At 64.9% G+C, this 56,301-nt stretch carries 54 protein-coding genes, 1 other RNA gene and 1 pseudogene (1 of these 56 only partly in view); 21 read left to right on the top strand and 35 right to left on the bottom strand.

Features of this window, described 5'->3' with window-relative positions; translation table 11 throughout:
- Positions 1-473: 473 nt before the first annotated feature.
- From AABA84_RS33360 to AABA84_RS33400, 9 genes are all read right to left on the bottom strand, one after another.
- Complete coding sequence (locus tag AABA84_RS33360) at positions 474-1,778, bottom strand: TRAP transporter large permease (protein ID WP_338305587.1); 1,305 nt, start codon at positions 1,776-1,778, stop codon at positions 474-476.
- 31 nt (positions 1,779-1,809) lie between these two features.
- Positions 1,810-2,403: a TRAP transporter small permease subunit gene (locus AABA84_RS33365; protein WP_212246207.1), complete on the bottom strand. Its 594-nt coding sequence runs from the start codon at positions 2,401-2,403 to the stop codon at positions 1,810-1,812.
- Positions 2,404-2,413: 10 nt separating this feature from the next.
- Positions 2,414-3,415, bottom strand: a complete 1,002-nt coding sequence (locus AABA84_RS33370; protein ID WP_338314245.1) for a TRAP transporter substrate-binding protein — start codon at positions 3,413-3,415, stop codon at positions 2,414-2,416.
- A 34-nt stretch (positions 3,416-3,449) separates the two neighbouring features.
- Positions 3,450-5,108, bottom strand: a complete 1,659-nt coding sequence (locus AABA84_RS33375) for a hydantoinase B/oxoprolinase family protein (RefSeq protein ID WP_338314246.1) — start codon at positions 5,106-5,108, stop codon at positions 3,450-3,452.
- 2 nt (positions 5,109-5,110) lie between these two features.
- The gene (locus tag AABA84_RS33380; RefSeq protein ID WP_338314247.1) at positions 5,111-7,195 is read right to left on the bottom strand and encodes a hydantoinase/oxoprolinase family protein; all 2,085 of its coding nucleotides are present in this window, start codon (positions 7,193-7,195) and stop codon (positions 5,111-5,113) included.
- A 141-nt stretch (positions 7,196-7,336) separates the two neighbouring features.
- On the bottom strand, positions 7,337-8,158 hold the full coding sequence (locus tag AABA84_RS33385; protein WP_338314248.1) for an NAD-dependent protein deacetylase: 822 nt from the start codon (positions 8,156-8,158) through the stop codon (positions 7,337-7,339).
- Between the two features lie 135 nt (positions 8,159-8,293).
- Complete coding sequence (locus tag AABA84_RS33390) at positions 8,294-8,698, bottom strand: hypothetical protein (protein WP_212245313.1); 405 nt, start codon at positions 8,696-8,698, stop codon at positions 8,294-8,296.
- Positions 8,699-8,743: 45 nt separating this feature from the next.
- A complete protein-coding gene (locus AABA84_RS33395; protein ID WP_338314249.1) occupies positions 8,744-9,523 on the bottom strand; it encodes a sensor histidine kinase in 780 nt (259 codons plus the stop codon).
- 53 nt (positions 9,524-9,576) lie between these two features.
- Positions 9,577-9,909, bottom strand: a complete 333-nt coding sequence (locus AABA84_RS33400) for a hypothetical protein (protein WP_338314250.1) — start codon at positions 9,907-9,909, stop codon at positions 9,577-9,579.
- A gap of 360 nt (positions 9,910-10,269) precedes the next feature.
- On the opposite strand from AABA84_RS33400, the gene AABA84_RS33405 reads away from it, so the two are divergent.
- Positions 10,270-10,530: a DUF1488 family protein gene (locus AABA84_RS33405; RefSeq protein WP_212245317.1), complete on the top strand. Its 261-nt coding sequence runs from the start codon at positions 10,270-10,272 to the stop codon at positions 10,528-10,530.
- A 42-nt stretch (positions 10,531-10,572) separates the two neighbouring features.
- On the opposite strand, the gene AABA84_RS33410 is transcribed toward AABA84_RS33405, so the two are convergent.
- Together AABA84_RS33410 and AABA84_RS33415 are read right to left on the bottom strand one after the other, a co-directional pair.
- Positions 10,573-11,409, bottom strand: coding sequence for an SDR family oxidoreductase (locus AABA84_RS33410; protein ID WP_338314251.1), 837 nt, complete (start codon positions 11,407-11,409; stop codon positions 10,573-10,575).
- Positions 11,410-11,481: 72 nt separating this feature from the next.
- Positions 11,482-12,801 (bottom strand): solute carrier family 23 protein, encoded by a 1,320-nt coding sequence (locus tag AABA84_RS33415; RefSeq protein ID WP_338314252.1) that lies wholly within the window; start codon positions 12,799-12,801, stop codon positions 11,482-11,484.
- A gap of 141 nt (positions 12,802-12,942) precedes the next feature.
- On the opposite strand from AABA84_RS33415, the gene AABA84_RS33420 reads away from it, so the two are divergent.
- Positions 12,943-14,277, top strand: coding sequence for a dicarboxylate/amino acid:cation symporter (locus AABA84_RS33420; RefSeq protein ID WP_212245322.1), 1,335 nt, complete (start codon positions 12,943-12,945; stop codon positions 14,275-14,277).
- Between the two features lie 186 nt (positions 14,278-14,463).
- Here AABA84_RS33420 and AABA84_RS33425 read toward each other — a convergent pair whose 3' ends face one another.
- The 10 genes from AABA84_RS33425 to AABA84_RS33470 all read right to left on the bottom strand — a co-directional run bounded on the left by AABA84_RS33425 (position 14,464) and on the right by AABA84_RS33470 (position 24,448).
- Complete coding sequence (locus tag AABA84_RS33425; RefSeq protein ID WP_338314253.1) at positions 14,464-16,077, bottom strand: ABC-F family ATP-binding cassette domain-containing protein; 1,614 nt, start codon at positions 16,075-16,077, stop codon at positions 14,464-14,466.
- 171 nt (positions 16,078-16,248) lie between these two features.
- Positions 16,249-16,596: a RidA family protein gene (locus AABA84_RS33430; RefSeq protein WP_038951035.1), complete on the bottom strand. Its 348-nt coding sequence runs from the start codon at positions 16,594-16,596 to the stop codon at positions 16,249-16,251.
- 13 nt (positions 16,597-16,609) lie between these two features.
- Positions 16,610-17,731: an NAD(P)/FAD-dependent oxidoreductase gene (locus AABA84_RS33435; protein WP_338314254.1), complete on the bottom strand. Its 1,122-nt coding sequence runs from the start codon at positions 17,729-17,731 to the stop codon at positions 16,610-16,612.
- Complete coding sequence (locus tag AABA84_RS33440; protein WP_338314255.1) at positions 17,728-19,146, bottom strand: FAD/NAD(P)-dependent oxidoreductase; 1,419 nt, start codon at positions 19,144-19,146, stop codon at positions 17,728-17,730. The genes AABA84_RS33435 and AABA84_RS33440 overlap by 4 nt, the downstream gene beginning before the upstream one ends.
- Positions 19,143-19,439 (bottom strand): (2Fe-2S)-binding protein, encoded by a 297-nt coding sequence (locus tag AABA84_RS33445; RefSeq protein ID WP_338314256.1) that lies wholly within the window; start codon positions 19,437-19,439, stop codon positions 19,143-19,145. The genes AABA84_RS33440 and AABA84_RS33445 overlap by 4 nt, the downstream gene beginning before the upstream one ends.
- A 27-nt stretch (positions 19,440-19,466) precedes the next feature.
- Positions 19,467-20,663 carry an NAD(P)/FAD-dependent oxidoreductase gene (locus AABA84_RS33450; RefSeq protein WP_338314257.1) on the bottom strand — a complete coding sequence of 399 codons (1,197 nt, stop codon included), beginning with the start codon at positions 20,661-20,663 and terminating at the stop codon, positions 19,467-19,469.
- A gap of 8 nt (positions 20,664-20,671) precedes the next feature.
- Entirely contained in the window at positions 20,672-21,481 is an 810-nt protein-coding gene (locus tag AABA84_RS33455; RefSeq protein ID WP_338305603.1) for an ABC transporter permease, read from the bottom strand.
- Positions 21,478-22,353: an ABC transporter permease gene (locus AABA84_RS33460; protein ID WP_104463525.1), complete on the bottom strand. Its 876-nt coding sequence runs from the start codon at positions 22,351-22,353 to the stop codon at positions 21,478-21,480. The genes AABA84_RS33455 and AABA84_RS33460 overlap by 4 nt, the downstream gene beginning before the upstream one ends.
- Positions 22,350-23,390, bottom strand: coding sequence for an ABC transporter ATP-binding protein (locus AABA84_RS33465; RefSeq protein ID WP_338314258.1), 1,041 nt, complete (start codon positions 23,388-23,390; stop codon positions 22,350-22,352). The genes AABA84_RS33460 and AABA84_RS33465 overlap by 4 nt, the downstream gene beginning before the upstream one ends.
- Before the next feature lie 23 nt (positions 23,391-23,413).
- Positions 23,414-24,448, bottom strand: a complete 1,035-nt coding sequence (locus tag AABA84_RS33470; protein ID WP_338314259.1) for an ABC transporter substrate-binding protein — start codon at positions 24,446-24,448, stop codon at positions 23,414-23,416.
- 273 nt (positions 24,449-24,721) lie between these two features.
- Here AABA84_RS33470 and AABA84_RS33475 point away from each other — a divergent pair, with 273 nt between their 5' ends.
- From AABA84_RS33475 to AABA84_RS33485, 3 genes and pseudogenes are all read left to right on the top strand, one after another.
- Positions 24,722-25,642 carry a LysR substrate-binding domain-containing protein gene (locus AABA84_RS33475; RefSeq protein WP_212245352.1) on the top strand — a complete coding sequence of 307 codons (921 nt, stop codon included), beginning with the start codon at positions 24,722-24,724 and terminating at the stop codon, positions 25,640-25,642.
- Between the two features lie 120 nt (positions 25,643-25,762).
- Positions 25,763-26,023, top strand: a pseudogene (locus AABA84_RS33480) (LysR family transcriptional regulator); the annotation flags it as partial.
- Positions 26,024-26,046: 23 nt separating this feature from the next.
- Positions 26,047-26,751 (top strand): type 1 glutamine amidotransferase, encoded by a 705-nt coding sequence (locus AABA84_RS33485; protein ID WP_338314260.1) that lies wholly within the window; start codon positions 26,047-26,049, stop codon positions 26,749-26,751.
- A 44-nt stretch (positions 26,752-26,795) separates the two neighbouring features.
- Here the strand turns inward: AABA84_RS33485 and AABA84_RS33490 are convergent, their stop codons facing one another.
- The 9 genes from AABA84_RS33490 to AABA84_RS33530 all read right to left on the bottom strand — a co-directional run bounded on the left by AABA84_RS33490 (position 26,796) and on the right by AABA84_RS33530 (position 32,952).
- Positions 26,796-27,263, bottom strand: a complete 468-nt coding sequence (locus AABA84_RS33490) for a nuclear transport factor 2 family protein (RefSeq protein ID WP_212245356.1) — start codon at positions 27,261-27,263, stop codon at positions 26,796-26,798.
- Positions 27,264-27,356: 93 nt separating this feature from the next.
- On the bottom strand, positions 27,357-27,806 hold the full coding sequence (ybgC, locus tag AABA84_RS33495; RefSeq protein WP_338314261.1) for a tol-pal system-associated acyl-CoA thioesterase: 450 nt from the start codon (positions 27,804-27,806) through the stop codon (positions 27,357-27,359).
- Positions 27,803-27,958: a hypothetical protein gene (locus tag AABA84_RS33500; protein WP_212245358.1), complete on the bottom strand. Its 156-nt coding sequence runs from the start codon at positions 27,956-27,958 to the stop codon at positions 27,803-27,805. Before AABA84_RS33500 ends, ybgC begins: the two co-directional genes overlap by 4 nt.
- A gap of 50 nt (positions 27,959-28,008) precedes the next feature.
- On the bottom strand, positions 28,009-28,926 hold the full coding sequence (locus tag AABA84_RS33505) for a metallophosphoesterase (protein WP_338314262.1): 918 nt from the start codon (positions 28,924-28,926) through the stop codon (positions 28,009-28,011).
- A 129-nt stretch (positions 28,927-29,055) separates the two neighbouring features.
- Positions 29,056-30,108, bottom strand: coding sequence for a Holliday junction branch migration DNA helicase RuvB (ruvB, locus tag AABA84_RS33510; RefSeq protein ID WP_338314263.1), 1,053 nt, complete (start codon positions 30,106-30,108; stop codon positions 29,056-29,058).
- Positions 30,105-30,635, bottom strand: coding sequence for a hypothetical protein (locus tag AABA84_RS33515; protein ID WP_338314264.1), 531 nt, complete (start codon positions 30,633-30,635; stop codon positions 30,105-30,107). Before AABA84_RS33515 ends, ruvB begins: the two co-directional genes overlap by 4 nt.
- Positions 30,632-31,249: a Holliday junction branch migration protein RuvA gene (gene ruvA, locus AABA84_RS33520; protein WP_063981036.1), complete on the bottom strand. Its 618-nt coding sequence runs from the start codon at positions 31,247-31,249 to the stop codon at positions 30,632-30,634. Before ruvA ends, AABA84_RS33515 begins: the two co-directional genes overlap by 4 nt.
- Positions 31,250-31,466: 217 nt before the next feature.
- Positions 31,467-31,994, bottom strand: coding sequence for a crossover junction endodeoxyribonuclease RuvC (gene ruvC / locus AABA84_RS33525; RefSeq protein ID WP_212245366.1), 528 nt, complete (start codon positions 31,992-31,994; stop codon positions 31,467-31,469).
- A gap of 211 nt (positions 31,995-32,205) precedes the next feature.
- Positions 32,206-32,952: a YebC/PmpR family DNA-binding transcriptional regulator gene (locus AABA84_RS33530; protein ID WP_212245368.1), complete on the bottom strand. Its 747-nt coding sequence runs from the start codon at positions 32,950-32,952 to the stop codon at positions 32,206-32,208.
- Between the two features lie 209 nt (positions 32,953-33,161).
- Between AABA84_RS33530 and AABA84_RS33535 the strand changes: the two genes are divergently transcribed.
- From AABA84_RS33535 to AABA84_RS33555, 5 genes are all read left to right on the top strand, one after another.
- Positions 33,162-34,907: a methyl-accepting chemotaxis protein gene (locus AABA84_RS33535; protein WP_338314265.1), complete on the top strand. Its 1,746-nt coding sequence runs from the start codon at positions 33,162-33,164 to the stop codon at positions 34,905-34,907.
- A 108-nt stretch (positions 34,908-35,015) separates the two neighbouring features.
- Complete coding sequence (locus AABA84_RS33540; RefSeq protein WP_338314266.1) at positions 35,016-36,440, top strand: methyl-accepting chemotaxis protein; 1,425 nt, start codon at positions 35,016-35,018, stop codon at positions 36,438-36,440.
- A 765-nt stretch (positions 36,441-37,205) separates the two neighbouring features.
- Entirely contained in the window at positions 37,206-37,670 is a 465-nt protein-coding gene (locus AABA84_RS33545) for a (2Fe-2S)-binding protein (protein WP_028142020.1), read from the top strand.
- Positions 37,671-37,678: 8 nt separating this feature from the next.
- A complete protein-coding gene (locus AABA84_RS33550) occupies positions 37,679-39,847 on the top strand; it encodes a xanthine dehydrogenase family protein molybdopterin-binding subunit (protein WP_338314267.1) in 2,169 nt (722 codons plus the stop codon).
- Entirely contained in the window at positions 39,844-41,187 is a 1,344-nt protein-coding gene (locus AABA84_RS33555; RefSeq protein ID WP_338314268.1) for a c-type cytochrome, read from the top strand. Before AABA84_RS33550 ends, AABA84_RS33555 begins: the two co-directional genes overlap by 4 nt.
- 206 nt (positions 41,188-41,393) lie before the next feature.
- Here AABA84_RS33555 and AABA84_RS33560 read toward each other — a convergent pair whose 3' ends face one another.
- The 5 genes from AABA84_RS33560 to AABA84_RS33580 form a co-directional block, all read right to left on the bottom strand.
- A complete protein-coding gene (locus tag AABA84_RS33560; RefSeq protein WP_338305613.1) occupies positions 41,394-42,218 on the bottom strand; it encodes a TIGR00282 family metallophosphoesterase in 825 nt (274 codons plus the stop codon).
- Positions 42,196-42,792 carry a 5-formyltetrahydrofolate cyclo-ligase gene (locus tag AABA84_RS33565; RefSeq protein ID WP_338314269.1) on the bottom strand — a complete coding sequence of 199 codons (597 nt, stop codon included), beginning with the start codon at positions 42,790-42,792 and terminating at the stop codon, positions 42,196-42,198. Before AABA84_RS33565 ends, AABA84_RS33560 begins: the two co-directional genes overlap by 23 nt.
- Positions 42,793-42,980: 188 nt before the next feature.
- Positions 42,981-43,141: non-coding RNA, 6S RNA (gene ssrS, locus AABA84_RS33570), on the bottom strand.
- A 270-nt stretch (positions 43,142-43,411) separates the two neighbouring features.
- Positions 43,412-43,795 carry a cell division protein ZapA gene (locus tag AABA84_RS33575; protein WP_212245381.1) on the bottom strand — a complete coding sequence of 128 codons (384 nt, stop codon included), beginning with the start codon at positions 43,793-43,795 and terminating at the stop codon, positions 43,412-43,414.
- Complete coding sequence (locus tag AABA84_RS33580) at positions 43,792-44,112, bottom strand: DUF4164 domain-containing protein (protein ID WP_020608063.1); 321 nt, start codon at positions 44,110-44,112, stop codon at positions 43,792-43,794. Before AABA84_RS33580 ends, AABA84_RS33575 begins: the two co-directional genes overlap by 4 nt.
- Positions 44,113-44,496: 384 nt before the next feature.
- Between AABA84_RS33580 and tkt the strand changes: the two genes are divergently transcribed.
- The 11 genes from tkt to AABA84_RS33635 form a co-directional block, all read left to right on the top strand.
- Positions 44,497-46,482 carry a transketolase gene (tkt, locus tag AABA84_RS33585; protein ID WP_338314270.1) on the top strand — a complete coding sequence of 662 codons (1,986 nt, stop codon included), beginning with the start codon at positions 44,497-44,499 and terminating at the stop codon, positions 46,480-46,482.
- A 148-nt stretch (positions 46,483-46,630) separates the two neighbouring features.
- Positions 46,631-47,638: a type I glyceraldehyde-3-phosphate dehydrogenase gene (gene gap / locus AABA84_RS33590; RefSeq protein ID WP_028142027.1), complete on the top strand. Its 1,008-nt coding sequence runs from the start codon at positions 46,631-46,633 to the stop codon at positions 47,636-47,638.
- A gap of 144 nt (positions 47,639-47,782) precedes the next feature.
- Positions 47,783-48,979, top strand: a complete 1,197-nt coding sequence (locus tag AABA84_RS33595) for a phosphoglycerate kinase (RefSeq protein WP_338314271.1) — start codon at positions 47,783-47,785, stop codon at positions 48,977-48,979.
- A 57-nt stretch (positions 48,980-49,036) separates the two neighbouring features.
- Positions 49,037-50,104 (top strand): class II fructose-bisphosphate aldolase, encoded by a 1,068-nt coding sequence (gene fba / locus AABA84_RS33600; RefSeq protein WP_212245387.1) that lies wholly within the window; start codon positions 49,037-49,039, stop codon positions 50,102-50,104.
- Positions 50,105-50,359: 255 nt separating this feature from the next.
- Complete coding sequence (locus tag AABA84_RS33605; protein WP_338314272.1) at positions 50,360-51,385, top strand: class I fructose-bisphosphate aldolase; 1,026 nt, start codon at positions 50,360-50,362, stop codon at positions 51,383-51,385.
- Positions 51,386-51,388: 3 nt separating this feature from the next.
- A complete protein-coding gene (locus AABA84_RS33610) occupies positions 51,389-52,078 on the top strand; it encodes a thiamine phosphate synthase (protein WP_338314273.1) in 690 nt (229 codons plus the stop codon).
- A gap of 6 nt (positions 52,079-52,084) precedes the next feature.
- A complete protein-coding gene (locus AABA84_RS33615) occupies positions 52,085-53,158 on the top strand; it encodes a tetratricopeptide repeat protein (protein WP_212245399.1) in 1,074 nt (357 codons plus the stop codon).
- 108 nt (positions 53,159-53,266) lie between these two features.
- Positions 53,267-54,052, top strand: coding sequence for an inositol monophosphatase family protein (locus AABA84_RS33620; protein ID WP_212245401.1), 786 nt, complete (start codon positions 53,267-53,269; stop codon positions 54,050-54,052).
- A 237-nt stretch (positions 54,053-54,289) separates the two neighbouring features.
- Positions 54,290-55,414, top strand: coding sequence for a hypothetical protein (locus tag AABA84_RS33625; protein WP_212245409.1), 1,125 nt, complete (start codon positions 54,290-54,292; stop codon positions 55,412-55,414).
- Positions 55,415-55,458: 44 nt separating this feature from the next.
- Positions 55,459-56,169: a hypothetical protein gene (locus AABA84_RS33630; RefSeq protein WP_212245411.1), complete on the top strand. Its 711-nt coding sequence runs from the start codon at positions 55,459-55,461 to the stop codon at positions 56,167-56,169.
- Positions 56,170-56,222: 53 nt separating this feature from the next.
- Positions 56,223-56,301, top strand: the beginning of a protein-coding gene (locus tag AABA84_RS33635) for a hypothetical protein (RefSeq protein ID WP_338314274.1). The gene runs 671 nt beyond the window's last position; 79 of the gene's 750 nt are visible here — the first part of the coding sequence; the start codon lies at positions 56,223-56,225; its stop codon lies off the right edge, out of view.

A 56,301-nucleotide genomic window follows, 5' to 3' on the forward strand; every position in this document is an offset into this window, starting at 1 on the left:
CACCGGTTGGCCGCCACATCACCGCAAGCCTTGACGCACAGACCCCGGGCGTCAGGACCACACGACTTCTCCGTCCGCGCACATCCCTATCCGCATTCCCGACGGCTGGCGTCCGCTCGCCGTCGGGGCCGGACAGGGACGCTGTCAGCGCCGTGTCGTATCGCGCCTGCCGCTGCTCACGGGTTTCCCCGCCCTGCAGCCAACATTGCGCGCCGACGCCGTCGCGGCCACCGCATCCCGGCCCGCGTCCCGTGACGATCGCGAAACGCCCCTTGTGGCGGGCGGGATGCCGCGACTTGTACGGCAAAACCGAACTTCTGTAAATTCGAATATTTTTGCGCGGAGCTCTCGACCCAGCGCTGGGGTGTTTTGCCCGTCAGGCAGCACAATGGATGGTAGACGGGGCGGACCTGCGTCCCCGCCGACCGCAACGGCGTTTCGCCGGCCGCTGCCTGCACCCGCCATTGAGCGATCTACCCGTACAGAACCCGCGGCAGGATCGTGACGATGCCGGGCCACAGCGTCAGCAGCAGCACGAAGCCGACCATGATGATCAGGTACGGCATCGTGACGCGCGCGATGTAGCCGAGGCCGTCTTCGGTCAGGCCCTGGATCACGAACAGGTTGAAGCCGACCGGCGGGGTGATCTGCGCCATCTCGACGGCAAGCACCAGGAAGATGCCGAACCAGATCTCGTCGAAGCCCGCGCCCTTCACGATCGGCAGTACGATCGGCAGCGTCATCACGATCATCGAGAAGCCGTCGAGGAAGCAGCCGAGGATCAGGTAGAAGATGATCAGCACCACGATCAGCATGAACGGCGACAGGCCGAGCCCCTTGACGAAGGCAGCGACCGCCTGAGGAATGCCGAGGAAGGCCGCGGCATTGCCGAGGATGGAGGCGCCGAGCACGATCAGTGCGATCATCGAGCAGGTCACGACCGAGCCGATCAACACGTCGCGCATCACCTGCTGCGACATCGAGCCCTGCGCCCAGGCCACCAGCGCCGCGCCCAGCACGCCGACGGCAGCGGCCTCCGACGGCGTTGCAAGCCCGCCATACATCGATCCGAGCACGCAGGCGATCAGGAACAGCGCCGGTGCGAGATCCTTCAGCGCGGCAAAGCGCTCGCCCCAGGGCACCTGCGAGAGCTTTGCTTCCGTCTCCGGCACCATCGCGGGCTTGAGGCTCGTGTGCAGCATCACCCAGCCCATGAAGGTGGCGGCGAGCAGCAGGCCGGGCAGCACGCCGGCCGTAAAGAGCTTGAGAATGGAAACGTCGCCGAGCACGCCGTAGATGATCATGATGTTGGACGGCGGGATCAGGAAGCCGAGCGTGCCGGCACCGGCGAGCGAACCGATCGCGATGTCGCGCGAATAGCCGCGGCGCAAGAGCTCGTTGAGCGACATACGGCCGATCACCTGCGTGGTCGCGGCCGACGAGCCCGAAATCGCCGCGAAGATGGTGCAGCCGATCACGTTCACATGCAGCAATCGGCCGGGCAGCAACCCCGCCCAGGGCGCCAGCCCCTGAAACAGCGAGCGCGACAGGCGGGTGCGAAACAGCAGCTCGCCCATCAGGATGAACAGCGGCAGCGCCAGCAGCTCCTGCGTGGTCAGGATGTTCCAGGCGTATTGCGGCAGCAGCTTGTCGAGCGGGATCGAGCGGAACATCGCCAGCAGTAGCGTCGCGGTGAGCGCAAGCGTGAGGCCGATCCAGACGCCGCAGGCCAGCAGCGCAAACAGGATCGCAAACAGGGCGACGACTTCGATGGTCATGCGATCTTGAATCCGGGAGCGAGCAAAACTGTCATTCGACGGGCGAGGCCTTCATGCGGTGATCCTCCAGCGGCAGGCCGAGCACGGCCTGGATCGCGCGCGCAAGGAACTGGAGGGTCAGCAGCAGCATGCCGAAGGTGACGACGGCTTCCGGAAACCACAGCGGCGTGTCGCTCGAGGTCGAGACCTGGCCGCGCACATAGGCGCCGAAGGCGAACTTCGCCATGGCCGAGGTCAGGAACGCCATGAAGGCAAAACCGGCCGCGGCCGACAATATCTCCAACGCGCGTTGCAACGGTGCCGGCGCGTTTTTGAGCAGCAGCACGACACGGATGTGGCCGCCGACACGCAAGGTCATGGCGGCGCCGAAGGTGAACGACGCCGCCATCAGATAAGATGAGTATTCCCACGCGATCGAGATCGTCGGGGGAAAGAACGACAGAAAGTTCGACAGGAAACGCGTTGCGACCTCGCACAACATCAGCAGTGTCAGCGTCAACAGGCAGCCGCCGCCGATCCAGCCGTCGAGCCGGCCGAGACGGTCGATGCCGTCGAGCAGGATGCGCAGCGGCGCCGGCGCCGCGGCGTTGAGGCTTTGCGGTGCTTCGGACGAAACGCTCACCACGGCTCCGTCCTCAACCACGCTTCATTTCGGCGAGATAGGACCGCACCGGCTTGTCGGCCGCCGGCACGCGCTTGAGGAAGGCATCGAGCTGCGGCGCAGTCTTGGCGCGGATGTCCGTCATCATCGCCTCCGAGACCGGGATCACCTCCATGCCGCCTTCCTTGAGGCGGTTGAGGCTGTCGGCATCGGCCTTGAGCGAGTTCGCCCAGAACCCCGGCTCCATCTTCGCGGCGATGCCGGCGACCATCTGCTGTTGGTCGGCGCTGAGCGCCTTCCAGGAATCGAGATTGACGGTGAGCATCTGCGAGGACCAGACGTGATTGGTCGGGTAGACGTATTTCAGGAATTCCCAGAACTTGCCGTCGACGCCCGAGACCGCCGAGGTCGAGACGCCCGCGACGGCGCCCGAGGCGAGCGCGGGAATGGTCTCGCCCCAGGGGATCATCACCGGCGCCATGCCGACCACGGCCAGCATGTCGACGGCGTTCTTGTCGGGCACGCGGATCTTGATGTTCTTCAATCCGTCGACATCGGCGACCTTGACCTTGAGATGCAGATACTGCGTCGGCCACGGCACGATGTAGAGGATCTTCTGGTTGTTGCGTGCGGCGACTTTCTCGTATTCGGGCCGCACATATTTGTGCAGCACCTTCAATTCGTCCATCGAGCTGCAGAGGAAGGGAATGCTCTCGACGCCCATGAAGGGCTCGTCGCCGACCTGCTGGATGTTGAGGACGTCCGCGAGCGGCACCAGGCCGTCGCGCACCGCGCGCAAGTGCTCGGGGCCCTTGAAGCCGAGCTGGCCGCCCGCCTTCACGGTGATGGCAACCGTGCCGCCGCTCTGCTTCTTCACTTCTTCCGCGAAGGCAAACGCGTTCTGGGTGTGGAAATTGCCGTCGGGCCACACCGTCGACATGTCCCAGCTCACCGTCGCCGCCCGCGCGCGGGTCGAGATGTGGCTGGCGGCAAGCAGCGTCGCTGCGCCCGTGGTGAAGTTCCGTCGCGTGATCATTGCACCCCTCCCTTTACCAAAGCGTACCGACGCGTCAGCGCGCGTATCCATAGACTGCAACCGCATTGTCAGCGGAGACGAGCCCGCTCTCGATATCCTCCTTGACCGCCCCGCGCTCGCGCGTCGCGGGATCGCCGATGCCGGCGCCGCCCGGCGTCAGCACAACGAGCCGGTCGTCCGGCGGCACCTGCTGAAAGCCTTTGCCGCGCAGCTTCTTGCCGGACTTGAGGCCGACATAGCCGGCCTCGCCATTGTGGCCACCATCGCGGCCGCGTGGCGGATGATCGATGCGGTCGAACGCGGCCAGGATGTCGAACGGCGCATCGACGCCGCTGCCGACCTCGATGATCTGGCCGAGGCCGCCGCGGGTGCGCCCTGCCCCGCCGGAATCCGGACGCAGCTCCTTGCGCCAGAAGATCAGCGGCGTCTGCGTCTCCGCGATCTCGACCGGCGTGCCGCGCACGCCACTGGGATAGGCGGTCGCCGAAAGCCCGTCCTTGCCGAAGCGCGCACCGGTGCCGCCGTTGCTGGTCACCGCCATCGAGAATCCGTAATTGCCGCCGACGCCGGAGCGGGTCTGGCCGCGGACGTTGAGATTCCACAGGCACGAGGTGCCTTCCGCGGGCACGCGCTCGGGAATGATCTGGCGCAGGCAGCCGAACACGACGTCGGGCAGCATCTGGCCAATGATGTGGCGCGAGGCGACCGGCGCGGGCTTGGGCGCATTCAGGATCGCGCCGGCGGGTGCCGATACCGTCAGCGGCGACAGCGAGCCGGCATTGTTCGGGATCTGCGAGGCGACGACACAGCCGAGGCCGAACACGGTGTAGGCGGTGGTGTAGGACAAGGGCACGTTGATGCCGAACTTCGAGGCGGCGGAGGTGCCGTCGAAATCGACATGGATGCCCGCATCCGAGATCGTCAGCGTCGCCGCCAGCGTGACTGGAGCATCATAACCGTCGACCACCATGGTGTTGTGCCAGCTGCCCTTCGGCAGCTTTGCGATCTCGGCGAGCACGGCCTCGCGCGAACGGTCGCAGATGTAGTCGCCGAGCTCGTCGAGCGTATCGATGCCGAACTCGGTCATCATCTCGACCAGGCGCTCGCAGCCGACGTCGTTGCAGCCCGCGAGCGAATAGGTGTCGCCTTCGGTGTCGATCGGTAGACGCGTATTGGTGCGGATCATCGCCATCAGCGTCTCGTTGACGACGCCCTGGTCGATCAGCTTCAGCATGGGGATGTAGAGCCCCTCCATGAACACGTCGGTGGCGTCAGGCCCGAAGCCGATGCCGCCGATGTCCATCAGATGGCTGGTGCAGGAGAACAGCGCGACCGGCTTGCCATCCTTGAAGCATGGCGTGGTGACGACGAAGTCGTTGAGATGACCGGTGCCCATCCAGGGATCGTTGGTGATGTAGGCATCACCCTCCTTCATCGTCTCGATCGGGAAGTGGTTGATGAAATGCTTGACCGATTCCGCCATCGAGTTGACGTGACCGGGCGTGCCGGTCACCGCCTGCGCCAGCATCCGCCCTTTGAGGTCGAACACCCCGGCCGAGAGGTCGCCGCATTCGCGCACGATCGGGCTGAAGGCGGTGCGGAGCAGCACCTGCGCCTGCTCCTCGACCACGGCGATCAGCCGGTGCCACATGATCTGAAGGTCGATCAGGCTCGCGCCATTTGCCTTGCTCATGATCAGGCCGCCTTCCGTTCCATGACGATGCTGCCGGCACCATCGATATGGGCATCAAAACTGGTGGAGACGAAGGTCGAGGTCTCGTCCTCTGCGATCACGGCGGGGCCTGCGATGGTCGCACCGGGCGCCATGTCCTCGCGGCGATAGAGCGGGATCTCGATCACCTCGCCCGCCCGTCCGTCGAAGAATTTGCGGCTGCCGACAGCCTTGCCGGCAGGCTTGCGCGTGACGGCGGCGACAGCAGATGGATTACGCGCCTCCGTCGTCGCGAGCACCGACCAGCTCAACACCTCGATCGCGGCACCCGGGATCGGCCGCTCGAACATCGCGGAATAGTCCGCCTCGAACTTCTGGCGCAGGCCGACGAGATCTGCCCCCGTCAGCCGCCGGTTCGGCAGCTCGACCGAGATCTCATGGCCCTGGCCGACATAGCGCATGAAGGCGGCGCGTCGTTCGCGCACCGGCGCACCGGCAGCACCGGGCTCGACCAGCGCGCGCGCCTCGGTCACCATCTCCTGCAGGAGATCCGACACCGCTTCGGTGTCGAAATCATCGAGCCGGACATGTCGGCTGCGCACCAGCTCATAGGCGATCGGTGCCGCAAGGAAACCGACGGCCGAGCCGACACCGGCATTCGACGGCACGATCACCCGGGAGACGCCGATCTTCTCGGCAACGCGCGCCGCATGCAGCGGTGCCGCGCCGCCAAAGGCGATCAGCGTGTGCTGGCCGACGATCTCGCCGCGCTCGACCGCATGGACACGCGCCGCACTCGCCATGTTCTCGCAGACGACCTCATGTACCGCATAGGCTGCGGTTTCCGCTGAAAGACCCAGCGGCTCGCCGACGCTGCGCAGCAGCGCCTGTTTCGAAAGCTCCGGATCGAGCTTGATCGTACCGCCGGCAAATGCGTCGGGATCGATCATGCCGAGCGCGACGTCCGCGTCCGTCACTGCCGGACGCTGGCCGCCACGACCGTAGCAGGCCGGTCCCGGCTCGGACGATGCACTCTCGGGCCCGACGGTGACGCGCTTCATCGCGTCGACATGCGCGATCGAGCCGCCCCCGGCGCCGATCTCGACCATCTCGATCACGGGGATGCGCACCGGCAGGCCGGAGCCTTTGAGGAAACGCGCGGCGCGATCGACCTCGAACACGCGCGAGGTCTCGGGCTGATATTCTTCGATCAGGCAAATCTTGGCCGTGGTGCCGCCCATGTCGAACGACAGCACCTTGCTCTCGCCGAGACGCGCCGCGATCTGCGCCGCGAAGATTGCGCCGCCGGCAGGCCCGGACTCGACGAGACGCACCGGAAAGCGCCGCGCCGTCTCGATCGAGGTGACGCCGCCGCCGGAGGTGACCAGATAGATCGCGCCGCGGAACTGCTCGACCTGCAGGGCGTCGGCCATGCGGGCGAGATAGCCGTCGATCAGGGGTTGCACATAGGCGTTCGCGACCGCCGTGGAGGTGCGCTCATACTCCCGAATCTCCGGGCAAACGGCGGAGGACACGGTCACGGAGATGCCCGGCATCTCCTCGGCCAGAATCGCGGCTGCGCGTCGCTCGTGCTCGGGGTTGGCGTAGGAGTGCAGGAAGGCGATCGCGACGCTCTCGACGCCCAGCTCACGCAATTTCGGTGCGAGTGCACGCACCGACGCTTCGTCGAGCGCGAGACGGACGGCGCCGTGGGCGTCGACGCGCTCGGGCACGGTGAAACGCAGGCTGCGCGGCGCCAGTGGCCTCGGCTTGTCGATACCAAGATCATATTGATCGTAGCGGCTCTCGGTGCCGATATCGAGCACGTCGCGAAAGCCTTCGGTCGCAATCAGCGCCGTCTTGGCACCGCGGCGCTCGATGATCGCGTTGGTCGCGAGCGTGGTGCCGTGAATGAAGACGTCGATGTCGCTGATATGCGCGCGGGCATCAGCGAGAATGAGACGCATCCCGTCCAGCACCGCCTGCTCGGGGCGCTGCGGCGTCGTCAGCAGCTTGCGCGTCTTGCGATCCTGACCCACGTCCAGCACGATGTCGGTGAACGTGCCACCGATATCCACGGCAAGCCGCACCTCGGCTCCCTCAAGCATTCCAAATTCTCCGCGCTGGTCGTCAAGACTGAGGTCGAAAGCGCAGCAATTTCCATGCCATGGACGACGAGGACAACGCCGCGCCCGGCCATTCTGCTTGGCACCTATGCAATAGGCAAGGTGTGTTCGCCGCCTGCGCGATCAGAGCAGGAATGCAAGCGCCGCTTCGCAGCGCTCCTCGACCTTCAGAGTCAGGAGATCATCGGCGCGGGTGCGGCCGAGATTGACCGCCGCAATCGGGATATTGCGCTGCGCGGCAGCCTGCACGAAGCGGAATCCGGAATAGACCATCAGCGATGAGCCGACGATCAGCATGGCGTCGGCCTGCGACAGATGGTCCTGTGCGGCGGCGACGATGTCGCGCGGCACGTTCTCGCCGAAGAACACCACGTCGGGCTTGAGGATGGCGCCGCAGGCTTCGCAAGGAGGCACCTGGAAGGACGAAAAATCCTCGTGCTCCAGATCGGCGTCGCCATCAGGTGCATCGGCTGCATCGAGCGTCAGCCACGCCGCATTCGCGCGACCAAGCGCGTGCTGAAATTCTTCGCGCGGCGTCTTGCGGCCGCAGCCCATGCAGCGAACCAGGTCGAGCCGGCCGTGCAGGTCGATCACCTGCCGGTGGCCGGCCGACTGATGCAGCCGGTCGACGTTCTGGGTCAGCAGCATCCCGCACCGCCCATTCGCCTCGAGCCTAGCCAGTGCATGGTGCGCATCGTTCGGGCGAGCCTGGCCGAACCGCCGCCAGCCGATCAGGCTGCGCGCCCAATAGCGCCGCCGCGTATGCTCGTCCGACATGAAGGACTGGAAGTTGACCGGCTGGGTCCGCTTCCAGTTGCCGTTGCTGTCGCGATAGTCGGGAATGCCCGAATTGGTGCTGCAGCCGGCGCCGGTCAGCACGAACAGCTTTTCGTGCCGGTTGACGAAATCCTGGAGCGGGGAGCTTGCCAGCGGAGCATTTGACATGGCGCAGATGTAGTCCGCGCCGCGACATTTTGCCAGATCACTCCCGAACCGGCGCCCCGAAGCTGGCGACGGCTGAGCCGTACTGGAGGAATGCCGGCGGCGAATGCTCGCCGTCCTGCCCCAACACATCACCCGTCAGATCTTGCCGGGATCGGTGTCATGCCTGTGCTTGTGAAGAAACCGGGCAATCTGGCCGCGGAGCGCCGCCGTGTCCAACAATGTTCCGACCGATCCGGCGGTGTCGAAGATCTCCCGCTGAAGCGTCGTCGGCAGGGAATTCCATTGCATGATGACGGCCGCACCGAGACATCGCAAGACACGCTCTTCCTCCGCCGCGAGGGCTGCGCCGCGCAGTCGCTCCGTCTCGCCGATATTCACGGCATCCACGTATTGGTCCGCGAGGACCTGCTCGTTGTCCGCGCGCGATGCAAGGCTGTCCTGCAGTTTCTCGAATTTGCGGGTATCATCCTTGCCGGGCGAACTCTTGGCCAGTTCGCCGTACGCGGCCGCTCTTGCACGATACTGTAGAAATTTGAACATGCCGCCTTCTTTCGTTGAAAGTCTCGGCGTATTTCAGCCTGCCGGCTAGGCCGGCATCGGGACACTCAGAGAAGCCAATGGAGCGTCGAACGTGTATGCGAAGCCTCTCTCCGCGTAGGTCAATTGCACGTCGCCCTGGAGTTCGCGACCCAGCGTCTCGATCAATCGCGTTCCGAAGCTGCGCTTTGCGCGTGACTGGATCAACGGACCGTTCTTCTCGATCCAGGTCAGGCGCAAGCGTTGCGCCGATGAATCGATCGTCCAGTGGAGATCGACGCACCCTTTTGGAGCCGAAAAGGCTCCATACTTCGTGGCGTTCGTGCATAGCTCATTGAGCGTCATCGCGATCGCGACCACGGCACCCGAATTGATCCGGAGATCGGGTCCCGAAATCGAGAACTTCGATTCAGCGGGATCGTCGAAAGCTTCGATGGCGCTGCGGACGACCGCCCCGAGGTCGGCACTCGACCAGCTCGCCCGCACGAGGAGATCGTGCGCGCGGCCAAGCGCGAGCAGCCGCCCGGCGATGGCCTGCTGTGCGTGCGCCACGCCTTGCTCGCCGCGCAAGCTCTGGGAGACGATGGCGGAGACGGTCGCGAGCGTGTTCTTGATGCGGTGGTGCAGCTCTTCAAGGATCAGCTTTTGCAGCTTGTCCGAGGTTTCCCGCTCCCTGGCGTCGATGCCCGCCCTGGCAAGCAGACCCCTCGTGTTGATCTCGGCCTGGGCAAGGAGAAGCCGCAGGCTGACATTCTCTGCCGCCAGAGCATCCTCATGCGATTCTCCGCCGCCGAGGTGCTGGCCCGTGCGGAGATCGATCTCGAGCATTGGTGAGGGGGTCACGAAGGTTTCGCCGGACCTGATGTCAGTGGAACGTTCAGTTACGAAGGCGGGATTTCAGCGGTGAGTTGATCTTGCTTGGGCGCCTTCGTTGCCGAGAAATAGGCGTGAATTTCAACGGCATTTCCAAGAATCGCTGCCCTGCGCATTGCCGCCATGCGCTTGTCTCCCGACGGCATCTCGCGGGCTTGACGGAGGGCGTCGATCGCCCTCGAGTTCAGCTCGCAACCGAGCGACGGCTGAATTGAATCCGATGGGGTGCTTGCCTGATCCGACGGCGAAGGCGCGCCGAAACCGACTACCATTGAATCAACATCGAAACGGCGATCACCAGCACGAAGAAGATGGGCAGCACGACCGGAGGTACGAGCCACTCGCGAAGGATGAATCCCGGGGAAACCGACATATTGACCGCCTCTTGGTCGCGGCGGGAGCGCAATGCTCTCAGTCACCGATAACGGCCGAGGGGCGAGCGGTGATAGGCGAGATATAGTCACCTTTCGCCGAATAGCGAGGCTTGCCGAGAACTATTCGTCGCAATCGGCATCGAACCGGGTTGTAACCTCGGTGCCAGACTATCATTTGAAAGAGGCGCAACCGGCTCACTCTTGTCAGGTCTCATGAAACGTCCGTGTTCCTGACGTACGCAAGCCGGGCGTCGGCCACCGAGCGTGCCCCGACTCCAACGGCGTGAAGGCCGGCGCAGGGCAGCTGCAACCTGATCGGCTCGAACCATGATCGATTTTCCAAATCACAGCCGCTCATATGACCGGACGCGGCGGGCCGTGCGATTCTGGGGACACGACAGCGCCATCGAGGCCTCGTTCTTCATCGACGAAGGCGCGTTGAAGCGGATTCAACCGGGCGCCCATGCGACCGAATCGGAACTCCTGAACGCGTTCGATTGCAATCGCGACTTGATATGTGCCGCTGCGGCCAGGAAGTATGTCCGCGGCAGCAGGGGCTCCTACGACTTGCTCGCAGGAGATTTCTGAAGCGGTCAATGAGCTCATGATTTCGTCCGGGAACCCACGTCTCTAGCTTGCCCAGTTCTCGCGAAACTCGGGGAACAGCGTCAGGCCTCCGCAGGCATAGATGGTCTGTCCGGTGATGTAGCTCGCCTCGTCAGAAGCGAGGAAAGCGAACACGGCAGCGATCTCCTCCGGCGTGCCGACGCGTCCCATGGGAATGTGGCTGGTGACGACGCCGCGCTTCTCGGGATCGCCGGTCCAGGCCGCGTTGATCGGCGTGTCGATCGCGCCAGGCCCGACCGCGTTGACGCGAATGCCGCGGCCGGCGAACTCCAGCGCCAGCGTGCGCGTCAGGTTGGCCATGCCGCCCTTGCTGATCGAATACGCGAGATAGCCGGGTTTCGGGATGATCTGGTGGACGCTCGAGCAGTTGATGATGCTGCCACCTCCACCGCGCGCCACGAAATGCGCGAGCGCCTTCTGCGCGCAGAGCACGGCGCCGTTGAGGTTGACGTCGATGATGCGCCGATAGGTCTCGACGTCGAGCGCCTCGCTCGGCGATTCCTTCTGGAAGCCGGCATTGTTGACGAGACAATCGAGGCGCTTCCAGCGCGCCAAAACCGTCTCGAACATCGCTGCGATCTCCTGCTCGTTGCCGACATTGGCCCTGACGATGAGATGATCGAGCTTGCCATGGCCACGATCGCCCGATGCCGTGCGTGCATGCGCCAGCGTCTCCTCCGCCCGCTCCTCGTTCTCGAAATAATTGATCGCAACAGTCGCACCTTCCTGGGCGAGCCGGATGGCGACGGCGCGACCGATGCCTTGCGAGGCGCCGGTCACCAGGGCGTATCGGCCAACGAGGCGCGAGGGAAAGGAGGTCGAGCGATCGGTTTGCGGCATGGGTTCTCTCCGGGATGTCTCATCATCGATGGAACCGGCGTTTTGTTCCACCCTTTCGTGCATCGCTGGGATTCACGCCACGCGCCGCGCCAGCGGCGAGGTCAGGATCTGGTGGAGGATGATGGCGCCAAAAGTTGCCGTGCCGATCCCGCCGATCGTGAATGCACCGAATTTGAGCGTGAGGTCGCCCGCACCGGCGGTCAGCGCTACGGCGACGGTGATCAGGTTTGCAGGATTGGCGAAATCGACCCTATTCTCGACCCAGATCCGGCCCGCCATCGCCGCGATCAGTCCGAACAGCACGATCGAGAGACCGCCGATGACGGGCCCCGGGATCGACAGGATCAGCGCGCCGAATTTCGGCGAGAAGCCGAGCAGGATCGACACGATGGCGGCGAAGGCGAACAGCAAGGTCGAATAGACCTTCGTCGCCGCCATCACACCGATATTCTCGGCATAGGTGGTGACGCCGGTGCCGCCGCCGCAGGCCGCCACGATGGTCGCGAGACCGTCGGCGAACAGGGCGCGGCCGAGATAGGCATCCAGGCTCCGGCCCGTCATGGCGCCGACGGCCTTGATGTGACCGAGGTTCTCGGCAACGAGAATGATCGCAACCGGCGCGATCAGGAAGATCGCATCGGCCTGGAATGTCGGCGTGGTGAAGCTCGGCATGCCGAGCCACGGCGCGGCCGAAAGCTGAGTGAAGTCGATCGGCTTGCCGAAGCCGAGGCCGTTCGCGAACAGCAAGTACAGAAGATATCCACCGATCGCACCGAGGATGATCGGCAGGCGGCGCCACAGGCCTGGAGCTGCAACCGCAACCACGCCGATGATCAGAACGGTCGCAAGCCCGATTCCCGTGTCGAACGCGCCGGCGCTCACCGCCTTGACCGCCACGGGTGCGAGATTGAGGCCGATCGCCGCGACCACAGCACCGGTGACGGCCGGCGGCAGCAGCCGCTCGATCCAGCCGACCCCCGACCACATCACGATGAGCGCGATCACGCCATAGAGCACCCCGGCGCCAACGATGCCGCCGAGCGCGACCGACAAGTTCGGGTTCGGCCCCTGCCCCGCATAGCCAGTGGCGGCGATCACGACGGCGATGAACGCGAAGCTCGACCCGAGATAGCTCGGCACGCGCCCGGCGACGATGACGAAGAAGATCAGCGTGCCGACGCCGGAGAACAGGACGGCGACATTGGGATCAAATCCCATCAGCAGCGGCGCGATGATCGTCGAGCCCGACATTGCGACGCAATGCTGGAGACCGGAGACGACCGTCTGGCCCCATGACAGCCGCTCCTCCGGCATGATCACGCCCGAGGTCTTCAACGTCCAACGCGGAAAATAGCCTTGCTGTTGCTCGTCGGAGCCTGATGAAGTCGACATGTTCCCCCCAGTTGCGGTGCAGCGACCGATCTTCGTGCGATCCGACAAAAATGTGATTGTCGCTTCTGCAGCGACCATCACATGATGCAAGGCGTGCAAGATCAAAATCCCGCAAAATCAATGCGTTCCGGGGCACACTCTATGACACAAGTCGCGATCCAGCCAGCCATCCATCGCCGGCACCAGCCCTGGTACAAGATCCTCTACGTGCAGGTGCTGATCGCGATCGCGCTCGGCGTGCTCACCGGCTATTTCTATCCCGACCTCGGCAAGGCCTTGAAGCCGCTCGGCGACGGCTTCATCGCGCTGATCAAGATGATGATCGCGCCGGTGATCTTCTGCACGGTGGTGCACGGCATCTCCTCGATGGGCGACCTCAAGCGCGTCGGCCGGGTCGGGCTGAAGTCGCTGATCTATTTCGAGACGGTCTCGACCGTCGCGCTCGCGGTCGGCCTGCTCGTCGGCGAGATTCTCCAGCCCGGACACGGCTTCAACATCGACCCCGCCACGATCGATCCGAAGTCGGTCGCGACCTATGTCACCAAGGCCAAGGAAGAGGGCATCGTCGCCCATCTGATGGCGATCATTCCCGACAGCTATCTTGGCGCGATTGCGCGGGGCGACCTGCTCCAGGTGTTGTTGATCTCGATCCTATCGGGCTTCGCCATCGCCTTCCTCGGCAAGGCCGGCGAGCCCATTGCGGACGCGATCGACAAGGCCGCGAAGATGTTCTTCGGCATCATCCGCATCATCGTGCGCGTCGCCCCGATCGGCGCCTTTGGCGCGATGGCTTTCACCGTCGGCGCCTACGGCCTCGGCTCGCTGCTGAATCTCGCCGCCCTGATCGGCACGTTCTATCTCACCAGCATGCTGTTCGTGCTCGTGGTGTTAGGTGCGATCGCGCGGCTCGCCGGCTTCTCGATCCTCCGCTTCATCGCCTACATCAAGGACGAGCTCCTGATCGTGCTCGGCACGTCGTCCTCCGAGACGGTGCTGCCGCAGATGATCCAGAAGATGGAGCATCTCGGCGCCTCGCGGTCCGTGGTCGGCCTCGTGATTCCGACCGGCTACAGCTTCAACCTCGACGGCACCAACATCTACATGACGCTGGCGACGCTGTTTCTGGCGCAGGCGACCAACACCCATCTGACCATCTGGCAGGAGCTCGGCATTTTGGGCATCGCCATGATCACCTCGAAGGGCGCCTCGGGCGTGACCGGCGCGGGCTTCATCACGCTCGCCGCGACACTGTCGATCGTGCCTGACATCCCGATCCAGTCGATCGCGATCCTGGTCGGCATCGACAAGTTCATGAGCGAATGCCGCGCGCTGACCAATCTGATCGGCAACGGCGTCGCCTGCGTCGTCATCAGCATCTCCGAAGGCGAGCTCGACCGCGACGCGCTGCACGAGACCATGGCCCATCCGCTGGAGATCGGCGAGGCGATGGAGCCGGGCGGGAGCGCAGCATCGTAGGTTGCAAACGAGCCGGCTCAGCGCGATTCCGACGCGGTAGTTTCCCGGAGTGGTCAATTGCTGCGGGACGCGTCACAACAGTTGCGTTGGGATCACGGATTGATACTCATTTTTTCCACCCGACGCGCTGGGGGCAGGGCGTCGGGTTTTTGAAAATCACTGCCATATCAGGACCGCCGGCCGGGATCAGACGATCCCGCCGTGAGTGCGCAGCACCGTTGCGGCAACATCGATCCGCCGCGTAATCCCGATCGCCTGCAAGAACGCTTCGTCATGACTGACGACGAGCAGCGCGCCGTCATAGGCCCTCAGGCCTGCTTCGACCGCTTCGATGGACTCGATGTCGAGATGATTGGTCGGCTCGTCCAGGATCAGCAGCGACGGCGGCGATGACCCGCCCAGCACGCAGGCAAGGCCCGCGCGAAACATCTGCCCGCCACTCAGGCTTCCGGCGACTTGCAAGGCGGCATCGGCGCGAAACATGAACCGCGCCAGCGCGGCATGGCATTCGTTCGCTCCCGCCTTCGGATTGAGACGCCCAAAATTCTCCAGGATGGAGATCGAGGGATCGAGCAGGCTGACCTTCTGGTCGAACAGCGCGAAATCCGGCCTGACCCGCAGGGTGCCCGAGAAGGGACGCAGCTCGCCGTCGATGAGTTTCAACAGCGTCGTCTTGCCGGAGCCGTTGGGCCCGACCAGCGCGACCCGCTCCGGGCCGACGACGGCGAATGAGAGATCGCGCAGGACCGGCTGCTCCGGCCGATAGCCGGCGCTGACGCGGTCGAGCCAAAGCACCTCCCTGCCCGCCGGCAGGCCGGTCGCAGGCAGCTTGACGGAAAGCGGCTGAAGAATCTCGATGCGCCGGCGCGCCGTGTCGACGGCTTCAAGCGCTTCCGCGCGCAGCCGCTCGGCGATTTGCGCGGTCTTGCCGCCGGTGTCCTCGCTGCGATCCTTGCGCGCCCCGGCCAGGATGCGCGGCATGTCGCCCTTGGCACGCTTCTTCCGGCCGCCGCTGTCCTTGCGCGCTTTCTTCTCCGCGGCCTCCTGCGCCTTGCCGTCGATCTCGGACAGCCGCCTCTCGGCATGCGCGAGGTCGTGCCTGACGGCTGCGAGCTCGACGGCCTTCTGTTCGCGAAACCTGCTCCAATTGCCGCCGTATCGCGTGGCGCCAAGCGATGTCAGCTCGACAATCGCATCCATCGTATCGAGCAGGCGCCGATCGTGGCTGACGACGATCGCGCCGCCGCGCCAGGCGGCGAGGAGATCGATCACGGCCTTGCGGCCGTCCTGGTCCAGATTATTGGTGGGCTCATCCAGCAGCAGGAAGTCGGGCCCGGCGAAGGCGAGCGCGGCGAGGCGAACCCGCGTGATCTGACCGCCGGACAGCCGCTCCAGCTCGGTGTCGGGAGCGAGATCAAACCCGAGACGTGCAAGCGCAGCCTGTAAGCGTGCCTCGAGAGTCCAATCGACCTCGGCGAGGTCGTCGGCCGAGGCTTCCCCCCGCTCGGCGCGGCGAAGCAGCGCGAGCTGACCACGCGCCCCAAACAGATCGGCCACCGTCGCACCCGCAAAGAGCTGGACATCCTGGCGCAGCAAACCGACGGTTCCGTTGACGACGACGCGCCCCGCCTGGGGAAGGTGCTCCCCGGACATCGACGCAAGCAGCGTTGTCTTGCCGACGCCATTGCGGCCGACGAGGCCGGTCCGCTCGGCGCCGAACGTCAGATCGATGTTGGAAAAGAGAGAGCGGCCGTCAGGCGTGGACAGCGACAGATTCGACAGGATGATTGAAGCAGGCATGGAATTCCCCGTGAGCAAGGCGGATGGGCTTTGCGGTCGGGGTAAAATCCATGGCTGCGAATATCCTGATCGGGGACCCTCTAACTAGTCCCATCGAAGCGCGAGATCAAGGCGCGGTTCGAGGGGACGACGGCGCGGGAAGCGCCGACGTCCCTCGTCGGCCTGTCGCGATCAGCCCTTGAGTGCGGTGACCACCACTTCGATCAGCGCGCTGCCGCCGAGATCGGCGACGCCGACAGTGGCGCGGGTCGGCAGATTGTCGCCGAAGAACTCGGTCCAGGCCGCGTCCATCTCCTTCTTCTTGGAGAGATCCGTGACGAAGATCGAGGCACTGACGATGCGGCTCTTGTCGGTGCCGGCTTCCTTCAGATAGCCGGCGATCTTGCCGAGGATGTTGCGGGTCTGATCGCCCATGGACACGCTGGTGTCATCGGCGATGGTGCCGCCGAGGAAGACGAAGCCATTGGCCTCGACGGCGCGGTGCATGATGGGCGTGCGGATGCTGCGGGTGATGCTCATGATGTCCTCATTGTTAGAGCGTGGAAGGATGGAAGCGGTCGATGCCGAGATCACCGACGCGGGTCTGGGTGCCGCCGTTGACGATCAGCTCCGCCATCACGGCGCCGGCGCCGGGGCCAAGCTGGAAGCCGTGCAGCGAGAAGCCGAACTGATGATAGAGTCCCTTGTGACGGCTGCTCGGCCCGAACACGGGAATATCGTCCTTCATCTTCGCTTCGATTCCGGCCCAGGCGCGGACGATGGTGGCGCTGCGCATCACCGGGAACAGCTCGAACACGGTGCGTGCGCTGGTCGCGAGGCTCTTCCAGTCCAGCACCGTCTCGTTGCGATCCTGATAGGGCGTCGCCAGATGACCGCCGCCGATCAGCACGGTGCCGTTGGAGAACTGCTTGAACGAGAGTTTACGCCCGCGCAGGATCACGACGGGATCGATGAAGTGCGGCACGCGCGAGGTGATCATCAGCATCGGCGCCACGGTCTCGACCGGCACGGGCTCGCCGAGCGCGGCCGCGATCTTGCCGGCCCAGGCGCCCGCAGCGTTGACCAGCACCGGCGCGGCAAAGGTTTCAGTGCCGACATCGACATGCCAGAGCCCATCGCTGTACCGGATGTTGCTGGCGGCGACGCCCTCGCGCACGGTCGCGCCGAGCTGCTGGGCCTTGCGCCGGAACGCCGTCGTCGTCTGCGCCGGATTGGCCGCACCGTCGCGGCGCGAAACCACCCCACCGGGGCAGGTTTCGGCCACTGCCGGCACCAGCTGGCGCAATTCAGTCGCGTCGATCAGCTCTTCGTGGGTGAAGCCGAGCGCATTGAGTTCGGCCACGCGCGCACGGCAGACCGCGAGCTCCTCTTCGTTTTCCGCGACCAGCACCTGGCCGTGGCTCTCGAAGCTGCAATCGTCGTCGAGGAGATCCTTGATCTTCTCCCAGATTCCCATCGAGCGGATCGAGAGCGGAATTTCGGGGATATGCCGGGCGAGCTGACGGACGCCGCCGGCATTGACGCCGGAGGCGTGGCGTCCGGCATAATCCTTCTCGATCAACACCGGTTTCAGGCCGGCGAGGCACAGATGCAACGCGGTGGAGCATCCGTGGATGCCGCCGCCGACGACGATCGCATCCACGCATCTTGTCATCCGCGCACCACCGCCTTGACGTCCGCCTCGCTTTTCGGGACGGCCGCGAGCTCGGCGAGCGTGATCGGCTTGACCGGCGCGCGCAGGCGATAGTAGCCGATCTCCTGCGGGCTCTTGCCGCGCGCTTGCGCCATCAGCTCGGTGACGGTGAGTCCACAGAGACGGCCCTGGCACGGCCCCATGCCGGTGCGGCGATAGGCCTTGAGCTGGTTCGGCCCGGTCGCGCCGATCGCGACAGAGTCGAGAACGTCCTTTGCCGTCACCTCCTCGCAGCGGCAGACGATGGTGTCGCCCGAGGGAATCCGGAACTGCGGCGGCGGGCGGAACAGCGTGTCGAGGAAGACGCGGCCGCGCTCGGCCTTGGCGAGATCGGCGCGCAGTGTCGCCATCGCGGGCAGCTTTGCTGCAGCCGCGGGCGCCAGCGCTTCCACCGCTGCACGCGCCGCGATGCGGCCGCGCACCACGGCGGCATTGGCGCCGCCGATGCCGGCACCATCGCCGGCGATCGCAATGCCGGCGACCGACGAACTACCGCCGGCATCTAGCACCGGCGACCAGCACAGTTGCAGATCATCCCAGCGATGCTCGACGCCGGCCGACATGGCGAGATTGACGTTGGGCACGACGCCCTGATGCAGCAGCAGCAGGTCAGCAGGAATGGTCTCACGCCTGCTGCCGGCGACATAGCTGACGCTGGCGAGCTGGCCGTCGCCGGCCGCCGAGAGCTCCGTGACGCCGGAGACGACCTGCACCTTGGCCTTCACCTCGCGCATCATAGCGAGGCCCTTGGCGAAATAGGGCGAGGTCAGGAAGGCGAAGGCGTGCGGCAGCGCCGCGAAGTAGTTGCCGCGCTCGGTGGTGTCAAGGATGCGGTCGATGCGGCCGCCGAGCCGCAGGATCTGCGCGGCGAGCAGCCACAGCAGCGGCCCCTGCCCCGCGATCACCGTGCGGCCATCAGGAACCAGCGCCGATGATTTCAACATGGTCTGCGCGGCGCCCGCGGTCATCACGCCCGGCAGCGTCCAGCCCGGAATCGGAAACGGCCGCTCCAGCGCGCCGGTCGCGAGGATCACGCGCTTCGCCTTGACGAAGGCGGACGCGCCGCCGACCGAGACGGCGATCTCGAGGTTGCGGTCGAGGCTCCAGACCGTGGCACGGTGAATGACTTCAGCGTTGCTGGCGCGCAAAGCCTGCACGAGATCGGCACCGAGCCAATAATCGGCGCCGAGCTGATTGCGATCGGTCACCGGCGTCGAAGAGATCGCGCGAAACACCTGACCGCCCGGGCCGACATTCTCGTCGAGCAGCAGCGTCGACAAGCCGGCTTCGGCGGAGGTCGCAGCAGCGGCAAGGCCCGCGGGTCCCGCGCCGATCACCACAACGTCATAGTCTTCGCGCTTGGGAGCCACAGTCATTTCCCGATCTCCCGCTTGCCCTTCTGAATCTCGACCTGCATGCCGTCGGCGACGGGCACCAGACAGCCCTGGCGGTTGCCGACGCCGTCGATGGTGACGAGGCAGTCGAAGCACACGCCCATCATGCAATAGGGCAGACGCGGCGCGCCGCTCACCGCGGTCGAACGGCGCGCGTCAACGCCGGAGGCCAGCAGCGCGGCCGAGACGGTGTCACCCTGACGCGCCGCGACGGCAACGCCGTCGACGAAGATCTCGACCTGCGGTCGCTTGTCCTGTTCGGATCTCTTAAACATGGGATGCCTCTTGGCTCCTTGATATCTCTAGTAGCCGCTGTTGTTCGCCGTGCCCGCGGCGCCGAATCGGCTGGCCGAGAACGCGCCGACCAGCTCCGGCTCGAGCGCGCCAGCCGCAACCATGCGCGCGATCTCGAAGGCGTGGTTGGAGGCCAGCGTCACGCCGGAATGGCAGCAGGCGACGAAAGCGCCGGGATGCGTCTCCGACTGGTCGTAGATCGGAAAGCCGTCCTGCGGCATGACGCGGATGCCGGCCCAGCTCCTGACGACGTTGAGCCGCGACAAATGCGGGAACATGCGCTGGGCGCGATCGGTCATCACGGCGCTGATCGAATGTTTCAGCGCACGATCATCCAGTTCGTCTTCCTTGCTGTCGCCGATCATCACCGTGCCCTCGTCGGTCTGGCGGATCGTGGTCAGGGGATGCGGCAGGAACGGCATGGTGCGCTCGGTCACCACGATCTGGCCGCGGGTCGGGCCCATCGGCGCGTAGAGGCCGACCATGGGCGCCAGCGTCTGGTTGGCATTGCCGGCGGCGAGCACGATCTTGGCCGCGCGCAGCTCGCCCTTCGGCGTGGTCAGGCGGAATTCGCCGCCGCTCTTGCTGATCGCCGAGACCGGACGCTCGGGAAGATAATCGATGCCGAACGCCCTGAAGCCGGTGTGGAAGGCGCGGAACGTGCGCAGCGAATTGACGTGGCCGTCGAGCGGGCAATAGCTGCCGCCGGAGACCTCCGGCCCGATCAGCGGCAGCGACTTCTTGACCTCGGATGCGGACAGCATCTCCATCTTGTAATCGGCCGCACCGGTCTGATTGTGCATGCGCTTGACCAGCTCGGTACGCTGGCCGAACTCGTCCTCGCCGAGCGTGAGATGAAAGCCGCCGTTCTGCTGGAGCGAAACGTCGAGCCCGGTCTGCTGCTTCAACTCGGAAGCAAGCTGGCCCCACGCCTGCGACGCCTGAACGGTCCACACCGTATAGGCCGGCATGCCGAGGCCCTTGCTCTGCACCCAGACCAGCGCAAAGTTGGCGCGTGAGGCGCGCTTGGTGATGTCGCCTTCGTCGAGCACGGCGACCTTCTTGCCGAGGCGGCCGAGGCCCCAGGCAATGGCGGAGCCGAGCAACCCGCCGCCGACGACAGCGACGTCGTAATCAGATTTTTGTTTAGACGCGTTTTCTTTACGCGAACCGGCGTCCACTTCGCTCGAAAACGCTTTAGACATAAGTTCTCCTATCGCCCCGTATCGCCGCCCTTGCCGGCGAGCACGCGGTCGAGCCCGTAGAAGCGGTCGAGCAGAATGAGGGCGGTCATGGTCACAGCGATCACGCAGGCCGAGACCGACGTCACCAGCGGATCGATGTTGTCCTGGATATAAAGGAACATGCGCACCGGCAACGTCTCGGTGCCGGGTGCCGCGAGGAAGACGGTCATGGTCAGATCGTCGAAGGACTGGATGAAGGCGAGCGCCCAGCCGCTGATGACGCCGGGCAGGATCAACGGCAAGGTCACGCGGCGGAACAGCGTCCAGCCGCCGGCCCCGAGTGAGACCGCCGCGATCTCGACCGTGCGGTCCATGCCGGTCGCGGCCGCCAGCGTCAGCCGCAGCGCGAACGGAAACACGATGATGACATGCGCGATGATCAGCGCGGCAAAACTGCCGCCCAGGCCGGCCGAGGTGAAGAAGCGCAGGAAGGCGATGCCGAGCACGACATGCGGGATCATCAGCGGCGACAGGAACAGCGCGGCCAGCGCATCGCGGCCGCGGAATCGATAGCGCGCGATCGCCAGCGCCGCCGGCACCGCGAACAGGAGCGCCACGAAGGATGACAGCGCGCCGAGGCCAAGGCTGACCCAGAAGGCGTGGATGAATTCGGGGTAGTTCGCGATGGTCCTGAACCAGCGCAGCGAAAAGCCGTTGGTCGGCAGTGACAGGAAGCCCTCGGGCGTAAAGGCGACGAGACAGACCACCGCGATCGGCGCCACCATGACGATGACGAAGAAGGTATGGAAGATCAGCGCCAGCGGGCCGTTCCGTCTCATCGGAACACCTCCGCGTAGCGGCGCTCGATCAACGCGTTGCTGCCGACGACGATGAGCACCAGCGCGACCAGCAGGAGCGTCGCGACGGCTGCGCCGAGCGGCCAGTTCAGCGTGTTGAGGAACTCGTCATAGGCGAGCGTCGCGGCAACCTTGAGCCGGCGGCCGCCAATGATCGCGGGCGTGGCAAACGCGCTGGCCGAGAGCGAAAACACGATGATCGCACCCGACAGCACGCCCGGCATGATCTGCGGCATGATGATGCGGCGAATGATGGTGGCGGGGCCGGCGCCGAGCGACATCGCGGCATTCTCGATCTGCGGATCGAGCCGCTGCAGCGCGGCCCACACCGACAGCACCATGAACGGCATCATCACATGCGCGAGGGCGATGACCATGCCGGTCTCGGTGAACATGAAGGGAATGGGCGAGCTAATCACCCCAAGCGACATCAGGAGCTTGTTGACGAGGCCGTTGTTGCCGCCGAACAGCAGCGCCCAGCCGAGCGTGCGCGCCACCACGGAGATGAGCAGCGGCCCGAGAATGACCAGCAGGAAGAAGCTTTTCCAGCGCCCGCTCATGCGGTTGAGGATGTAGGCTTCGGGCGCCCCGAGCAGCGCGGTGAGCAGCGTGGTCAGGATAGCGATGCGAAAGGTCCGCCAGAACATCTCGGCGTAATAGGGATCGGTCGCAATCTCGTGCCAGTTCTTGAGGATGAAAACGGGCTCGATGCCCTTGTACTGGCCCCAGTCGTGGAACGACAGCATCACAGTCATCGCCAGCGGAATCAGCAAGACGCCGACGAACAGCATCAAGGCGGGCGCCGTCAGCGCCCATGGCGCACGCGCGCTGCGCTCCTCGGCCGCCGCGCTCATGCGCCAGCCCTCGCGCGCACGCTCATGTCCTCCGGACGCCAGGCGAGGCGAACCGCGTCGCCCTCGGCCGGCTGCGCCTTGCCGTCATTCTGGCGGATCACGATCGCCGGACCGCATTCGCTGTCGCACTGGAACAGCCAATGATTGCCCTGGAAGATGCGCGTGACGATTTTGGCGCTGAGGCCGGTATCGCCAAAGCCGATTCGTTCGGGGCGAACGCTGACGGTCACGGGACCACCGAGCCCGGCCGGCGCCGGCGCGCGCCAGGAGCCCGCCACCAACTGCGTCGGCGAGACGGTCCGATCGATCGTTCCGGCAAAGTCATTGGTCTTGCCCAGGAACTGCGAGACGAAGGCCGAGGCCGGTCGCTCGTAAGTCTCCTGCGGCGTGCCGATCTGCTCGATCTTGCCCTGGCTCATCACCACGATGCGATCCGACAGCGACATCGCCTCGTTCTGGTCGTGGGTCACGAGGATCGTTGTGGTGCCGATGGTGCGCTGGATCTGGCGCAGCTCGATCTGCATCTCCTCGCGCAACTTGGCGTCAAGGTTCGACAGCGGCTCGTCGAGCAACAGCACGCTCGGCTTGATCACCAGCGCACGGGCCAGTGCCACGCGTTGCTGCTGGCCGCCGGACATGCGGCGGGGATGGCGATCCTCAAAGCCGGCGAGGCCGACCATCGCCAGCGCGGCACGGACGCGCTCGGCTCTTTCAGTGCGCGGCACGTTGCGCATCTCGAGACCGAAGGCGACGTTCTCCGCCGCCGTCATGTGCGGAAACAGCGCGTAGCTCTGGAACACGATGCCGAGGCCGCGCTTGGCCGGATGGATCGCGGTCAGGTCCTTACCCTCGAGGCGGATCGCGCCGCGGGTGGGATCGAGGAAACCCGCGATCATCTGCAGGGTCGTGGTCTTGCCGCAGCCGGACGGGCCGAGGAAGGAGATGAACTCCCCCTTCCCCACCGACAGACTGAAGTCGTCGACCACAGTCTGCGCACCGAACTGTTTTGCGACCCGATCGAGCTCGAGATAGGCCATATCGCTGTCTCCGCCGCGAACGATCAGCGTTCGACCTCGCGATTCCAGCGCTTGGTCCACTCCTCGCGTTTCTCGTTGATGACGGTCCAGTCCGGATTATAGAGCTTGGCCGCACGCTCGCCGATCGGCGCCATCTTGCCGAGCTCGGGCGGGATCACCAGCGATTTCAGCACCGGGCCGTAGCCGTAATCCTTCAGCATCACGAGCTGGATCTTGGGGTCGAGCAGCATCTTGACGAAGCTTGACGCCAGCGGCGAAGCGTTTGGCTTGGTGATCGGACAGGCCGTGGTCAGCAGCGTCGCGGCGCCTTCCTTGGGATAGATGAAGTCGACGGGGAAGCCGGTATTGGCAAAGCTCTGCACGCGGCCAGTGCCCCACACTGCGATCACGGCCTGGCCGGACTGGAACAGCTCGGTCATCTTGCCCGGCGACGGCTCGTAGGCGAGCACGTTCGGATTGATCTGTTCCTTGAAGATCTTGAAGCCGGAATCGACATTGGTCTCGCCGCCGCCGTTCATCTTCGACAGCATCACCAGCGCTTCGAGACCGTAGGTGTTGTTGATCGGCGGGATCACCAGCTGTTTTGCGTATTTCGTGTCCTTCAGGTCATTCCACGAGGTCGGCGGCGCCCAGCCTTTCTCCTTGAACACCTTGGTGTTGTACATCAGGCCGGTCGCGACGATGCCGATCGCGACGGCTCGATCGTCCTTGAAGCGGGCGGTGTCGTAGAGATCGGCCGGCAGGCCTTCGAGCCTGCCGCAGAAGCCGAGCTGGATCGCCTGGTACATCGGGCCGTCATCGACGATGGCGACGTCGATCTGCTGATTGCCCTTCTGCGCCTGGAGTTTTGCCAGCGTGTCGGTGGAGTTGCCGGCGACGTATTCGACCTTGACGCCGTTCTCCTTCTCGAAGGCGGGGATCACCTCGTCGCGGATCGTCTTCTCGAACGAGCCGCCATAGCCGGCGACGTAGAGCGTCTTTTGCTGGGCCGAAACGGCCGACGGGACGGCAATGAGCGCTGCGATGCTGACCGCGGTCAGAAGGCGAAAAGTCTTCATGTGGACCGATCTCCATACCGGAATGAGGTGACGTGCCGACGAGTCTCGCTGGCTGAAGCCTCTTCCGCATTTCCTTCCGCGCAATCCCGTCTCCAAGCAGGGCTCCGGCGCCCGTACGGCGGGTTTTGGCGCGATCTGGAGGTTTGAACCCCTCCAATCTGCCGAAAAAGCGGGCTGTCTCCAGTCCTGATGAAAAAGATCGCAACCTATACTTCCATCGTCCAATGAATAATGGCAACCTCTGTAGGCCTAAATGTTATGGATGGATTTGGAATGGCGCGGATCAATTCGCGGCAGGTGGAGGCCTTCCGCGCGACCATGTTGACCGGCAGCGTCACCGAGGCCGCGAAGCTGATGGTGGTGACGCAGCCCGCTGTCAGCCGGTTGCTGCGCGACTTCCAGGCGCTTTTGAAGATGGAGTTGTTCGAGCGACGCGGCACCGGCCTCGTGCCGACCGCCGCGGCAATGGCGCTCTATACCGAAGTGGAGCGCTCCTTTGTCGGTCTCGAACGCATCACGGCTGCAGCCGAAGAAATCCGTGGCCGCCGCACCGGCTCGCTGCGCATCGCCGCGCTGCCGGCGCTGGCGAACGGCTACCTGCCGCGGCTTGCCGGACATTTCCTGAAAGAACGGCCCAATCTCAACCTGGCCTTCTTCGGCGTGATCTCGCCGATCGTGGTCGACTGGGTCTTGAACAATCAATGCGACATCGGCTTTGCCGAGGTGCCGATTGCCCATTCCGGACTGCCGAGCCTGCGCCTGCCGGCGCTGGCGCGCGTCGCCGTAGTGCCGACCGGACATCGCCTCGCCGAGAAAGAAGTGCTGGAGCCGCGCGATTTCGAGGGCGAGACGTTCATCTCGCTCTCGGCGGGATCGTCCAGCCGGCATCTCGTCGACCAGGTGTTTCACCGCAGCGACGTCCGCCGCGTGCTGCGGGTGGAGACGACGCTGTCGGAGATCATGTGCGGGATGGTGTCATCGGGGCTCGGGGTCTCGATCTGCGACCCCTTCACCGCACAGGAATTTGCGACGCGCGGCGTCGTCGTGCGGCGCTTCCTGCCACGCATCGACTTCGAATTCTCAGCCGTCTTCCCGGCGCAACGCAGTCCCTCACCGGTGGCGCTGGACCTGGTCGAGACCATGCGCAAGGCACTGATGGAGTTCGAGGATCAAAGCGGAATGGCGCGAGGTTAGATCGATGCAAGCCGCGGGCTCGCTCAACCTCTCCCGCTTGCGGGGGAGGTCGGCGCGAAGCGCCGGGTGGGGGCTTTCTCCGCATCGGGAATGTCCCCGGTTGGAGAGAGCCCTCTCCCCTGCCCTCTCCCGCAAGCGGGAGAGGGAGTGCACTTTTTTTCCTGGCACCAGAGCAACGCTCGACCGTTGAACGCCGCCGGCGGCGGCGGCCTCGTCGTCCGGCCGTTCACACCGACGACGCACGCGGTCGCCTATATGCTATGGTCGGAGGCCGAGCCGCTGTCGCGCCTGGCCAAGGCCTTTCTCAACGAGGTCCGCAAGGAAAGTGCATTGCTGGAGCGTACAGCGTCACACCAGCAATATCGGGCAGAAAGCGACTGAGCTTCGCAACCTCCTGGGGGCACATGGCACGCATCACGATCATCGAGACCGGACAGGTCCCGCAAGAATATCGCGAGCAGCACGGCTCGTTCCCGGACATGTTCGAACGCATGGTCCGCACCGAGGACCCGACGGCCACCGTGGACGTCGTCAGCATCACGAATGGCGACGCGCTTCCCGATCCGGGCAAGCTCGAGGCCGTGCTGATCACAGGTGCTGCCGCCGGCGTCTATGACGGGCTCGACTGGATCGCGCGGCTTGAGGATTTCGTCCGCACCGCCTACGCCAACAAGACGCCGATGGTCGGCATCTGCTTCGGCCATCAGCTGATCGCGCAGGCGCTCGGCGGCACCGTGCGCAAATCCGAGAAGGGCTGGGGCATCGGCCGGCACGTTTACCAGGTGCTGCCGGAGAACGGCGTCATTGGCGGCGAGGAGGTCGCAATCGCCGCCTCACATCAGGATCAGGTGATCGAGCCGCCCAACGACGCGCTCACGATCCTCTCGTCCGACTTCACCCCGCATGCCGGGCTACTCTACGCCAACGGCGCCACGCTGACGGTGCAGCCGCATCCGGAGTTCGACGTGGAGTTTGCGCAGGTGTGCTGCGATCTCCGCGACGGCAAGGCACCGGACGATGTCGTGGCGACGGCAAGAGCGTCGCTGGCGGAGCCGATGGACAACGCGAAGCTGGGCGGGGCGATCACGAGGTTCTTGGCGAGGCGATGACTTCACCTCGCCCCGCTTGAGGGAAGAGGGAGAAGAAGTTCGCTTCAGAACGGATCCGTCCCCAGCCCCGGCACATCCGCGGGCCGCGGCCCGGGCGCGGCCCAGTGAAACCGGCGATCCTTCTCCGCGATCGCGATATCATTGATCGACGCCTCGCGCCGCTTCATCAAGCCGTGCTCGTCGAACTCCCACTGCTCGTTGCCGTAGGAGCGATACCACTGGCCGCTCGCGTCGTGCCATTCGTACTGGAAGCGCGCGGCGATGCGGTTCTCGTCGAAGGCCCAGAGGTCCTTGATCAGGCGGTAGTCCTGCTCCTTCTCCCATTTGCGGGTGAGGAACGCGACGATGGCCTCGCGACCCTGCAGGATCTCGGAGCGATTGCGCCAGCGGCTGTCCTCGGTATAGGCCAGCGAGACGCGCACCGGGTCGCGTGAATTCCAGGCGTCCTCGGCCATGCGGGCCTTTTGCGCGGCGGTCTCACGGGTGAAGGGTGGAAGCGGCGGGCGCGACATGATGGCCTCATCGGTTGGTCGGGGCCGCAATCTATCGCCGCAAATCGTGGAGTCGATAGGCCATCACAAATCGGGCGATCACTTATCGGGCGATCACGAAATCAAATCGGCTTTCATCAACGCGCGAATCGATTTCGGGATCGGCTGGGCGCGGCCGTCGCTGATGAAGGCGACGCGGACCTCGGCCTTCACCAGAACCTCCTGGCCGCGACGCACTTCCTGCGCCAGCAGGATCGAGGCGCCCTTCACCGCAACCGGCCAGGTCACGACGTCGAGCACGTCGTCCATCCGCGCCGGCTTGAGGAAATCCAGATGCATCGAGCGGACCACGAAGGCAAAGCCCGCACCTTCGGTTTCCACCTGATCGAACAGCGCCTGCTGCTCGGCGCCCATCAGCCGGAGGTGATTGGTACGGCCGCGCTCCATGTAGCGCAGATAATTGGCGTGATAGACGATGCCGGAGAAATCCGTGTCCTCGTAATAGACGCGGACCTGCATGTGGTGGCGGCCGTCGCGGATCTCGCCGTCGAGGTGGGCAGTCATTTCGGCTTATCGATTTTCTGTTTGCGAGCTTCCTCAAGAAACTCTTTCAAGTTCCAGGACACAACGCGCCCCGCCGCCACGTCCGCCATTCCTTCATCAATGGCGGATCTCAGCGCGCGCAGCCTCTCGATATTTTCGACACGTGGCTCCATCGAGCAATGCTAACAGCTTGAACCGCTGCTGCACAGTCCGAGGCAGTGCACTACACCACCGCCGGTGTCCTCCCCAACGTCACCTCGACGATCTCGGGCGGCACGCCGACACGAACCGGCACGATGCTGCAACCGAGGCCACCGGAGACAATGAGGTCGCATTTCAGCCGGAAGTGACCATAGGCGAGGCGCAGGCCGTTCTTGGGCGAAACCGCCGGCGACCAGCCGAGCAGGCGAACCTGGCCGCCATGGGTATGGCCGGACAATTGCAGCGCGACGCGCCCGGGTACGAGCGGCGCGATGTTGGGCTCGTGCGCGAGCAGGATGACCGGCGCATCGTCGGTGATCTTGGCGAGCGTGGCGCTCAGATCGTCGGCGCCGAAGCGACCTATGCTGCGGAAGCGCCGCGCCGGCAGGAAGGCCAGCTGATCGCCGAGACCGGCAAGCCAGAACGGGCGGCCGTCCTTGGTGAGGCGCACGGCGTCATTCTCGTAGACCGGGATGCCGGCCGCCTCCAGCGCACGATGCGCGATGGTTGGCCCGTGCCCTGCCTGCTGCACCGTCCTGTCGTCCCAATAATCGTGGTTGCCCATCACGGCATGGACGCCGAGCGGCGCCTTCAGGCCAGCCAGCACCCTCGCCCATTCGCGCGACGGAATGGTGCGCGAGACCTGGTGGATGCCGGCGACATAGTCGCCGAGCAGCACGATGAGATCGGCCTTCAGCGCATTGGTACGGTCGACGATCGACTCGATCCGCTCCAGCGACATCCAGGGATCGCAGGCATGAATGTCGGCGATGGCGGCGATCTTCAGCGGAAAATCCGCCGGCCATTGCCGCGGCGTCGGATGATAGCGGGTGACGCGAAGGCGCAGCACCGGTTCGATGCCGACGCCATAGGCGGCGGTCGAGACGCCGAGGGCGGACAGGCCGCCGATGGAACGGAGGAGGTGACGGCGCGTGATCATGGAAACCCGATCGTAATGCGCCTTGTTGATGCGGTCCGATTGGAGCGGAATTGGGGTGTGTTCGTGCAGACCGTCTGCACGAGATTACAGGAAATTCATGATAGACGGAGCGCGCTGCCTTTGCGCAGATCAGTCGTCGCTCTCGTCCGTCCCGAACAGGCCGAACTGGGTGGCCGCATCGCGCGAGGGCTCGGCGATGCCGAGATGGCGGAAGGCGTGCGAGGTAAGCAGACGGCCGCGCGGGGTGCGCTGGAGATAGCCGCACTGGATCAGATAGGGCTCGATGATGTCCTCGATCGCATCGCGCGGCTCGGACAGCGCGGCGGCCATGGTCTCGACCCCGACCGGACCGCCGCCATAGTTCATCGCGATGGTCGTGAGGTAGCGGCGATCCATGGCGTCGAGGCCCGCGGCGTCGACCTCGAGCGCGCTCAGCGCGTGGTCGGCAATCTTGCGATCGATCTTGTCGGCATCGGCCGCCGAGGCGAAATCGCGCACGCGGCGGAGCAGGCGGCCGGCGATGCGCGGCGTGCCGCGGGCGCGGCGCGCGATCTCGTTGGCGCCGTCGGCGCTCATGCCGACATTGAGCACGCGCGCGCCGCGGGTGACGATGCTCTCCAGCTCCTCGATCGTGTAGAAATTCAGCCGGACCGGAATGCCGAAACGATCGCGCAACGGATTGGTGAGAAGGCCGGCGCGCGTGGTGGCGCCGACGAGGGTGAACTTCGAAAGCTCGATCTTGACCGAGCGTGCCGCCGGGCCCTCGCCGATGATGAGGTCGAGCTGAAAGTCCTCCATCGCGGGATAGAGCACCTCTTCTACCGCCGGGCTGAGGCGATGGATCTCGTCGATGAAGAGCACGTCGCGCTCTTCGAGATTGGTCAGCAGCGCGGCGAGATCGCCGGCCTTGGCGATGACGGGACCCGACGTCGCACGAAAGCCGACGCCGAGCTCCTTCGCCACGATCTGCGCCAGCGTGGTCTTGCCGAGGCCGGGCGGGCCGACGAACAGCACGTGGTCCAGCGCCTCGCCACGCTTGCGCGCCGCCTCGATGAAGATCGAGAGATTCTTGCGCGCCTGCTGCTGGCCGACGAAATCGGACAGCGATTGCGGGCGCAGCGCGGTGTCGCCGACATCATCGCTGCGGCGCTCGGGCGTGACGATGCGTGGGGGAGTGGTCATGCGGGCAGGATAACACGATGCAGCGGTTTCGCGAGCCACCAGCACAGGCTGGCCGGAATGACGGCGACGATGGCAAGCATCGCCGAAAGCTTCAGCGCCTCGGGCGCGGAACGGACACTCGGCACGATCACCGCCGAGGTTTCGGAGGGCACGACGAACATGCCAAGCGCGACGAAGCCGGCCGCGGCCATGGCCGCGGCGAGCCACGCCATCCAGATCATGTTGAGATCGGCGTAGACCGCAGCCAGCGCAAATATCAGGCCGGCGACGACTGCAGGAAGGAACGAGGCGAGAATCGTGACGATGGCCAACAGCACGACCGCGATCGAAACCAGGGCACGCAGTGCTTCCAGTTCGAGGAACACGAGAAACATCTGCAGCACCGCGGCACCGAGCGCCGTCACCGTCACGGAAACCAGCGCGGCGGTCGTCAGCGGCCCGACAATGGAGAAAATCACGACGATACCGGCCACGCGCGAAAGGCGACGAAACAGGGCGGCGATGGGATTGGCGTGGGCCGCGCTCACTTCGACAGCTCCTTCAGACCTAGCCGGATGAGCTGCGCGGTCTCGGCGCTCTCACCGGCGCTGCGCGATGCCGATGCGATCGCCGCGGCCGCCTGCGGCTGGCCATAGCCGAGATTGACCAGCGCGGAGATCGCATCCGCCACCGGGCGCGGCGCGCGCTGGTCGTCGACGGCGCCGGCGAGATGGACCACGGCGGGATCGACATTGGCGAAGGCCGGCGCCTTGTCCTTTAATTCGGTGACGATGCGCTCGGCGACCTTGGGGCCGACCCCGGGCGTGCGCGCCACCGCGGCCTTGTCGCGCAGCGCGATGGCGTTGGCGAGATCGGACGGCGCCAGCGTGCCAAGCACGGCGAGCGCGACTTTTGCGCCGACGCCCTGCACGGTCTGGAGCAGGCGAAACCATTCGCGCTCCTGGTCGGTGCGGAAGCCGAACAGTTTTATTTGATCTTCGCGGACATAGGTCTCGATCGACAGCACGGCCGCCTCGCCGGGCGACGGCAGATGCTGCAGCGTGCGGGCCGAGCAGTGCACCTGATAGCCGACGCCGCCGACGTCGAGGAGCACATAATCCTCGCCGTAGGAATCGATCAGGCCCTTGAGCTTGCCGATCATCGCTGCGCACCCACTGCTTGAAGGACGCGCGGCAATATCGGTGCGTTCCCTCCCCCCTTGTGGGGGAGGGTCAGGGAGGGGGGTGCCACACGGGGATTCTCTCGAGGGCGCGAGGACGGCGTGCCCGGCTCGTCAACGACGGCAACACCGTCGCTGCGGCTACCCCCCTCCCCAGCCCTCCCCCACAAGGGGGGAGGGAGCTGTTCGAGTGTGCAGCTCATAACCCCGCCACCTTCAGCCTGAGCGCGGTGCTTTGGCGGTGATGGGCGTGGGTGATAGCGATGGCGAGCGCGTCGGCGGCGTCGGCTGATGGCGGATCGGCCTTGGGCAGAAGAATCTTCAGCATCATCGCGATCTGGGCCTTCTCGGCGTGACCGGCGCCGACCACCGTCTTCTTCACCTGGTTCGGCGCGTATTCGGCGACCGAGATACCGAACATCGCGGGCGCCAGCATGGCGACGCCGCGGGCCTGACCGAGCTTCAGCGTCGCGACGCCGTCCTTGTTGACGAAGGTCTGCTCGACCGCGGCTTCCATCGGCTGATGGTTCGAGAGCACGGCCGCGAGCCCTTCATGGATCGCCAGCAGCCGGCTCGACAGCGGCAGGTCGTTCGGCGGTTCCACCGAGCCGCAGGCCACATAGATGAGACGATTGCCCTCAGCCTCGATCACGCCCCAGCCGGTACGGCGCAAGCCGGGGTCGATGCCGATGATGCGAACGGGGCCACGAATCGGGAGCGCAGTCATGGGCCAGTGATAGCGGCTGGCCGCCAGGAGCGAAACAGAAACAGAACGGAAGTAACAGGGGAAGTGGCGGTCTCGCGCCCCGGGCGCGACGCAGCGCAAAGCGGTGCGGCGCTGAACCGGGGCCTAGTTGTCGCCGATCCCCAGAGAACGATGGGTCCCGGCTCTGCGCAGCAGCGTTTCACGCTGCAGCGCGTCCGGGACACGGTGGACTTCACCCGCCCATCTTCGCGACCAGCGCGTCCGACACCTCGAAATTGGCGTAGACGTGCTGGACGTCGTCGTGCTCGTTCAGCAAATCCATCAGCTTGAGCAGCTTCTCGCCGGTCTCGTCGTCGACCGCGACCGTATTCTGCGGCTTCCAGATCAGCGCGGCCTTGCGCGGCTCGCCGAACTTGGCTTCCAGCGCCTTGGCGACGTCGCGATAGCCCTCGGTCGAGGCGTAGATCTCGTGGCCGGCTTCGCCGGAGACGACATCGTCGGCGCCGGCCTCGATCGCGGCATCGAGCACAGCATCGTCATCGGCGACGCTGCGGTCGTATTCGATGATGCCGGTGCGGTCGAACATGAAGGACACCGAGCCGGTTTCGCCGAGATTGCCGCCCGATTTGGTGAAGAAGGAGCGGATGTCGGAGGCGGCGCGGTTGCGGTTGTCGGTCAGCGCCTCGACGATGACGGCGACGCCGCCGGGGCCATAGCCCTCGTAGCGGATCTCGTCATAGTTCTCGCCCTCATTGCCGAGCGCCTTCTTGACGGCGCGCTCGATATTGTCCTTCGGCATGTTCTCCTGACGCGCCGCGATGATGGCGGCGCGCAGGCGGGGGTTCATGTTGGGGTCGGGCGTGCCCAACTTGGCCGCGACGGTGATTTCCCGCGCCAGCTTGCCGAACAGCTTCGACTTCTGCGCATCCTGCCGCCCCTTGCGGTGCATGATGTTCTTGAATTGGGAATGTCCGGCCATGCGTGGTCTCTCGGGATCTCTTGGAATCGTACGCCAATGAGGGTGGGAAACGCGGCCTTATAGGCCGCCAACCCACCGGAATGAAAGGGTCTCGGATACTTTAAGGTAACACCGTACGGGTCCCTGCCTAGAGGTGATGCATCGTTAACCCTGACTTCATTCCAGCCTGCGAAAATAACCTCCGACCGTCCCCCGACAAGAGAGACCTGATGGCATTCGGACTATTTCGGAAGCGTCTGCCGGATGTGGCCGCGCCGGTGGCAGCCGCAGAGGCCGCGCCGCCGGTGACCCAGTCCGAGCCCGCCCCGGCCGAAGCTGATTCGGCGCGGGAGATCCTGGAATTGCTGGAACTCGAGCTCGGCGCGATGATCCGCCAGCTCGAGCGCGCCGCCAATTCGGTGGCGGGCGGCGCCGAAGCGACCGCATCGACGCTTGCCGCCATCCGCGACCGCACCGACGCCCTGACCGGCCGGACCAATGCCGCGCAATCGACCGCCTCGACCTTCGCCCATGCCGCCGACAAGTTCACCCAGTCCGCCCACGGAATCGGCGCGCAGGTCCGCGAGGCCGGCAAGCTCGCCGACGAGGCCAGCGCCGCGGCGCAGGAAGCCCGCGCCAATGTCGATCGCTTGCGCGAATCCTCCGCCGCGATCGGCAATGTCGTCAATCTGATCGCGCAGATTGCGCGGCAGACGACGCTGCTCGCGCTCAACTCGACGATCGAGGCCGCGCGCGCGGGCGCTGCGGGAAAAGGCTTTGCGGTCGTCGCCACCGAGGTCAAGGCCCTCGCGGTGCAGACCCAAGGCGCGACGGAAGAGATCACCAAGAAGATCGACGCGCTGCAGCGCGATGCCGCCGGCTCCGCCGATGCCGTGCACCGCATCTCGCAGGCGATCGAGGCGATCCGCCCGGTCTTCGAGACGGTCAACGGCGCGGTCGCCGAACAGAACGCCACCACCAGCGAAGTCTCCGGCAACGCCGCCAGCGCCTCGGAGTTCATCGTCTCGGTCGGCGAGAGCGCAGCCGAGATCGATGCCGCGACCAAAGCCGCCGAGAGCCATGGCGAGAGCGTCGCCAGTGCCGGCAAGGCCGTCACCACCTTCGCACAGAAGCTGAAATCGCGCTGCGCCGTGCTGCTCCGCCAGAGCGAGCACGACGACCGCCGCAAGACCGAACGGCTGCCCTGCCACCTCAAATTCGAGAGCGCGCGCGGCGTGATGCCGGTCTATGAAATCTCGATGGACGGCGTGCTGATCGGCGGTGCGGATGCAGGCCGGCTTGCACCGCAAGCGATCATCGAAGGCACCCTCGAAGCCGTCGGCGCCTGCCGCCTGCGCGTGGTCGAGCAATCCAAGGCCGGAGCCCGTGCGCAATTCGCCAGCCCCAATGCCGAGCTCCGCGAGAGGATCGAGGACAGGCTCTGGTCGATCCACGAAGAGAACACGGAGTTCGTCACCCGCGCCATGGAAGCGGGCAACGCGCTGACCCAGATCTTCGAGCAGGCCGTTACCCGCGGCGAAGTTGGGATCGACGACCTGTTCGACACCGACTACGCCGAAATCGCCGGAACCAATCCGCAGCAATACCGCACGAAATATCTCGACTGGGCCGACCGCGCGCTGCCGCCGTTCCAGGAGGTCTTTCTGGCCAAGGACCAGCGCATGGCGTTCTGCGCCATGGTCGACCGCAACGGCTTCCTGCCGGTGCACAACAAGATCTATTCGCACCCGCAGCGGCCGGGCGACGTCGCCTGGAACACAGCCAATAGTCGCAACCGCAGGATATTCAACGATCCGGCAGGGTTGGCGGCCGCACGCAACCTGCGCTCGTACCTGGTGCAGAGCTATGCGCGCGACATGGGCAATGGAAATACGGTGATGATGCGCGAGATCGACGTTCCGATCCGCGTGCAAGGCCGGCACTGGGGTGGATTCCGGACGGCCTACAAGCTCTAGTGCACGCTCAGGCAAGACGCCGCGCGCGAATCATCCTCTAAAGTCGAAATTGGAATGGGAATGCCGCGGTGAGCCGATGAACGGCCTCCGCCTGGAGAAAGCCCGTAAATGTCCTTCGCACAACTTGCAGTATTGGACACCGGATCCAACCGGACGCTCGCTGAGCGGCTGATCGACCAGCTTGCCGACCGCATCGGCGGCCTCGGCGTGGAACTCGCCGATATTGCCGGCAACGTCCAGGAAGTCGCAAACCGCGTCGCAAACCAGTCGGAACGGTTCCACCATCTCCAGAAGACCGCCGAGACGATGGTCTCGGCCAACCACGACATCGCCAACGCCTCGCAGGCCGTGCAAACCACCACGTCCGCGGCGGTTGGCGAGATCGCGCAATCGCGCAGCGCCGTCGACACCGCGGTCAACCACATCTCCGAGCTCGTCGCGGCGGTGGAGCGCATCGAGGCCCGCCTCAGCGCCGTCGGCTCGGCGCTGGCGCAGGTCGCGAAAGTCTCGGGCTCGATCGAAGCGATCGCGAAGCAGACCAATCTGCTCGCGCTGAACGCAACCATCGAAGCCGCCCGCGCTGGCAATGCCGGTCGCGGCTTCGCGGTGGTCGCAAGCGAGGTGAAGAACCTCGCGGAAGCCACCCGCCAGGCCACGCATCAGATCTCCGACACCGTGCGCGATCTCGACGGCCAGATCGAAGGCCTGATCGGCGAGAGCAGCGACGCCTCGCAGCGCGCCAAGACCGCAGGCGAAGGCGCCCAGCAGATCTCCGGCATCATCTCGCGGGTCCAGCAGGGCTTCGCCTCCGTGGAGGCGGAGATCGGCAGCGTCACGCGCGCGGCGACCTCCAATCTCGGGCATTGCGACACCGTCATCAGCGAGCTCAACGAGCTCGCCAAGGGCGTCGACCTCTCCTCGCGCGATCTCAAGAATGCCGACGAGCGGGTGGCGAAGCTGCTCGACACGTCGGAAGGATTGATCGCGCTGATCGCCGACAGCGGCGTGGAGACGTCGGACACGCCGCTGATCCGCGTCGTGGTCGATACAGCCAAGCGGATTTCAACCGAATTCGAAGCCGCGCTCGATCGCGGCGATATCACGCTCGACCAGCTCTTCGACGAGACCTACCGAGAAATTCCCGGCACGGATCCGAAGCAGCATCTCACCAATTACGTCGAGTTCACCGACCGCGTGCTGCCCGCGATCCAGGACCCGATCCAGAAATCGGATCCGCGCATCGTCTATTGCGTCGCCTGGGCGCGCAGCGGCTATTTGCCGACCCACAATCCGAACTACCGCCTGCCGCAGGGCAAGGACCCGGTCTGGAACAACGCCAATTGCCGCAACCGCCGCCTGTTCAACGACCGCACGGTGAAGAAGGTCGCGGGCAGCACGAAGCCGTTCCTGTTGCAGACCTATCGCCGCGACATGGGCGGCGGACAGTTCGTGCTGATGAAGGACCTGTCCTCGCCGATCATGGTCCGCGGCAAGCATTGGGGCGCCTTCCGGATGGGTTTCCGGCAGAGCTGACGGCCGCTGCTACGGCGTTGCGGCGTCCCTGAAATAAAAAGCTCGAAAACAACCCCATGCACAGTAGCCGGGGCGCGCGGAATCAATGGCTTGGAGCGGGATGAAGAAACTCATCTAGCGCCCCTACGGAGGTGCGTTCCCTCCCCCCTTGCGGGGGAGGGCTAGGGAGAGGGGTAGCCCAGCAAAAGGTGCCCGTTGTGATGACGCACCGAGGGCGGATACGCGACGGAAAGAGTCCCCGTGTGGCACCCCCCTCCCTGCCCCTCCCCCGCAAGGGGGGAGGGAACGGAGAGAGTTGTGCCGTCGGCCTAACTCGATCCGACTTCAGCTCATCGCACTTTACGCGTCTGATGAATTCGTTGCTCCGTCGGGCAAAACAGGAGCATGATGTCATCATCGCGCAGGTCAGCTATCCCACCGCTAGCCGTTGCTCCCGTGCCGGTGCTTGCCGCCACCGCCCGACTTTCCCAATCGCACGACTTTCGTCATCGCATGATTTTGCGCATTCGCACGGCGATCTGCGGCGATCGAGAACGCGCGCGCCGAAAATGCGTCAAAACATGACGATTATCATATCAATTAGCCCAAAACGCTTGCTGCGAGCGCCGCACAAATTCGTGAACGTCATGGGCTGACGCGTCAACAGCGCAAATATGCATTGCAGGAGATTGCGAGGCTTCACCGTTTCGCATCGGTATGATCATTGTCGCGCGCGAATTGGCTGACTAGATCGACGCAAGCGATCGAGCGAGCAAGGGGATGCATATGGCAACTGTTCTCACCATCAACGGCGAAACGAAATCGTTCGATGCGCCACCTGAAATGCCGCTGCTGTGGGTGCTGCGCGACATCCTCGGAATGACCGGCACCAAGTTCGGCTGCGGCATTGCGCAATGCGGAGCCTGCACGGTGCATGTCGACGGCAAGGCGGTGCGCTCCTGCGTCCTACCGGTCAGCGCGGTCGAGAACCGCGCCATCACCACGATCGAACATGTCGGCAGCACGCCTGCGGGTGCGAAGGTGCAGAAGGCCTGGCTCGATCTCGAGGTGATCCAGTGCGGCTATTGCCAGTCCGGCCAGATCATGTCGGCCGCCGCACTGCTGGCCGCTACGCCCAATCCAGATGATTCCGACATCGACGCCGCCATGGCCGGCAACATCTGCCGCTGCGGCACCTATGTCCGCATCCGCGAGGCCGTCAAGCAGGCCGCCAACGGCCGTCAGTCCTGAGGTCCACCATGAATGCACATCACAGCGTCTCCCGCCGCGCGTTGCTGACCGGCGGTCTCGCCACCGGTTTCCTGCTCGCCTTCCATCTGCCGCTGCGCGCCGCCGTCAACGAGCCGGTGCAGCCGAAGGACGTGACCGACGGCAAGTTCGCGCCCAATGCCTTCATCCGCATCGACGAGACCGGCCGCACCGTGCTGATGATGCCGCAGGTCGAGATGGGCCAGGGTGTCTACACCTCGATCTCGATGATCATTGCCGAAGAGCTCGATGCCGACTGGGCCAAGGTTGAAGTGCTGCACGCGCCGCCCGATGACAAGCTCTACGCCAATCCGGCCTTCGGCCTGCAGGCAACGGGCGGTTCGACGTCGATCCGCGCGTGGTGGAAGCCGCTGCGCGCGGCCGGCGCCACCGCGCGGGCGATGCTGGTGCAGGCAGCTGCGGCGCAATGGGGGGTCGATCCCGCCAGCTGCACGGCCTCGAAGGGCGAAGTCATTCACGCCGCGAGCGGCCGCAAGCTCGGCTACGGCGCCCTGGCACTCGCCGCGCAGGGCCAGACCCCACCGAAGGACGTTCCGGTCAAGGATCCCAAGGACTTCGTCCTCATCGGCCAGCCGCTGAAGCGCCTCGATACGCCGGACAAGGTCAACGGCAAGGCCGTCTACGGCATCGACGCGATCCTGCCCGGCATGAAGATCGCCGCGATAGCCAACTGCCCGGTGTTCGGCGGCAAGGTTGGCAAGGTCGACGACAGCGCCGCGGTGAAAATCGCCGGCGTGCGCAAGGTCGTCGTGCTCGACGACGCCGCCGCTGTGATCGGCGACCACATGTGGGCGGCAAAGAAAGGTCTCGAGGCCCTCAAGATCGAGTGGAACGAGGGAGCGAACGCCGGGATCAGCACCAGGGACATCTGGCAGAACCTGCGCGATGCCAGCGCGAAGGACGGCGTGGTCGCGAAATCCACCGGCGACATCGCCAAGGCGCTTGCGAGCGGCGACAAGTTCGAGGCGGCTTACGAGTTGCCGTTCCTGGCGCATGCGTCGATGGAGCCGATCAACGCCACCGTGAGGGTCACGAAGGACTCCTGCGAGATCTGGACCGGCACGCAGATCATGACACGCGTGCAATCGGAGGCGGCGAAGGCCGCAGGTGTTCCGCTCGACAAGGTCATCGTCAACCAGCATCTGCTCGGCGGCGGCTTCGGCCGCAAGCTCGAGCCGGACATGGTGGTCGCGGCGGTGAAGATCGCCAGGCAGGTCGACTATCCCGTGAAGGTGATATGGACCCGTGAGGAAGACATCCAGCACGACGTCTACCGACCGGTCTATCGCGATCAGATCTCGGCGTCGCTTGTCGACGGCAAGGTCTCGGGGTGGAAGTACAAGGTCGCCGGCTCCGCGGTGCTGGCGCGCTGGCTGCCGCCGGCCTTCCAGAAGGGCATCGACATCGACGCGATCGACGCCGCCGTCGATGCGCCCTACGACTTCGCCAACTTCCACGTCGAATATGTCCGTGCCGAACCGCCGGCGGTGCCGACCGGCTTCTGGCGCGGCGTCGGCCCGAACAACAACGTGTTCGCGGTCGAATGCGCGATGGACGAACTCGCCCGCAAGGCCGGCAAGGACCCGGTCGAATTCCGAAAGTCCATGTTGACGAAAAATCCGCGCGCGCTCGCGGTGCTGGACCTGGTCGCCGAAAAGTCCGGCTGGGGCCAGCCATTGCCGCCGCGCGTCGGCCGCGGCGTCTGCGTGCAGCCGTCATTTGCGAGCTTCCTCGCAACCGTGGTCGAGGCCGAGATCGATGAACTCGGAGAGATCACGCTTCGCCGCATCACCTCCGTGGTCGACACCGGCATCGCGGTCAACCCCGACACGGTGAAGGCGCAGATCGAGGGCGGGCTGATCTTCGGCCTCACCGCCGCGCTCTATGGCGAGATCACCATCGAGAAGGGCCGCGTGCAGCAATCCAACTTCCACGACTACCGCATGTTGCGCATCAACGAGACGCCGAAGATCGAAGTGATCGTCGTCAAGAGCGGCGAGGCGCCCGGCGGCATCGGTGAAGCCGGCGTCAATGCCGGGCCGCCGGCGCTGCGCAACGCGATTCTCGCCGCAACCGGCGTGACGCTGCGGCGCTTACCCGTCGATCGGAAACTGCTGGCTGTGGGGAAGAAGGCATGAGTGGCAAGATGCGTATCCTCACAAGTATCGTTGTGATCGCCATCGTCGCGGTGGCGCTCGGCGCCTTAGTCATCCGCGGGCCCGGCCCGCTCGACTTCGCCGGCGGCACCAAAGTGGCGCTGGCGGATTACCGCGCCGGCAAACCCACCGGCGTGCCCGCCAAGCTGGAAAAAGCGAGCGTGGTCGAACGCGGCGAATACCTTGCGAAGGCGGCCGACTGCATGGTCTGCCACACCAAGCCCGGCGAGAAGGACTATTCCGGCGGGCTCGCCTTCAAGCTGCCGTTCGGCACGCTCTATTCGACCAACATCACCCCGGACAAGGACACCGGCATCGGCAATTACAGCGACCAGGATTTCCTGAACGCGGTCCAGCACGGCCAGCGTCGTGACGGCGCGCGGCTCTATCCGGCAATGCCGTACACGTCCTACACGTTCATGACGGACGAGGACGTGCTGGCGGTGAAGGCCTATCTGTTCAGCCTGCCGCCGGTGCGCGCGAAGGCGCCGGAGAATACGCTGTCGTTCCCGTTCAATCAGCGCTGGGCGATGATCGTCTGGTCGGCCGTGTTCAATCCGGACACGCGCTTTGCGCCTGACACGTCGAAGAGCCCGGAATGGAATCGCGGGGCGTATCTTGCCGAAGCGCTGGCGCATTGCGGCGAGTGCCACACCCCGCGCAATCTCGGTTTTGCGCTGGACAACCGCAAGAAGTTCGCCGGCGCGATCACGGCCGGCTGGCGCGCCTTCAACATCTCCTCCGACAAGGCGACGGGTCTCGGCAACTGGAGCGACCAGGATCTGATCTCCTATCTCTCGCTCGGCCACGCACCCGGCCACGGCTCGGCCTCGGGCCCGATGGGTGAAGCCGTCGACCACAGCTTCAGCCAGTTCGCACCCGCGGACATCAGCAGCATCGTTGCTTATTTGCGCAGCGTGCCGCCGCAGCCCTCGCCTGACCTGCCCGCCACCACCGCGCCCGTCGCGCCCGCCTCGCACAAGGACGGCGTCACGGCGAATGCGCGCGGCAAGACGGTGTTCGCCAGCGCCTGCGCCAGCTGCCACGGCTGGAGCGGCGAGAGTCCGGTCTCGCCGATGGCAACGCTGACCGGCACCTGGGCCGTCAACGACCCCGCCGCCACCAACGTCGCGCAGATCGTGCTGTCAGGCACCAAGCGCCACACGCCGGATGGCGCGCTGTCGATGCCGGCGTTCGGCAACGCCTACACAGACGACGAGATCGCGGCGGTGGCGAACTACGTCACGGCGCGATTCGGGACCAAGGGCTCGAAGCTGACGGCGAAGGATGTCGCGGAGATGCGGGGACAGACGGCGGAGTAGTACCGGTACTTGCAGCGAGATTGATGCGCAATCGCGCGTGTCAATCTCCGCTGTCGTCCCGGACAAGCGAAGCGCAGATCCGGGATCCATACCCACAGGGAGTGGTTTGGCGAGAATTCGGAGTGGGAGCATCGCCTCACACTTCTCCCTGTGGGTATGGGTCCCCGCATGCGCGGGGACGACACTGAGTTTGACGCGCCGCGCGCTCAGCTCAACCAGAACCTCGGCGTCGCCGGCTCAAGCCTTCCGCCGACGCGCACCGGCGCAATCTTCAGCGCGAGCCCCGTCGCATCATCCGTCTCCACCGCGACGCCGCTGAGCGTCGCCGCACCCGCGGCCGGCTCGAACCGGCCCGACGGAATTCCCGACGTGAACCGGCGCAGCGGCTCTTCCTTCTGCATGCCGATGATGGAATCGTAATCGCCGGTCATGCCGGCGTCGGTCATGTAGGCGGTGCCGCCTGACAGGATCTGGTGGTCGGCGGTCGGCACGTGGGTGTGCGTGCCGACGACGAGGCTGGCGCGGCCGTCGCAAAAGAAGCCGATGCCCTGCTTCTCGCTGCTCGCCTCGCAATGGAAATCGACGACGATGGCGTCGGCGGCAACGCCGAGCGGACAGGCCCCTAACTCGCGCTCCAGCGCAGCAAAGGGATCGTCGAACGGGGTCATGAAGACGCGGCCGAGCGCGTTGACGACGAGCGCGTGCTTGCCGTTCTTGGTCTCGACCAAGGCTGCGCCGCGGCCGGGCGTGCCGCGCGGATAGTTCGCGGGCCGAATCAGGCGCTCGGCACGCTCGATGAACACCAGGGCTTCGCGCTGGTCCCAGGAATGGTTGCCGAGCGTGACCGCGTCGGCACCGGCGTCGAGAAACTCCTGATAGATCGCTTCCGTGATGCCGAAGCCGCCCGCGGAATTCTCGCCGTTGACGACGACGAAATCGAGCGACCAGTCCTTGACCATGCCGGGCAGATATTCGGCGATGGCGTTGCGGCCGCTACGGCCGACGACATCACCCACGAAGAGAATGCGCAACTTCAGAACTCCGGAAATCGAACACGTCCGATTCCGTTAGCACATAATCCAGCGCGACGTCGTGGGATAGTGCCGGAACCGCCTTGATCTCCTGCGCTGCAAAAGCGAGCCCGATGCCGACGATAGTCTTGGCCTTGCGCAAATGCGCGAAGGTGAAATCGTAATGCCCGGCACCATAGCCGATGCGATGGCCGAGGCGGTCGAACGCCGCGAGCGGCGTCAGCATGATGTCGGGGATGACTTCGGCGGCTGCCGGCGACGGCTCGGGAATGCCGAGCGGACCGAGCATCAGGCGATCGTTCGGGTGGAAGATGCGGAAGATCAGCGACTGGCCGCGCGCGGTGACGCAAGGCAGCGCCAGCTTTGCGCCCTGCTCGGCGAGCTTCTGCAGCAGCGGCATCGGATCGATCTCGCTGCGGATCGGCGAATAGCCGGAGACGATGCTGCCGGGCAGAAGCTGGAACGGCAGTCCGCGCTTGGCGAGTTTTACGGCGGCGGTCGCGCGCTTCTTTTCGCTGAGCGCGTCGCGTGCCGCGAGGGCCTTGGCGCGGAGCTCGGCTTTGGAGTTGGGCATGCGCGTTGGTCCCCCACGTCATCACCCGCGAATGCGGGTGATCCAGTATTCCAGAGGCGGTGGTGATTCACACACGTGCCACGGCGTACTGGATGCCCCGGCCCGTGCGCAGTTGCCCACTAGGGGGGCATGACACCTACTGAACTGGCCGCAGTCGTTTCGAGAAGCACAAACCAAGCAAACAAAAGTGCGAAGCCGCGTACGCCGTTGAAGCACTCGATCCCGGAGTTCCCTACGAAAGTAGGTGGGCACCATATGTCCGGGCCCACGGGCCCGGCCAGGGACAGTTCCCTAAAGGATCGATAAGGCCCCGGGGATATATGGCTCCTGACGCGCGTCGCAGCCTCGCACAGCCAATGTAACAACGATACTGACGAATCGCCAGCCCGGCGAGAGCGCCGAGCTTCGGCGTAATGAACGGGCTGCGAGCCAGGGCGGAGGTCCGCTCCCTCCCCCGCTTGCGGGGGAGGGTTGGGGAGAGGGTGTCTCCGCAACGGGACAATCCCCCAGAGGACAGAGCCCTCACCCGCGCCTTCGGCGCGACCTCTCCCGCAAGCGGGAGAGGTTGAGCCTGCCGCAGCACCGAGGACAATAACTCAGCGCGTCTTCAGTAGCCCCTCTAGCCGATCGCAATGCCGTTGCCGACGGTCCGGTTCAGGACCTGGGTCGACTTCTCGATGCGTTCGGCTGCCGCGTTCAGGGCGTTCACCACGGCGGTCTGCGTCATCCTGGCGCGCTCGACCGCGGCGTTGCGGAAATCCCTGAGCTCGGTCAGCTCCTGCTCCATGGTGCGGACGCGGTTGCCGACGTCGACCAGCTCGTCGCAGACGGTCAGCGCCGCCATCACGGTGAGGCGCGCATCGCCGATCTCGCCGAATTTTCCGCGCAGCGACTGGATGCGCGTCTCCAGGCCTTCGGCGAGCTTGAGCAGCCGCACCTCCTGGCCCTCCTCGCAGGCCATGCGGTATTGCCGGCCGTTGATGGTGACGTTGATGTGGCTCATCCGTCCTCTCCGGTATCGAGCACCGAGCGTATCGTGACGATCGCGGAATCCAACCGATCGGAAATCTCGCGATTGGTGCGCTCGAGCTTGCGCGCCTTCACCAGCGCGCCGTCGAGCTCGTCGGCGAGCCGCGAGCGGTCCGCGCCGAGCGCCTGGATTCGTGCCGCAAGCTCGTTCTCGTCGCGATCAGCGTCGCGCCGCCGCTCAACCGCGCTTTCGAGCGCGTCGAGCGCCGCCATCAGCCTGCGGGTCGCGATCTCGATCTCGACCGCGGAGGACTCCGTCATGGCGGAACTGTTGGACACGCGATCGTTCATGTAGTCAGCGGCGGAACCTATGGCCTTTGCCCAGTGGCCTTTTCCTGGGGCGTGCCGTCCGGCAAAAGACTCGGTTCGGCAAGCGGTTAGAAGCAGAAATTTACGTGGCAAGCTAGCCGAGCGCAACGCCGCCGCGAAACTATGCACTGCTAGATCAGGCGCGGATCATCCCGATCCATGGGTTCCTGCCTGCGCATCACCTCCGAAACGGGACTCCACTTTCGGAGCGTGCCGCAGGCAACTTTTACGGCCAAATCGGCGTTTGACTGCCTTGGACTCCCGGAACCGAGGTGCTATCCCAGCCCCGACCTTCAGTGGCCGCCAGGCTCCTCCCGCGCGGGCGTACACCGCCTCCAAGCGCCTCATTTCAGACGGATTTCAGACATGACGCAGGTCGATCACTCCCGTATGGCCAACGCGATCCGCGGCCTTTCGATGGACGCCGTCGAGAAGGCGAAATCGGGTCATCCCGGCCTGCCGATGGGTGCCGCCGACATCGCCACGGTGCTGTTCACGCAATTCCTGAAATTCGACGCCGCCGCGCCCGCCTGGCCCGACCGCGACCGCTTCGTGCTCTCGGCCGGCCACGGCTCGATGCTGCTCTATTCGCTGCTGTATCTGACCGGCAATTCCGAGATGACGCTGGACCAGATCAAGCAGTTCCGCCAGGTCGACTCGCTCACCCCCGGCCACCCCGAGAATTTCCGCACCAAGGGCATCGAGACCACGACCGGCCCGCTCGGCCAGGGCATCTCGACCGCGGTCGGCATGGCGCTCGCCGAGAAGATGCTCGCCGCCGAGTTCGGCAAGAAGATCGTCGACCACCACACCTATGTGCTCGCCTCCGACGGCGACCTGATGGAAGGCGTGTCGCAGGAAGCGATCGCGATGGCCGGGCACTGGAAGCTCAACAAGATGATCGTGCTGTACGACGACAACGGCATCTCGATCGACGGCCCGACCTCGATCTCCGATTCCGTCGACCAGGTGAAGCGCTTCAAGTCGGCGGGCTGGGCCGCCGAGAGGATCGACGGTCACGATCAGGCGGCGATTGCCGACGCCATCACGCGCGCGAAAAAGTCCAGCAAGCCGACGCTGATCGCCTGCCGCACCACCATCGGTTTCGGCGCGCCGCACAAGCAGGGCACCTCGAAGGTGCATGGCGAGGCGTTAGGGGCCGAGGAGCTCAAGGCCGCCAAGGAAAATCTCGGCATCTCGCTCGAGCCGTTCGCGGTCGCCGACGACGTGCTGAAGGCGTGGCGCGCAGCCGGCAGCCGCGGCGCTGCGGCGCGCCAGGAATGGGAGGGCCGGCTCGGTGAGCTCGGTAGCCGCAAGCGCGCCGAGTTCGAGCGCCGCCTGCGCCATGAACGTCCCGCCTCGCTCGCAAAGGCGGTGCGCGCGTACAAGAAGGAATTGCTGGAAAAGCCGATGACCGCGGCCACCCGCAAATCCTCGGAAGCCGTGATCGAAGTCATCGCCGGCGCGATGCCGATGGAATTCCTCGCCGGCTCGGCCGACCTCACCGGCTCCAACAACAACAAGGCGAAATCGGCGACCGCGTTCTCGGCCAAGACGCCGAAGGGCCGCTTCATCCACTACGGCATTCGCGAGCACGGCATGGCCGCCGCGATGAACGGCATTTTCCTGCATGGCGGCTTCGCGCCGAACGGTGCGACCTTCCTGGTGTTCACCGACTATGCACGTCCCGCGATGCGCCTTGCCGCTCTGATGGGCTCCGGCGTCGTCTACGTGATGACCCACGATTCCATCGGCCTCGGCGAAGACGGCCCGACCCACCAGCCGGTCGAGCATCTCGCTGCGCTCCGCGCCATTCCGAACATGCGCGTGTTCCGTCCCTGCGATTCCATCGAGGTCGCCGAGTGCTGGGAGCTTGCGCTCAACCGTATCGACGGCCCGACCGTGCTGGCGCTGACGCGCCAGAACCTGCCGCAGCTGCGCACCACCGCACCGAACGACAACCCTTGCGCGGCCGGCGCTTACGAGCTGGTCGCTGCCCAAGGCGAAGCCAAGGCGACGCTGTTCGCCTCTGGCTCCGAGGTCGAGATCGCAGTCGCCGCCCAGAAGCAGCTCGCCGAGCGCGGCATCGCGTCACGCGTGGTCTCTGTTCCCTCGCTCGAGCTGTTGTTAGCGCAACCAGAGGCCAAGCGCGCCGCAATCATCGGCAATGCGCCGGTCAAGGTCGCGATCGAGGCCGCCGTGCGTTGGGGCTGGGATGCCGTGATCGGCCAGGATGGCGAATTCATCGGCATGCATTCGTTCGGCGAAAGCGGCCCTGCAAAGGAGCTTTACAAGCATTTCGGCATTACCGCCGAGGCCGCGGTTAACGCTGTGCTGAAGCGCGTTTCCTGAGAGTTGAGCTTGCCGCAAAAAAGGACTACGTAGTCTCTCATATGATCAAGCACCGCCCGGCCGAACCGGGCGCCCGCCCCTAAAAAACCCTCGCAGGCGCGCATAGCGCGTTGTGCGGGATGACAACGGTCATTGAAGGAGACGAAACATGGCAGTCCGCGTCGGAATTAACGGTTTTGGCCGCATCGGCCGCAACATCCTGCGGGCCATCGCCGAGTCCGGCCGCAAGGACATCGAGGTCGTCGGCATCAACGATCTCGGTCCGGTGGAGACCAACGCCCATCTGCTTCGTTTCGACAGCGTCCATGGCCGCTTCCCCGGCACCGTGACCGTCGACGGCGACTCGATCAATCTCGGTGGCGGCAAGATCAAGGTGACCGCCGAGCGCGATCCCTCGAAGCTGCCGTGGAAGGATCTCGGCGTCGACATCGCGATGGAATGCACCGGCATCTTCACCTCGAAGGACAAGGCGTCCGCGCATCTGACCGCCGGCGCCAAGCGCGTGCTGGTCTCCGCGCCCGCCGACGGCGCCGACGCCACCATCGTCTACGGCGTCAACCACGAGACGCTGACCAAGGAGCACCTGGTCATCTCGAACGGCTCCTGCACAACCAACTGCCTGGCGCCGGTCGCCAAGGTGCTGAACGATCTCGTCGGCATCGAGACCGGCTTCATGACCACGATCCACGCCTATACCGGCGACCAGCCGACGCTCGATACGATGCACAAGGATCTCTATCGCGGCCGCGCGGCGGCGATGTCGATGATCCCGACCTCGACGGGTGCTGCGAAGGCGATCGGCCTCGTGCTGCCGGAGCTCAAGGGCAAGCTCGACGGCGTCGCGATCCGCGTGCCGACCCCGAACGTCTCGGTCGTCGACCTCAAGATCATCGCCAAGCGCGCCACCGACGCCAAGGAGATCAACGCGGCGATGAAGCGCGCCAGCGAGCAGCAGCTCAAGGGCATCCTCGGCTACACCACCGCGCCGAACGTCTCGATCGACTTCAACCACGACCCGCACTCCTCGACCTTCCACGAGGACCAGACCAAGGTGCAGAACGGCACGCTGGTGCGCGTGATGTCCTGGTACGACAACGAGTGGGGCTTCTCGAACCGCATGGCGGACACCGCCGTCGCGATCGCGAAGGTGATCTAAGCAAGGTCTCGTGTCCCGGACGCGGCGCAGCGCTAAGCGCTGCTCCGCAGAGCCGGGACCCATTCAATTGCGGGACTCGCTGTCATGTGGGTCCCGGTTCTGCAGCGCATCGCTCCGCGCTGCGCTGCGCCCGGGACAAGAGAGATGACCAACAAATTCCGCACCCTCGACGACGTCGATGTGAAGGGCAAGCGCGTGCTGTTGCGCGTCGACCTCAACGTGCCCATGGACAATGGCCGCGTCAGTGATGCGACCCGGCTCGAGCGCGTCGCGCCGACCATCACGGAAATCTCGGACAAGGGCGGCAAGGTCATCCTGCTCGCCCATTTCGGCCGGCCGAAGGGGCGCGATGCCAAGGACTCGCTCAAGCCCGTCGCTGAAGCGCTGTCGAAGGTGGTGAAGAAGCCGGTCGCTTTCGCCGACGACTGCATCGGCGAGCCCGCGGCCAAGGCCGTCGCTGGCCTGAACGACGGCGACATCCTGTGTCTCGAAAATACCCGCTTCCACAAGGAAGAGGAAAAGAACGATCCGGCCTTCGTCGCGGAGCTGGCGAAGCTCGGCGACATCTGGGTCAATGACGCGTTCTCGGCGGCGCACCGCGCCCACGCCACGACCGAAGGCCTCGGCCACAAGCTGCCGGCCTATGCCGGCCGCACCATGCAGGCCGAGCTCGACGCACTGGAGAAGGCGCTGGGCTCGCCGACCAAGCCGGTCATCGCCATCATTGGCGGCGCAAAGGTCTCGACCAAGATCGACCTGCTCGAAAATCTCGTGAGCAAGGTCGACGCGCTGGTGATCGGCGGCGGCATGGCCAACACCTTCCTGCACGCCCAGGGCGTCGGCGTCGGCAAGTCGCTGGCCGAGAAGGATCTCGCGCCGACCGCGCTGCGTATCATGGAGAAGGCGGAAGCCGCCAACTGCGCCATCATCCTGCCGGTCGACGCCACCGTCGCCTATCATTTCGCGGCCAACGCGCCGTCGCACGCCTATGGGCTCGATGCGATCCCGGCCGACGGCATGATCCTCGACGTCGGGCCGCAATCGATCGCCCGCGTCCACGCCGCGATCGACGACGCGGCGACCTTGGTCTGGAACGGACCGCTCGGCGCCTTCGAGATGCAGCCGTTCGACCGCGGCACGGTCGCGGCCGCCAAGCACGCCGCCGAGCGCACCAAGGCGAAAAAGCTGATCTCGATCGCGGGCGGCGGCGACACCGTCGCGGCGCTCAACCAGGCCCATGTGGCCGGTGACTTCACCTATGTCTCGACCGCCGGTGGCGCGTTCCTTGAATGGATGGAAGGCAAGCCCCTGCCCGGCGTCGAGGTTTTGCGCATCAAGTAAGCCGGATCGGCGCGTCATTAGCGGCCCTGCAAGGCCCCCAACGGGAGAAAAAGACAGATGGCTCGGATCACGTTACGTCAATTGCTCGACCACGCAGCAGAGAACGATTACGGCGTACCGGCCTTCAACATCAACAATATGGAGCAGGCGCTGGCGATCATGGACGCGGCCAACCAGGTCGATGCGCCCGTCATCATCCAGGCCTCGCGCGGTGCGCGCTCCTACGCCAACGACATCATGCTCAAGCACATGATGGACGCGGTCACCGAAATCTACCCGCACATCCCGGTCTGCGTGCATCTCGACCACGGCAACGAGGCCGCGACCTGCATGACCGCGATCCAGGCCGGCTTCACCTCGGTGATGATGGACGGCTCGCTCAAGGCCGACGGCAAGACCCCCGGCGACTGGGGTTACAATGTCGGCGTCACCAAGACCGTGACCGACATGGCCCATCTCGGCGGCATCTCGGTGGAAGGCGAGCTCGGCGTGCTCGGCTCACTCGAAACCGGCATGGGCGACAAGGAAGACGGCCACGGCGCCGAGGGCAAGCTCAGCCACGACCAGCTCCTGACCAATCCGGACGAGGCCGTGAAGTTCGTCCAGGAGACCAGGGTCGACGCGCTCGCGATTGCGATGGGGACCTCGCACGGCGCCTACAAGTTCACCCGCAAGCCGGACGGCGACATCCTCGCCATGAACGTGATCGAGGAGATCCACCGCAAGCTGCCGAACACGCATCTGGTGATGCACGGCTCCTCGTCGGTGCCGCAGGACCTGCAGGAGATCATCAACGCCAATGGCGGCAAGATGAAGCCGACCTGGGGCGTGCCGGTGGCCGAGATCCAGCGCGGCATCAAGAACGGCGTGCGCAAGATCAACATCGACACCGACAACCGCATGGCCATGACCGGCCAGATCCGGAAAGTGCTCAAGGACAATCCGGAAGAGTTCGATCCGCGCAAATATTTGAAGCCGGCGATGGAAGCCATGACCAAGCTGTGCAAGCAGCGGCTCCAGGAGTTCAACACCGCAGGCCAGGCCTCCAAGATCAAGCGGGTCCTGACCACCGCCGAGATGGCCAAGCGCTACGCCAAGGGCGAGCTGGACCCCAAGGTGGCGTAATCCCTCGAGCCTATTCCCGGGTCATTCCGGGACACGCCAACGGGTCCGCGCGAATGCGCGGCCCGATGACAGGCTCCGCGTGGGCCCGGAATCCATAACCACAGCCTGGGGTTATGGATTCCGGGCCTGCGCCTTTCGGCGCATCCCGGAATGACAGAAGGCCCCTTACCCCTGCGACGAACGTTAACTCGGCAATTGCCCGAGAACGGTCTATTTTCACGGGCAAGGGCAGAATCGTTTTGGGAGGACCTCTCGATGAATCTGACTGAGCTCAACAAGATCGCGACCGCCATGGTCGTATCAGGCAAGGGTATCCTCGCCGCCGACGAATCCTCCGGCACCATCAAGAAGCGTTTTGACACGATCGGCGTGGACTCGACCGAAGACAACCGCCGCGACTATCGCGAGATGCTGTTCCGCTCCACGGAGGCCATGAGCCAGTATATTTCCGGCGTGATCCTCTATGACGAGACGATCTGGCAGGATGCCAAGGACGGCACGCCGCTGGTCAGGCTGATCGAACAGAGCGGCGCCATTCCCGGCATCAAGGTGGACGAAGGCACGCAGGCCCTGCCGATGTGCCCGGGCGAGCTCGTGACCGTCGGACTCGACAGGCTCGCCGAAAGGCTGAAGAAGTATCATGAGCGCGGCGCGCGCTTCGCCAAATGGCGTGCGGTGATCGACATCGGCAGCGGCATTCCCTCGATGACTGCGATCAGCGTCAACGCCCATGCGCTGGCGCGCTATGCCGCGCTGTGCCAGGCCGCGCAGATCGTGCCGATCGTCGAGCCCGAGGTGCTGATGGACGGTGATCACGACATCGACCGCTGCTATGAGGTGACGACCCGCGTGCTCAACAAGACGTTTCAGGAATTGCGCGTGCAGCGCGTCGCGCTCGAAGGCATGGTGCTCAAGCCCAACATGGCGATATCAGGCAAGAAGTCACCGAAGCAGGCCTCCGTCGAGGAGGTCGCCGAGAAGACGGTCTGGTTGCTCAAGGCCTGCGTGCCCGCGGCGGTGCCCGGCATCGCCTTCCTCTCCGGCGGCCAGTCGGACGAGGAGGCGACCGCGCATCTCAACGCCATGCACAAGCTCGGCCCGCTGCCCTGGGGCCTGACCTTCTCTTACGGCCGCGCCCTGCAGGCCGCACCGCAGAAGGCCTGGTCCGGCAAAGCCGAGAACGTCGCGGCCGGCCAAGCCGCCTTCAGCCATCGCGCGCGCATGAACGGCCTCGCCTCCAGGGGCGAATGGCAAAACAGCCTGGAAAAGAAGGCAGCCTAGATCTTGTCGAACAAAACGCCTCCACCGCGCCCGGCGCCGCGCCTCTATCTCGCGACGCCCGTCGTCGATGATCCCGCTTCGCTTGTGGCCGAGCTGCCGGGCCTGCTCGCCTCCGCCGATGTCGCGGCCGTGCTGCTGCGGCTGAAGGAGACCGACCAGCGCACCATGATCTCGCGCATCAAGGCGCTCGCACCGCCGGTGCAGAAAGCGGGCGCCGCCCTGCTCGTGGAGGACCATGCCGAGCTGGTTGCGCGCGGCGGCGCCGACGGCGCGCACCTCCCCGGCATCGCCGCGCTGAAAGAGGCACTGCCATCGCTCAAGCCCGATCGCATCGCCGGGGTTGGCGGGCTGACGACGCGGCACCATTCCATGGATGCGGGCGAGATGGGGGCGGATTATTTGCTGTTCGGCGAGCCCGATGCGAAAGGCCAGCGTCCCTCGGCGCAAGCGATCGCGGAACGGCTGGACTGGTGGGCCGAGCTGTTCGAGCCGCCCTGCGTCGGCTTTGCCATGTCGGTGCAGGAAGCCCACGACTTTGCTGCCAGCGGCGCCGATTTCGTGCTGGTCGGCGAGTTCATCTGGGCCGATCCGCGCGGGCCCAAGGCCGCGCTGATCGAGGTCGACGCTGCGATCAAGCAAGCCCATGCGACGGCGACGACAAGCCAAAATCCTGCGAGCCAGGAGCACGGCTAGCCCGACATGAAGCTCCCCTGCATCACCATGCTGGCCACATTGCTGCTGACGGCGCCGGCGGCCGCGCAGCTCCAGATCACGCCGCCGGCGACAACGCCGAGCGCGGCGCCTGAGAAGCAAAAGCCCAAGCCGCACACGATCACCAAGAAGAAGGAGGCCGCGCCGGCGCCGAAGCCGTCGGCCTCCCCCAAGCCGGCCTCCTCGCCCAAGCCGGCGACCGTGATCCCCGCGCCTTCCACCGACAATTCCAGTGTCGATCTGGTGTTCGGCGCCTATCAGCGCGGCCAGTACAAGACCGCGTTCGACCTCGCCACCGCCCGCGCACAAGCCGGCGATCCCAAGGCGATGACCATGCTCGGCGAGCTCTATTCCAATGCCATGGGCATGCGGCGCGACTACGCCAAGGCGGCCGAATGGTACAAGCGCGCGGCCGATGCCGGCGACCGCGAGGCGATGTTCGCGCTCTCCATGCTGCGCATTTCGGGCCGCGGCGGCCCGATCGACAAGAGCGAGGCGGTCAAGCTGATGGCGTCCGCCGCCAAGCTCGGCGAGCCCAGGGCGGCCTATAACCTCGCTCTGCTCTATCTCGACGGCCAGACCCTGCCGCAGGACGTGAAGCGCTCCGCCGAACTGCTACGCCAGGCCGCCGATGCCGGCCTGCCCGAGGCGCAATACGCGCTGGCGACCTTCTACAAGGAAGGCACCGGCGTGCCGAAGGACGCGGAACGCTCGGTGCGGCTGCTCCAGGCCGCCTCGCTCGCCGACAATGTCGACGCCGAGGTCGAATATGCCATCGCCATGTTCAACGGCACCGGCACCCCGAAGAACCAGCCGGCTGCCGTCGCCCTGCTCCGCAAGGCGTCCCGCCAGGGCAGCGCGATCGCGCAGAACCGGCTGGCGTGGGTGCTGATCAACGGCGTCGGCACGTCCGTGGACAAGGTCGAGGGCTTCAAATGGCACCTGGTGGCCAAAACCGCCGGCAAGGGCGACCCGGAGCTCGACAAGCAATTGTCCGACCTGCCGGCCGAGGACCGGGCCAAGGCGGAGGCCGCCGCCAAAAAATGGCTCGGGACCAAATGACCCCAAAATGCCTTGACCCAATGACTTGACGCAAGCGCCCCCGCAGGGCACCCAATCCCCTAAACAGGCGCGATTTCCGCCATTTCTCCCGATCAAGACCGAAAGCTCATGCTGTATTCCGCCACTATCAACGTCATGGTCAAAGCCGCGCGCCGTGCCGGCCGCAGCCTCAAGCGCGATCTCGGCGAGATCGAGCATTTGCAAGTCTCGCTGAAGGGGCCGGCCAATTTCGTCTCGCTCGCCGACAAGCGCGCCGAGGAGATCGTCTACCAGGACCTTACCAAGGCGCGGCCCGGCTACGGCTTCATCGGCGAAGAGGGCGGCACCCGCGAGGGCTCCGACAAGAGCCACACCTGGATCGTCGATCCGCTCGACGGCACCACCAACTTCCTGCACGGCATCCCGCAATTCGCGATCTCGATCGGCCTCGTGCGCGAGGGCACGATCATTGCGGGCGTGATCTACAATCCCGCCAATGACGAGCTCTACATCGCCGAGCGCGGCAAGGGCGCCTTCCTCAACGACCAGCGCCTGCGCGTCGCCGGCCGCCGCCAGCTCAACGAATGCGTGGTGGCCTGCGGCCTGCCCCATATCGGCCGCGGCGATCACGAGGAATTCCGCCGCGAGATGACCGCGATCCAGGACCGCGTCGCAGGCCTGCGCCGCTTCGGCGCCGCCTCGCTCGACCTCGCCTTCGTCGCCGCCGGCCGCCTCGACGGCTACTGGGAGCGCAATCTGCAATCCTGGGACATCGCCGCCGGCATGCTGATGGTGCGCGAAGCGGGGGGAACGGTGAGCGATATCGCGACGCCGGGCGATGCGCTGGTCACCGGGCACGTGGTGTGCGGGAATGAGTACGTGCACGGGGAATTGGTGAAGATTTTGCGGAAGTAGATTAAGCGAACGACCTTCCAACCTGACAGAATCAAAGAGCGAGCGTTCTTACGCTTCGAACTGGCTCATCCCGCGCATTCCTGGGTTTCGCCAGTTTGCCTTGCAGCGTTAGCTGCATCGTACAAGGCGCCGTCGATTTCGGCCGGCTCAACGAAAAGAATTTGAAATCTAAGCGTGTATTTGCTACGTCGTTAACGTATTTGGCTTTTTTATGTCAAACTTTCTTTTGGGGGGGCTATGTTCAAGAACACGACCGTTGTCGCATGTGCGATTCTCATTTCGACCTCAATGGCTGGCGCAGACCCGCTGAGCGACTCTCTCGATATCAGAAATGAAAAGAATCCCGTCGCTGCACTCTTGGATGGTGATTTTGGCTGCCAATTGATACGTCCCCCGTCCGACATCACCGATCTCATCGGCAATGTCGGCGCAGGATACGCCGGCAACGTCACCATTCCGAAAGTATTGAAAGACGGGCAGACCCTAGATCTCGGAGCGGACCTCAATCTTTGTCGCGTTACGGATTTCAAATTCCCCGTCAAAACCGGCGAGGAAGATTTGAGAAGTGTATCGCGCTACATCGAATGGACGGATTCTTTATCGGCGTCACTGAAATTGACATTGGGAACATGGCTCAATCTTCTCGATTTTGATGCCACCGACCTGCAGACGATCGGCATCGCAATCAGTGGCGGCGCATTTGACTACGATCAGAAGCTTCGTAGAAGCGCGCTGCGAGACATCATCAAAAATGATCCGGACAAGGACTGCGATGCACTCACCAACAAGAAAGTGCAGCAGGTGATGCGGACTTGCGTTGGCCATATCACCGTTTCCTTGGAGTCAAAGAAGGCCCTGTCGTTGAACGCCTTCGACCTGAAGTTTGCAAACCTTTCAGTTGGACTCAAGGCGTCGTGGCTGCGTGAGGTAAAGGGTACCGGGCAGGATTGCGATGTGGCTGGCTTGGCAGGCGCAGGTGATCCTCCTGCAGGAACAGGCGGCACATCCGGCGGGGCTGCAGGCGCCGGGGGAGCAGGATCTTCGGATCCAAAGACGAAGAATGGCGTCAATGTAACAGTTACCGTACCGGGTGGCTCGGTAAAAATCGGCCCCACATCTGCTGAGATCTCATTTCCGCCCGCCACTGCGGACAAGGCAACCGTCAGCAAACCGAGCGATGCACAAGTCAAGAAGGCTGGGACGGACACGCCGGCAACTCCGAAAGGCGATCAACCAAAAGCGCAGGACAAGGTTTGCGCAAAGCAAGTCGTTTACCGCACGGGGACTGCAAGAATCCTGGGCGTGTTCCTGACAGATTCTCCCACGACACTTAAAGACATCAAAAGCGTCACCAAGAAGTAGCTGATTAATCGGTCGCGACGCCAAGTCACCTTTTGGGGGAACTCATGCGACGGATTTCGTTGGCTCTTGCAGCCAGTGCTTTATTGGCTGGATGCGCAGGAGCGCCAACTTTCAGAAATGTCGTATTCGAGAACGTGAGCAAAACCGCTCACGTCTTGAAGCCGGTCGGCACTCTACAGAGCCCGAATATAGGATACCGCTTCCCGCCCGGCTCCATTGTCACCGCGACACTGGCAGAGTTCCCCGACCCGATTACGCGTGTTGCCGGATTGATTCCCAAGCAGGTGGACAATCAGTGCTTCCAGAGAGTCTTTCGCCTTCGCCAGCTGGGACCGGTCAAAACTGAAATTCCGACCGAAGTAAACGTCACCTACAAATTTGACGCGTCGATTGGATCGCAGGCCCAACTGTCACAATTCCGGAAAGATCACGGCCTCGAGACAATTCCGGACAATGTCCTTGCCCTGATTAGAGAAACATCGTTCCACATCGACAATATCCGGGTCTACGAGCCAACACCCGCTCAGCTAAAGGTCGCGCTTGAGGACGCGGCGAAAGATTGCTCTTCTACAAAGGGCCTTCCGGCAACGTATGTCATACGTAGGATTTATCGGGGCAACGTCAAATCGTTTGTGAGATGGGACGATGGCATCAATGTTTCCCTCGGCAAATTCAGGACTACCATCCAGCGGTCCGTTCGAGACAGCTTCGATGGACGCGGGGTTGTTTTTGCAGTCGAGACGGAACGGCTTTAGATCGGAAGGCCCCGACATTAGGAATCTATGCCTCCGGCGAATTCGAGGAGGCCATGCGAGCAGGGCTCTTTAAGTCAGGCCTGGTTCCGTTCGGCTTGGCCGGAGCCTTGGTGTGCGGTTCAGCCAGTGTTG

It is taken from the genome of Bradyrhizobium sp. TM239 (assembly GCF_036247985.1).
Classification (GTDB): Bacteria; Pseudomonadota; Alphaproteobacteria; order Rhizobiales; family Xanthobacteraceae; genus Bradyrhizobium; species Bradyrhizobium ottawaense.

Excerpts from the sequence above, each read along its gene's own strand:
- ybgC (WP_338314261.1), bottom strand. The coding sequence starts at position 27,806 with ATGACTGCCCACCTCGACGGCGAGATCCGCGACGGCCGCCACCACATG.
- AABA84_RS33615 (WP_212245399.1), top strand. The coding sequence starts at position 52,085 with ATGAAGCTCCCCTGCATCACCATGCTGGCCACATTGCTGCTGACGGCG.
- AABA84_RS33565 (WP_338314269.1), bottom strand. The coding sequence starts at position 42,792 with ATGCCCAACTCCAAAGCCGAGCTCCGCGCCAAGGCCCTCGCGGCACGC.
- AABA84_RS33605 (WP_338314272.1), top strand. The coding sequence starts at position 50,360 with ATGAATCTGACTGAGCTCAACAAGATCGCGACCGCCATGGTCGTATCA.
- AABA84_RS33370 (WP_338314245.1), bottom strand. The coding sequence starts at position 3,415 with ATGATCACGCGACGGAACTTCACCACGGGCGCAGCGACGCTGCTTGCC.
- AABA84_RS33450 (WP_338314257.1), bottom strand. The coding sequence starts at position 20,663 with ATGTCTAAAGCGTTTTCGAGCGAAGTGGACGCCGGTTCGCGTAAAGAA.
- AABA84_RS33455 (WP_338305603.1), bottom strand. The coding sequence starts at position 21,481 with ATGAGACGGAACGGCCCGCTGGCGCTGATCTTCCATACCTTCTTCGTC.
- AABA84_RS33430 (WP_038951035.1), bottom strand. The coding sequence starts at position 16,596 with ATGAGCATCACCCGCAGCATCCGCACGCCCATCATGCACCGCGCCGTC.
- AABA84_RS33410 (WP_338314251.1), bottom strand. The coding sequence starts at position 11,409 with ATGCCGCAAACCGATCGCTCGACCTCCTTTCCCTCGCGCCTCGTTGGC.
- AABA84_RS33445 (WP_338314256.1), bottom strand. The coding sequence starts at position 19,439 with ATGTTTAAGAGATCCGAACAGGACAAGCGACCGCAGGTCGAGATCTTC.
- AABA84_RS33435 (WP_338314254.1), bottom strand. The coding sequence starts at position 17,731 with ATGACAAGATGCGTGGATGCGATCGTCGTCGGCGGCGGCATCCACGGA.
- AABA84_RS33420 (WP_212245322.1), top strand. The coding sequence starts at position 12,943 with ATGACACAAGTCGCGATCCAGCCAGCCATCCATCGCCGGCACCAGCCC.
- AABA84_RS33545 (WP_028142020.1), top strand. The coding sequence starts at position 37,206 with ATGGCAACTGTTCTCACCATCAACGGCGAAACGAAATCGTTCGATGCG.
- AABA84_RS33395 (WP_338314249.1), bottom strand. The coding sequence starts at position 9,523 with ATGCTCGAGATCGATCTCCGCACGGGCCAGCACCTCGGCGGCGGAGAA.
- ruvC (WP_212245366.1), bottom strand. The coding sequence starts at position 31,994 with ATGACTGCGCTCCCGATTCGTGGCCCCGTTCGCATCATCGGCATCGAC.
- AABA84_RS33630 (WP_212245411.1), top strand. The coding sequence starts at position 55,459 with ATGCGACGGATTTCGTTGGCTCTTGCAGCCAGTGCTTTATTGGCTGGA.
- gap (WP_028142027.1), top strand. The coding sequence starts at position 46,631 with ATGGCAGTCCGCGTCGGAATTAACGGTTTTGGCCGCATCGGCCGCAAC.
- fba (WP_212245387.1), top strand. The coding sequence starts at position 49,037 with ATGGCTCGGATCACGTTACGTCAATTGCTCGACCACGCAGCAGAGAAC.
- AABA84_RS33595 (WP_338314271.1), top strand. The coding sequence starts at position 47,783 with ATGACCAACAAATTCCGCACCCTCGACGACGTCGATGTGAAGGGCAAG.
- AABA84_RS33470 (WP_338314259.1), bottom strand. The coding sequence starts at position 24,448 with ATGAAGACTTTTCGCCTTCTGACCGCGGTCAGCATCGCAGCGCTCATT.
- AABA84_RS33500 (WP_212245358.1), bottom strand. The coding sequence starts at position 27,958 with ATGGAGCCACGTGTCGAAAATATCGAGAGGCTGCGCGCGCTGAGATCC.
- AABA84_RS33535 (WP_338314265.1), top strand. The coding sequence starts at position 33,162 with ATGGCATTCGGACTATTTCGGAAGCGTCTGCCGGATGTGGCCGCGCCG.
- AABA84_RS33425 (WP_338314253.1), bottom strand. The coding sequence starts at position 16,077 with ATGCCTGCTTCAATCATCCTGTCGAATCTGTCGCTGTCCACGCCTGAC.
- tkt (WP_338314270.1), top strand. The coding sequence starts at position 44,497 with ATGACGCAGGTCGATCACTCCCGTATGGCCAACGCGATCCGCGGCCTT.
- AABA84_RS33405 (WP_212245317.1), top strand. The coding sequence starts at position 10,270 with ATGATCGATTTTCCAAATCACAGCCGCTCATATGACCGGACGCGGCGG.
- AABA84_RS33620 (WP_212245401.1), top strand. The coding sequence starts at position 53,267 with ATGCTGTATTCCGCCACTATCAACGTCATGGTCAAAGCCGCGCGCCGT.
- AABA84_RS33380 (WP_338314247.1), bottom strand. The coding sequence starts at position 7,195 with ATGCTTGAGGGAGCCGAGGTGCGGCTTGCCGTGGATATCGGTGGCACG.
- AABA84_RS33540 (WP_338314266.1), top strand. The coding sequence starts at position 35,016 with ATGTCCTTCGCACAACTTGCAGTATTGGACACCGGATCCAACCGGACG.
- AABA84_RS33580 (WP_020608063.1), bottom strand. The coding sequence starts at position 44,112 with ATGAACGATCGCGTGTCCAACAGTTCCGCCATGACGGAGTCCTCCGCG.
- AABA84_RS33440 (WP_338314255.1), bottom strand. The coding sequence starts at position 19,146 with ATGACTGTGGCTCCCAAGCGCGAAGACTATGACGTTGTGGTGATCGGC.
- AABA84_RS33505 (WP_338314262.1), bottom strand. The coding sequence starts at position 28,926 with ATGATCACGCGCCGTCACCTCCTCCGTTCCATCGGCGGCCTGTCCGCC.
- AABA84_RS33475 (WP_212245352.1), top strand. The coding sequence starts at position 24,722 with ATGGCGCGGATCAATTCGCGGCAGGTGGAGGCCTTCCGCGCGACCATG.
- AABA84_RS33575 (WP_212245381.1), bottom strand. The coding sequence starts at position 43,795 with ATGAGCCACATCAACGTCACCATCAACGGCCGGCAATACCGCATGGCC.
- AABA84_RS33360 (WP_338305587.1), bottom strand. The coding sequence starts at position 1,778 with ATGACCATCGAAGTCGTCGCCCTGTTTGCGATCCTGTTTGCGCTGCTG.
- AABA84_RS33460 (WP_104463525.1), bottom strand. The coding sequence starts at position 22,353 with ATGAGCGCGGCGGCCGAGGAGCGCAGCGCGCGTGCGCCATGGGCGCTG.
- AABA84_RS33485 (WP_338314260.1), top strand. The coding sequence starts at position 26,047 with ATGGCACGCATCACGATCATCGAGACCGGACAGGTCCCGCAAGAATAT.
- AABA84_RS33465 (WP_338314258.1), bottom strand. The coding sequence starts at position 23,390 with ATGGCCTATCTCGAGCTCGATCGGGTCGCAAAACAGTTCGGTGCGCAG.
- ruvA (WP_063981036.1), bottom strand. The coding sequence starts at position 31,249 with ATGATCGGCAAGCTCAAGGGCCTGATCGATTCCTACGGCGAGGATTAT.
- AABA84_RS33530 (WP_212245368.1), bottom strand. The coding sequence starts at position 32,952 with ATGGCCGGACATTCCCAATTCAAGAACATCATGCACCGCAAGGGGCGG.
- AABA84_RS33555 (WP_338314268.1), top strand. The coding sequence starts at position 39,844 with ATGAGTGGCAAGATGCGTATCCTCACAAGTATCGTTGTGATCGCCATC.
- AABA84_RS33415 (WP_338314252.1), bottom strand. The coding sequence starts at position 12,801 with ATGTCGACTTCATCAGGCTCCGACGAGCAACAGCAAGGCTATTTTCCG.
- AABA84_RS33375 (WP_338314246.1), bottom strand. The coding sequence starts at position 5,108 with ATGAGCAAGGCAAATGGCGCGAGCCTGATCGACCTTCAGATCATGTGG.
- AABA84_RS33490 (WP_212245356.1), bottom strand. The coding sequence starts at position 27,263 with ATGTCGCGCCCGCCGCTTCCACCCTTCACCCGTGAGACCGCCGCGCAA.
- AABA84_RS33550 (WP_338314267.1), top strand. The coding sequence starts at position 37,679 with ATGAATGCACATCACAGCGTCTCCCGCCGCGCGTTGCTGACCGGCGGT.
- AABA84_RS33390 (WP_212245313.1), bottom strand. The coding sequence starts at position 8,698 with ATGTTCAAATTTCTACAGTATCGTGCAAGAGCGGCCGCGTACGGCGAA.
- AABA84_RS33625 (WP_212245409.1), top strand. The coding sequence starts at position 54,290 with ATGTTCAAGAACACGACCGTTGTCGCATGTGCGATTCTCATTTCGACC.
- ruvB (WP_338314263.1), bottom strand. The coding sequence starts at position 30,108 with ATGACCACTCCCCCACGCATCGTCACGCCCGAGCGCCGCAGCGATGAT.
- AABA84_RS33385 (WP_338314248.1), bottom strand. The coding sequence starts at position 8,158 with ATGTCAAATGCTCCGCTGGCAAGCTCCCCGCTCCAGGATTTCGTCAAC.